General features: G+C 64.5%; 49 protein-coding genes, 1 tRNA gene and 1 pseudogene (1 of these 51 cut by a window edge). 17 read left to right on the top strand and 34 right to left on the bottom strand.

The window, feature by feature from the left end; all coding sequences use genetic code 11:
• The 7 genes and pseudogenes from C9I57_RS08700 to C9I57_RS08670 all read right to left on the bottom strand — a co-directional run.
• On the bottom strand, positions 1–453 hold the 5' portion of the coding sequence (locus tag C9I57_RS08700; RefSeq protein ID WP_107150241.1) for a histone H1-like DNA-binding protein. It extends 126 nt beyond the left edge of the window; only the first 453 of its 579 coding nucleotides appear in the window; the start codon lies at positions 451–453; its stop codon lies off the left edge, out of view.
• A 25-nt stretch (positions 454–478) separates the two neighbouring features.
• A pseudogene (locus C9I57_RS33595) lies at positions 479–815 on the bottom strand (hypothetical protein).
• An 82-nt stretch (positions 816–897) separates the two neighbouring features.
• The gene (locus C9I57_RS08690) at positions 898–2130 is read right to left on the bottom strand and encodes a ribonucleotide-diphosphate reductase subunit beta (RefSeq protein ID WP_107150239.1); all 1233 of its coding nucleotides are present in this window, start codon (positions 2128–2130) and stop codon (positions 898–900) included.
• Positions 2131–2416: 286 nt separating this feature from the next.
• Entirely contained in the window at positions 2417–5410 is a 2994-nt protein-coding gene (locus C9I57_RS08685; protein WP_107150238.1) for a ribonucleoside-diphosphate reductase subunit alpha, read from the bottom strand.
• 477 nt (positions 5411–5887) lie between these two features.
• A complete protein-coding gene (ampD, locus tag C9I57_RS08680; protein ID WP_107150237.1) occupies positions 5888–6502 on the bottom strand; it encodes a 1,6-anhydro-N-acetylmuramyl-L-alanine amidase AmpD in 615 nt (204 codons plus the stop codon).
• Positions 6502–6810, bottom strand: a complete 309-nt coding sequence (locus C9I57_RS08675; protein ID WP_107150236.1) for a PP0621 family protein — start codon at positions 6808–6810, stop codon at positions 6502–6504. Before C9I57_RS08675 ends, ampD begins: the two co-directional genes overlap by 1 nt.
• Before the next feature lie 29 nt (positions 6811–6839).
• Positions 6840–7766 carry a cytochrome C assembly family protein gene (locus tag C9I57_RS08670; RefSeq protein WP_107150235.1) on the bottom strand — a complete coding sequence of 309 codons (927 nt, stop codon included), beginning with the start codon at positions 7764–7766 and terminating at the stop codon, positions 6840–6842.
• An 85-nt stretch (positions 7767–7851) separates the two neighbouring features.
• Between C9I57_RS08670 and ffh the strand changes: the two genes are divergently transcribed.
• Together ffh and C9I57_RS08660 are read left to right on the top strand one after the other, a co-directional pair.
• Positions 7852–9219: a signal recognition particle protein gene (gene ffh / locus C9I57_RS08665; protein WP_107150234.1), complete on the top strand. Its 1368-nt coding sequence runs from the start codon at positions 7852–7854 to the stop codon at positions 9217–9219.
• 117 nt (positions 9220–9336) lie between these two features.
• Positions 9337–9888: a hypoxanthine-guanine phosphoribosyltransferase gene (locus C9I57_RS08660; RefSeq protein WP_107150233.1), complete on the top strand. Its 552-nt coding sequence runs from the start codon at positions 9337–9339 to the stop codon at positions 9886–9888.
• A 46-nt stretch (positions 9889–9934) separates the two neighbouring features.
• Here C9I57_RS08660 and C9I57_RS08655 read toward each other — a convergent pair whose 3' ends face one another.
• On the bottom strand, positions 9935–11701 hold the full coding sequence (locus C9I57_RS08655; RefSeq protein WP_107150232.1) for a proline--tRNA ligase: 1767 nt from the start codon (positions 11699–11701) through the stop codon (positions 9935–9937).
• 256 nt (positions 11702–11957) lie between these two features.
• Between C9I57_RS08655 and C9I57_RS08645 the strand changes: the two genes are divergently transcribed.
• On the top strand, positions 11958–12644 hold the full coding sequence (locus C9I57_RS08645) for an RNA pyrophosphohydrolase (RefSeq protein WP_107150230.1): 687 nt from the start codon (positions 11958–11960) through the stop codon (positions 12642–12644).
• Between the two features lie 85 nt (positions 12645–12729).
• Complete coding sequence (locus C9I57_RS08640) at positions 12730–13308, top strand: CNP1-like family protein (RefSeq protein WP_018439839.1); 579 nt, start codon at positions 12730–12732, stop codon at positions 13306–13308.
• Between the two features lie 33 nt (positions 13309–13341).
• Here C9I57_RS08640 and proB read toward each other — a convergent pair whose 3' ends face one another.
• From proB to rplU, 4 genes are all read right to left on the bottom strand, one after another.
• The gene (gene proB, locus C9I57_RS08635) at positions 13342–14460 is read right to left on the bottom strand and encodes a glutamate 5-kinase (RefSeq protein WP_107150229.1); all 1119 of its coding nucleotides are present in this window, start codon (positions 14458–14460) and stop codon (positions 13342–13344) included.
• Positions 14461–14592: 132 nt separating this feature from the next.
• Positions 14593–15708, bottom strand: a complete 1116-nt coding sequence (gene cgtA / locus C9I57_RS08630; RefSeq protein ID WP_107150228.1) for an Obg family GTPase CgtA — start codon at positions 15706–15708, stop codon at positions 14593–14595.
• Positions 15709–15897: 189 nt separating this feature from the next.
• Positions 15898–16161 carry a 50S ribosomal protein L27 gene (rpmA, locus tag C9I57_RS08625; protein WP_018443584.1) on the bottom strand — a complete coding sequence of 88 codons (264 nt, stop codon included), beginning with the start codon at positions 16159–16161 and terminating at the stop codon, positions 15898–15900.
• 24 nt (positions 16162–16185) lie between these two features.
• The gene (gene rplU / locus C9I57_RS08620; protein WP_018443583.1) at positions 16186–16497 is read right to left on the bottom strand and encodes a 50S ribosomal protein L21; all 312 of its coding nucleotides are present in this window, start codon (positions 16495–16497) and stop codon (positions 16186–16188) included.
• Between the two features lie 422 nt (positions 16498–16919).
• Here rplU and C9I57_RS08615 point away from each other — a divergent pair, with 422 nt between their 5' ends.
• The 3 genes from C9I57_RS08615 to C9I57_RS32400 all read left to right on the top strand — a co-directional run bounded on the left by C9I57_RS08615 (position 16920) and on the right by C9I57_RS32400 (position 18557).
• Positions 16920–17912 (top strand): polyprenyl synthetase family protein, encoded by a 993-nt coding sequence (locus C9I57_RS08615; protein ID WP_026230209.1) that lies wholly within the window; start codon positions 16920–16922, stop codon positions 17910–17912.
• 148 nt (positions 17913–18060) lie between these two features.
• Positions 18061–18137 (top strand) — tRNA-Pro (locus C9I57_RS08610).
• 165 nt (positions 18138–18302) lie between these two features.
• Positions 18303–18557, top strand: a complete 255-nt coding sequence (locus C9I57_RS32400; protein WP_146166192.1) for a hypothetical protein — start codon at positions 18303–18305, stop codon at positions 18555–18557.
• Between the two features lie 883 nt (positions 18558–19440).
• Here the strand turns inward: C9I57_RS32400 and C9I57_RS08600 are convergent.
• Entirely contained in the window at positions 19441–20013 is a 573-nt protein-coding gene (locus C9I57_RS08600) for a hypothetical protein (protein WP_107150226.1), read from the bottom strand.
• 95 nt (positions 20014–20108) lie between these two features.
• Here C9I57_RS08600 and C9I57_RS08595 point away from each other — a divergent pair, with 95 nt between their 5' ends.
• Positions 20109–20456 (top strand): MarR family transcriptional regulator, encoded by a 348-nt coding sequence (locus C9I57_RS08595; RefSeq protein WP_107150225.1) that lies wholly within the window; start codon positions 20109–20111, stop codon positions 20454–20456.
• A 201-nt stretch (positions 20457–20657) separates the two neighbouring features.
• Positions 20658–21524: an NYN domain-containing protein gene (locus tag C9I57_RS08590; RefSeq protein WP_107150224.1), complete on the top strand. Its 867-nt coding sequence runs from the start codon at positions 20658–20660 to the stop codon at positions 21522–21524.
• Between the two features lie 51 nt (positions 21525–21575).
• Here the strand turns inward: C9I57_RS08590 and C9I57_RS08585 are convergent, their stop codons facing one another.
• Positions 21576–24746 carry a multidrug efflux RND transporter permease subunit gene (locus C9I57_RS08585; protein WP_107150223.1) on the bottom strand — a complete coding sequence of 1057 codons (3171 nt, stop codon included), beginning with the start codon at positions 24744–24746 and terminating at the stop codon, positions 21576–21578.
• Between the two features lie 229 nt (positions 24747–24975).
• Between C9I57_RS08585 and C9I57_RS08580 the strand changes: the two genes are divergently transcribed.
• The 7 genes from C9I57_RS08580 (at position 24976) to C9I57_RS08550 (ending at position 31631) form a co-directional block, all read left to right on the top strand.
• Positions 24976–26271, top strand: coding sequence for an HlyC/CorC family transporter (locus C9I57_RS08580; protein WP_107150222.1), 1296 nt, complete (start codon positions 24976–24978; stop codon positions 26269–26271).
• Between the two features lie 106 nt (positions 26272–26377).
• Entirely contained in the window at positions 26378–27607 is a 1230-nt protein-coding gene (locus tag C9I57_RS08575; protein ID WP_107150591.1) for a GspE/PulE family protein, read from the top strand.
• A 49-nt stretch (positions 27608–27656) separates the two neighbouring features.
• Positions 27657–28889, top strand: coding sequence for a type II secretion system F family protein (locus C9I57_RS08570; RefSeq protein ID WP_107150590.1), 1233 nt, complete (start codon positions 27657–27659; stop codon positions 28887–28889).
• Between the two features lie 96 nt (positions 28890–28985).
• The gene (locus C9I57_RS08565; protein WP_258187562.1) at positions 28986–29840 is read left to right on the top strand and encodes a prepilin peptidase; all 855 of its coding nucleotides are present in this window, start codon (positions 28986–28988) and stop codon (positions 29838–29840) included.
• A gap of 7 nt (positions 29841–29847) precedes the next feature.
• Positions 29848–30495: a dephospho-CoA kinase gene (coaE, locus tag C9I57_RS08560; protein WP_107150588.1), complete on the top strand. Its 648-nt coding sequence runs from the start codon at positions 29848–29850 to the stop codon at positions 30493–30495.
• 89 nt (positions 30496–30584) lie between these two features.
• Positions 30585–31340, top strand: coding sequence for a cell division protein ZapD (gene zapD, locus C9I57_RS08555; RefSeq protein ID WP_107150221.1), 756 nt, complete (start codon positions 30585–30587; stop codon positions 31338–31340).
• Positions 31341–31427: 87 nt separating this feature from the next.
• Complete coding sequence (locus tag C9I57_RS08550) at positions 31428–31631, top strand: DNA gyrase inhibitor YacG (protein WP_107150220.1); 204 nt, start codon at positions 31428–31430, stop codon at positions 31629–31631.
• A 23-nt stretch (positions 31632–31654) separates the two neighbouring features.
• Here the strand turns inward: C9I57_RS08550 and C9I57_RS08545 are convergent, their stop codons facing one another.
• The 4 genes from C9I57_RS08545 to secA all read right to left on the bottom strand — a co-directional run bounded on the left by C9I57_RS08545 (position 31655) and on the right by secA (position 37204).
• Positions 31655–32080 carry an NUDIX domain-containing protein gene (locus tag C9I57_RS08545; protein ID WP_107150219.1) on the bottom strand — a complete coding sequence of 142 codons (426 nt, stop codon included), beginning with the start codon at positions 32078–32080 and terminating at the stop codon, positions 31655–31657.
• Positions 32077–32937 carry an ATP-binding protein gene (locus tag C9I57_RS08540; protein ID WP_107150218.1) on the bottom strand — a complete coding sequence of 287 codons (861 nt, stop codon included), beginning with the start codon at positions 32935–32937 and terminating at the stop codon, positions 32077–32079. Before C9I57_RS08540 ends, C9I57_RS08545 begins: the two co-directional genes overlap by 4 nt.
• Positions 32938–33000: 63 nt before the next feature.
• Positions 33001–34230 (bottom strand): bifunctional glutamate N-acetyltransferase/amino-acid acetyltransferase ArgJ, encoded by a 1230-nt coding sequence (gene argJ / locus C9I57_RS08535; protein WP_107150217.1) that lies wholly within the window; start codon positions 34228–34230, stop codon positions 33001–33003.
• Positions 34231–34372: 142 nt separating this feature from the next.
• Positions 34373–37204: a preprotein translocase subunit SecA gene (secA, locus tag C9I57_RS08530; RefSeq protein WP_107150216.1), complete on the bottom strand. Its 2832-nt coding sequence runs from the start codon at positions 37202–37204 to the stop codon at positions 34373–34375.
• A gap of 241 nt (positions 37205–37445) precedes the next feature.
• Here secA and C9I57_RS08525 point away from each other — a divergent pair, with 241 nt between their 5' ends.
• Positions 37446–37946, top strand: coding sequence for a DUF721 domain-containing protein (locus tag C9I57_RS08525; RefSeq protein WP_107150215.1), 501 nt, complete (start codon positions 37446–37448; stop codon positions 37944–37946).
• A 105-nt stretch (positions 37947–38051) separates the two neighbouring features.
• Here the strand turns inward: C9I57_RS08525 and lpxC are convergent, their stop codons facing one another.
• The 16 genes from lpxC to mraZ all read right to left on the bottom strand — a co-directional run bounded on the left by lpxC (position 38052) and on the right by mraZ (position 57015).
• A complete protein-coding gene (gene lpxC, locus C9I57_RS08520; RefSeq protein ID WP_107150587.1) occupies positions 38052–38969 on the bottom strand; it encodes a UDP-3-O-acyl-N-acetylglucosamine deacetylase in 918 nt (305 codons plus the stop codon).
• 643 nt (positions 38970–39612) lie between these two features.
• Positions 39613–40821, bottom strand: coding sequence for a cell division protein FtsZ (gene ftsZ / locus C9I57_RS08510; protein ID WP_018442621.1), 1209 nt, complete (start codon positions 40819–40821; stop codon positions 39613–39615).
• Between the two features lie 105 nt (positions 40822–40926).
• Entirely contained in the window at positions 40927–42159 is a 1233-nt protein-coding gene (ftsA, locus tag C9I57_RS08505) for a cell division protein FtsA (RefSeq protein WP_018442622.1), read from the bottom strand.
• 26 nt (positions 42160–42185) lie between these two features.
• Positions 42186–42947, bottom strand: coding sequence for a cell division protein FtsQ/DivIB (locus C9I57_RS08500; protein ID WP_107150213.1), 762 nt, complete (start codon positions 42945–42947; stop codon positions 42186–42188).
• Between the two features lie 10 nt (positions 42948–42957).
• On the bottom strand, positions 42958–43896 hold the full coding sequence (locus tag C9I57_RS08495) for a D-alanine--D-alanine ligase (RefSeq protein WP_107150212.1): 939 nt from the start codon (positions 43894–43896) through the stop codon (positions 42958–42960).
• 1 nt (position 43897) lies between these two features.
• Positions 43898–45289 carry a UDP-N-acetylmuramate--L-alanine ligase gene (gene murC / locus C9I57_RS08490; protein WP_107150211.1) on the bottom strand — a complete coding sequence of 464 codons (1392 nt, stop codon included), beginning with the start codon at positions 45287–45289 and terminating at the stop codon, positions 43898–43900.
• Positions 45286–46392 carry an undecaprenyldiphospho-muramoylpentapeptide beta-N-acetylglucosaminyltransferase gene (gene murG / locus C9I57_RS08485; protein WP_107150210.1) on the bottom strand — a complete coding sequence of 369 codons (1107 nt, stop codon included), beginning with the start codon at positions 46390–46392 and terminating at the stop codon, positions 45286–45288. Before murG ends, murC begins: the two co-directional genes overlap by 4 nt.
• Positions 46389–47681: a putative lipid II flippase FtsW gene (gene ftsW / locus C9I57_RS08480; protein ID WP_258187560.1), complete on the bottom strand. Its 1293-nt coding sequence runs from the start codon at positions 47679–47681 to the stop codon at positions 46389–46391. Before ftsW ends, murG begins: the two co-directional genes overlap by 4 nt.
• Positions 47678–49222 (bottom strand): UDP-N-acetylmuramoyl-L-alanine--D-glutamate ligase, encoded by a 1545-nt coding sequence (gene murD / locus C9I57_RS08475; protein WP_181321777.1) that lies wholly within the window; start codon positions 49220–49222, stop codon positions 47678–47680. The genes ftsW and murD overlap by 4 nt, the downstream gene beginning before the upstream one ends.
• A gap of 19 nt (positions 49223–49241) precedes the next feature.
• On the bottom strand, positions 49242–50411 hold the full coding sequence (gene mraY, locus C9I57_RS08470) for a phospho-N-acetylmuramoyl-pentapeptide-transferase (RefSeq protein ID WP_107150209.1): 1170 nt from the start codon (positions 50409–50411) through the stop codon (positions 49242–49244).
• A gap of 13 nt (positions 50412–50424) precedes the next feature.
• Positions 50425–51879: a UDP-N-acetylmuramoyl-tripeptide--D-alanyl-D-alanine ligase gene (locus C9I57_RS08465; protein ID WP_107150208.1), complete on the bottom strand. Its 1455-nt coding sequence runs from the start codon at positions 51877–51879 to the stop codon at positions 50425–50427.
• Positions 51876–53417, bottom strand: coding sequence for a UDP-N-acetylmuramoyl-L-alanyl-D-glutamate--2,6-diaminopimelate ligase (locus tag C9I57_RS08460; protein WP_107150207.1), 1542 nt, complete (start codon positions 53415–53417; stop codon positions 51876–51878). The genes C9I57_RS08465 and C9I57_RS08460 overlap by 4 nt, the downstream gene beginning before the upstream one ends.
• Positions 53414–55243: a peptidoglycan D,D-transpeptidase FtsI family protein gene (locus tag C9I57_RS08455; protein ID WP_107150206.1), complete on the bottom strand. Its 1830-nt coding sequence runs from the start codon at positions 55241–55243 to the stop codon at positions 53414–53416. The genes C9I57_RS08460 and C9I57_RS08455 overlap by 4 nt, the downstream gene beginning before the upstream one ends.
• Positions 55240–55623 carry a cell division protein FtsL gene (gene ftsL, locus C9I57_RS08450; RefSeq protein ID WP_107150205.1) on the bottom strand — a complete coding sequence of 128 codons (384 nt, stop codon included), beginning with the start codon at positions 55621–55623 and terminating at the stop codon, positions 55240–55242. The genes C9I57_RS08455 and ftsL overlap by 4 nt, the downstream gene beginning before the upstream one ends.
• Positions 55620–56561 (bottom strand): 16S rRNA (cytosine(1402)-N(4))-methyltransferase RsmH, encoded by a 942-nt coding sequence (gene rsmH / locus C9I57_RS08445; RefSeq protein ID WP_107150204.1) that lies wholly within the window; start codon positions 56559–56561, stop codon positions 55620–55622. Before rsmH ends, ftsL begins: the two co-directional genes overlap by 4 nt.
• A gap of 25 nt (positions 56562–56586) precedes the next feature.
• On the bottom strand, positions 56587–57015 hold the full coding sequence (gene mraZ, locus C9I57_RS08440; protein WP_020566426.1) for a division/cell wall cluster transcriptional repressor MraZ: 429 nt from the start codon (positions 57013–57015) through the stop codon (positions 56587–56589).
• Between the last annotated feature and the right edge of the window lie 334 nt (positions 57016–57349).

Genomic DNA, 57349 nt, shown 5'->3' with positions numbered 1-57349 from the left:
CTTCTTCGCGGCAGCCTTTTTCGCAGGGGCAGCCTTCTTCGCAGGCGCGGCCTTCTTGGCAGCAGCCTTCTTCGCAGGCGCGGCCTTCTTCGCGGCAGCCTTCTTCGCAGGCGCGGCCTTTTTGGCAGCAGCCTTCTTCGCGGGCGCAGCCTTCTTCGCCGCAACCTTCTTAGCGGCTGCCTTCTTGGCCGGAGCTGCCTTCTTCGCGGCGACCTTCTTCGTCGCGACCTTCTTCGCGGCTGCCTTCTTGGCCGGGGCTGCCTTCTTCGCCGCAACCTTCTTCACGGCGGTCTTCTTGGCCGCAACCTTCTTCACGGCGACCTTCTTCGCTGCAACCTTCTTGGCCGGAGCGGCTTTCTTCGCTGCAACCTTCTTCACCGCAACCTTCTTCGCCGCGGTTTTCTTGGCCGGAGCGGCTTTCTTCGCGGCGGGTTTCTTCTTGGCAGTTGCCATTGTTTTCTCCTTCAGGTTTCGATAGTCAGATTGAACTACACCCTTCTTCAAAACCCGCTTCCCGCTGCGCACCGGTCAGGGCGCGCGCTGCGAAGCGGGCTATTCATCGGCGTACGCGAATGCAACGCGCTTACGCTAATGAATGCGGTAAGGCGTGCGGCACCGTCGGGTGCAGCACGCCAGATCGAGTCGGCAGCCAAGCGCATCGCGCTTGCGCCTGCCGGAATTCGCTTGAGCCGAGCCGATGGCGGCAGGGCCTCGGCCACCGGTTTTTTCGGGGGGTAGTTCGCCCATCCCACTGAAGGGTTCGCAAAGTGCCTGTCATGTTTTTGGGCGGTCCTGCCGCCGGGCACGCTTTGCATCAGGCGTTTTTGCTCCTAGTCCTGCGCGCCGCGGCCTGTGCCGCGGCGACCCCATCCATTTCGTTCGCGATGCACGCCGTCCTCATTCCCAGGACAGCGCACCGCCGGTCTGATACTCGATGACTCGCGTCTCGAAGAAGTTGCGCTCCTTCTTCAAGTCGATCATTTCACTCATCCACGGGAACGGATTCTCTTCGTTCGGGAACAGCGGGTCGAGTCCGATCTGCTGGCAACGGCGGTTGCAGATGAAGCGCAGATAGCTTTTGAACATCGACGCATTGAGCCCCAGCACGCCGCGCGGCATCGTGTCCTCCGCGTAGCGATACTCGAGATCGACCGCGTGGCGGAACAGTCCGCGGATTTCCTCGCGAAATTCGGACGTCCACAGATGCGGGTTCTCGAGCTTGATCTGGTTGATGAGGTCGATGCCGAAATTGCAGTGCATCGACTCGTCGCGCAGGATGTACTGGTACTGTTCCGCCGCGCCGGTCATCTTGTTCTGCCGGCCGAGTGCGAGAATTTGCGTAAACCCGACATAGAAGAACAGTCCCTCCATCACGCATGCGAACACGATCAGCGACTTCAGGAGCTTCTGGTCCGCTTCGAGCGTGCCGGTCTTGAAGGCAGGATCGGTCAGCGTATGGATGAACGGAATCAGGAATTCGTCTTTCTCACGGATCGACTTGACCTCGTGATAGGCGTTGAAGATCTCGCCTTCGTCGAGACCGAGCGACTCGACGATGTACTGGTAGGCATGGGTATGGATCGCCTCTTCGAACGCCTGGCGCAGCAGGAACTGCCGGCACTCGGGCGCCGTGATGTGCCGGTAGGTGCCGAGCACGATGTTGTTCGCGGCGAGCGAGTCGGCCGTCACGAAGAAGCCGAGGTTGCGCTTGACGATGCGACGCTCGTCTTCCGTGAGCCCGTTCGGGTCCTTCCAGAGCGCGATGTCGCGGGACATGTTGATTTCCTGCGGCATCCAGTGGTTCGCGCAGCCGGCCAGGTACTTCTCCCACGCCCACTTGTACTTGAACGGTACGAGTTGGTTGACGTCCGTGCGGCCGTTGATGATCCGCTTGTCGGCGACGTTCACGCGCGCTTCGGCGGCGGGCGCCTCGCTCGCGCGCACCGGCTGCTCCACATAAGGGGCAACGGCCACGTCGCCCGCGAAGATGTCTTGCGCCACCGGAGCATGCGTCGCGCGGTGCGTCGCTGCTTGCGCTCCGACAGCCGACCCCGCGGGGTTGCGCAACGCATTCGATTGCGAACCGCTCGAGGGAGTTACGGCAGTCGTCTCGTCATCCCAGTTGAGCATAAATTCTCACCATCAATTTAGATCGGTTTGTACCATCTTTTCACGAGCGATAAAAGGGTTCGCTCATGAAAATCGCTCTTTTCGTTTGACGCTGCAACGTGCATACAACACTTTGATCGCAGCTTCGTTCGATCGACGTCGTCGAGTGTGCGAGCAATGCGAGTCGATCATGCTCGTTCATGCGGTCGAGTGACCTCGAAGCCACCCCTCATCGAGGGCTCGCGATTGCTCGAGTCATGCGCCGCGCATCGCGCACGGCGCACGACTTCATCTCGCGCGTCAGCCGTTACTGGCAGGCCTCGCATTCGTCGAAGCCCGGGTCGCCCGGACGCAGCATGCAAACTGGACCGTCGGCTTCGGGCGCCGCGGCCGCGGCCGGCGCTGCGTTGAAGCCGCTCGCGCTGCCTGTCACGCCGCCCGCGCCACCTACTGCGCCAAAGCCGCCGGCCGCTCCGCCACCCTGGCCGCCAACGCCGCCTTCATTCGTCGGCACCGCATTGAGCGCGCCATGCGCCACCGTCGATTTCTCGACGTGCGTCGCCGCCATCGTGCGCAGGTAGTAGGTCGTCTTGAGACCGCGCAGCCAGGCAAGCTTGTAGACCTCATCGAGCTTCTTGCCCGATGCGCCCGCCATGTAGATGTTGAGCGACTGGGCCTGGTCGATCCACTTCTGGCGACGCGAGGCCGCCTCGACGAGCCACTTGGGATCGACCTCGAACGCCGTCGCATAGATCGCGCGCAGGTCGGCCGGCACTCGATCGATGCGCGAGAGCGAGCCGTCGAAGTACTTCAGGTCGGCGACCATCACTTCGTCCCAGAGCCCGCGCGCCTTCAAGTCGCGCACGAGGTAGTCGTTCACGACCGTGAATTCGCCCGACAGATTCGACTTCACGTAGAGGTTCTGGAACGTCGGCTCGATGCAGGCGGAGACGCCGATGATGTTCGAGATCGTCGCCGTCGGCGCGATCGCGATGCAGTTCGAGTTGCGCATGCCGTGCGTGGCGATGCGCGCGCGCAACGACGCCCAGTCCATCGCCTCGCTGGCGTCGACCTCCACGTAGCCGCCACGCGCCTCCTCGAGGAGCTTCAGCGTGTCCTGCGGGAGGATGCCGCGGTCCCAGAGCGAGCCGCGGTAGCTCGAATAGCGGCCGCGCTCCTCGGCGAGCTCCGTCGACGCGTAGTAAGCGTAGTAGCAGACCGCTTCCATCGAACGGTCGGCGAACTCGACGGCGGCGTCCGACGCGTACGGCGTGCGCAGCAGGTGCAGGCAGTCCTGGAAGCCCATGATGCCCATCCCGACGGGACGGTGCTTGAGGTTCGAGTTGCGCGCCTTCGAGACGGCGTAATAGTTGATGTCGATGACGTTATCGAGCATGCGCATCGCCACGCTGATCGTCCGCTTCAGCTTGTCGTGGTCGAGCGTGTAGCTGCCGTCGGCCGCTTTGACCATGTGCGCGACGAGGTTGACCGAGCCGAGGTTGCAGACCGCGATCTCGGTGTCGCTCGTGTTCAGCGTGATTTCCGTGCAAAGGTTCGACGAATGGACGACGCCGACGTGCTGCTGCGGCGAGCGCACGTTGCAGGGATCCTTGAACGTGATCCACGGGTGCCCCGTCTCGAACAGCATGCCGAGCATCTTGCGCCAGAGCTGCTGCGCCGGGATCTTCTTGAACAGCTTGATCTCGCCACGGGCCGCCTTGTCTTCGTAGGCCGTGTAAGCCGCCTCGAACTCGGCGCCGAACTTGTCGTGCAGATCGGGGCACGTCGACGGCGAGAAGAGCGTCCACTCGCCGGCTTCCATGACCCGCTTCATGAAGAGGTCGGGAATCCAGTTCGCCGTATTCATGTCGTGCGTGCGGCGGCGGTCGTCGCCTGTGTTCTTGCGCAGCTCGAGGAACTCCTCGATGTCGAGGTGCCACGTCTCGAGGTAGGCACAGACGGCGCCCTTGCGCTTGCCGCCCTGGTTGACTGCGACGGCCGTGTCGTTGACGACCTTCAGGAACGGCACGACGCCCTGCGACTTGCCGTTGGTGCCCTTGATGTGCGAGCCGAGCGCGCGCACGCGCGTCCAGTCGTTGCCGAGGCCGCCCGCGAACTTCGAGAGCAGCGCGTTTTCCTTCAGTGCCTCGTAGATGCCGTCCAGATCGTCGGCGACCGTCGTCAGGTAGCACGACGAGAGCTGCGAGCGGCGCGTGCCCGAGTTGAAGAGCGTCGGCGTCGAGCTCATGAAGTCGAACGTCGAGAGCACGTTGTAGAACTCGATCGCCCGGGCCTCGCGGTCGATTTCGTTGAGCGCGAGGCCCATCGCGACCCGCATGAAGAATGCCTGCGGCATTTCGATGCGGGTACCTTCGACGTGCAGGAAATAGCGATCGTAGAGCGTCTGCAGGCCGAGGTAGCCGAACTGCAGGTCGCGGCTCGCGTCGAGCGCCGCGCCGAGGCGCTTCAGGTCGAATTGCAACAGTTTCTCGTCGAGCAGCTCGGCCTCGACGCCGCGCTTCACGAACTGCGGGAAGTACTCGACATAGCGCTCGGCCATCTCGTGCTGCGTCACCTCTTCGCCGAGGATCTCGCGCCGGATCGTGTGCAGCAGGATGCGCGCCGTCACCTGGCTGTAAGCCGGGTCCTTCTCGATCATCGTGCGCGCCGCGAGGATGGCCGAATCGTAGACCTGGCTCATCGGCACGCCGTCGTAGAGGTTCTTGACCGTCTCGGCGACGATCGGCTCCGCGCTCACGGCGTCGCCGAGATGCTCGCAAGCCGATTCGATGAGCGCCGAGAGCGCCCGCATGTCGAGCGGACGCGTCACGCCGTTGTCGACGACGTTCAAGCCGGGCGCTTGCCCCGCCTCTTCATGGTCCTGCGCGCGTTCCTGATTGCGCTTCTCGCGGTAGAGCACATAGGCGCGCGCGACGTTGTGCTCGCCGCCGCGCATCAGCGCGAGCTCGACCTGATCCTGGATGTCTTCGATATGAAACGTGCCGCCGTTCGGCCGGCTGCGCACGAGCGCACGGACGACGTTCTGCGTGAGTTGCTCGACGAGCTCGCGCACGCGCGCCGACGCGGCACCCTGCCCGCCGTTCACAGCGAGAAACGCCTTCGTCATCGCGATGGCGACCTTGGACGGCTCGAACGACACGACGCTGCCATTACGGCGAATCACCTTGTAATCCGCGAACGTCGCTTGCGGCGCAAGCGCATTCGCGGAGGCTGCGGCACCGACGGCGCGGCCCAACGGCGCGCTCTCGTGCTGGCTCGTCATGTTGTCGGTCGTTTGCATATGCAAAGCTCCTGATCTCTGATTTGCGGACAACCCGCGGATTGGAACAACCGCCGCGCCACCCCGAGCGCGAACGATGAGGTGCGGAGAAAGAAGAGACGCAATTCGGCTGCCAGATCTGGCAATGCGTGATGGACGATGGCTTTCGTCATTTCTTCTTGCAGGTTTCCTGCGTCCTTTTCCCCGAAGGCCAAGGCGTCGGACCTGTTGCCCACGCCTTCGGCCCGCATCTTTCGTGACGCCTTCGCATACCGCGGCGCCCCGCCCGATTCGGGGCGCCGCCGGCGTCTCGACACAACATCTAGTGAGTTTGTGTAACGTTGATACCAAGTATAGTAGACCCAATTGGCCTAGCCAAAAGGTTTATTTGCGGTCGAACCCTTGACTTTTCGTCAGTCGAGACCGGGCAAGGACTTGGCCCGAACGCAAGAGGCGGCGCGGCTTTCCGGGCACGGAGCAAACCGCGCATACGTTTGCTCAACGATGTCGATAGGGGAAATACCGATCGGCGAGTCCGGCCTCGCGCGCGAGCCGGGGCCAATCGAAAAACGGACCGGGGTCCGTCTTGCGGCCGGGCGCGATGTCCGAGTGTCCGGCGAGCGCCTCGATCGGATAGCAGGCGACGAGTGTCCTCACGAGCGCTGCGAGCGTGCTGTACTGCTCGGACTCGAACGAGACGTGATCGGTGCCCTCGAGTTCGATGCCGATGGAGAAGTCGTTGCAACGTTCCCGGCCGAAAAAGCTCGAGGCGCCCGCGTGCCAGGCGCGCGCGTCGCACGAGACGAACTGCTCGAGCGCCCCGTCTCGGCGGATCAGAAAATGGGACGACACGCGCAGGTCGCGCAGATGGGCGTCGTAGTAAGGGTGCGCCGAGCAATCGAGGCGATTCTGAAACAGCTCGCCGATCGCTTCGCCGCCGAACTCGCCGGGCGGCAGACTGATGTTGTGAACGACGATGAGCATCGGCACGGTGCCCTCGGGGCGCGCTTCGAAGTTCGGCGATGGCAGCGCGCGCGCACCGCGCACCCAGCCGTCGCCGCCGATCACCCACTCCCGCGCCGGCACCCGTGGGCGATGCGGACTTTCGTTCATCACCGCGCCGCGCGCGCCGCATGACGGCGGGCGTGCTCCGCGCAGCAGAAATACTGCCCCTCGGCGAAGAGCGACTCGCTCTTCGGCGCATGCACGCCGCAGGCCGCGCAGCGCACGACCGGCTCCGCGAGAGAGCGGGCGGCTTGCGCCGACCGCGAGCCGAACGGGCCTCGTCGATCGGTCCGCGGCCCGCCTGTGGACGCACTGCCGTTCGCGCCCGACGCCCTGGCGGCTTCGGCCGCGCGAATCGTCTTCATGAGCCAACGTCCGACGAAGACGAGCAGAATGAGAAGGAGAAGTTGTCGCATAGAGGAAACGCGAGCGCGTTGCCGGAAGATTAGACGACGGGGCGGTGCAGCAGCACCTCGAAGACGAAGCGGCTGCCGACGTATGCGAGCAGCAGCGCGACGAACGACGCGAGCACCCAGCGCAGCGCGGCGCGGCCTCGCCAACCCGAAATTTTGCGCGCCGTGAGCAGCGCGCCGAACATGAGCCACGAGAGGATCGCGAAGACGGTCTTGTGATCGAACGTCAGCGCGCGCGCCTTCAATTGCTCGCTGAAAAGCGCGCCCGAAAGCAGCGTCAGCGTCAGCAGCGCGAACCCGGCGCCGATCATCCTGAAGAGCAGTTTCTCGAGCGTCAATAGCGGCGGCAATGTATCGAGCCAGCCCGCGATCCAGCCGGCAGCAGGCCTGCGCTCGAGCGCGCCGCGCAGCGCATGGAGACGTCGCTCGGCGAAGAGCATCAGCACCGCGTGCAGCGCGGCAATCGCGAAAAGCCCGTAAGCCATGTTCGCGATGATGAAATGCAGCTTGAAGAGCGGCGCGGCCGCGTAAGGAAGCACGCGCACGCCCCCGAACGCGAGGGGCAGCAGCGACGCGACGCAGGCGAGCGGCAGCACGAGCAGGCGCAGCCCGTCGAGCGGCAGAAAGAAACTTTCGATCCAATAGATGCCGGACCCGAGCCAGAACATGGCCGAGAGCGCGAACGCGAAGCCGAACACCATCGCGTCGTGCGGGAAGATCGTCATGTGCAGCAGCACGCCGTGCGCGACGAGCGCAACGAAGAGCAACACGCGGCCCGGTGCCGTCATGCCCGAAGCCGCCGCGAGCGCGGGCGCCGCCGGCACGGGCGGCACGCTCGAGAACATGCCGTGCCGCTGCGCGTCGAGCCCCCCCGTCGCGGCCACCCAGCAGGCGCGCCACGCCGCCACGGCGAGGCCGCCGTAAAGGAGCGCGGTAAGGGCATACAGTACAATGTCCATATTCCCGAGTTTACACTAGTCATTTGCGCGCGCCTGGCTGGCCAAGCGCGCCCGCGACGCTCTCTTTCTCTTTCGCCCGCTTCCCATGCTCGACACTCTTACCCAACGGATGGCGCGCGTCGTCAAGACGCTGCGCGGCGAAGCCCGACTCACCGAAGCGAATACGCAGGAAATGCTGCGCGAAGTGCGCCTCGCCCTGCTCGAAGCCGACGTCGCCCTGCCCGTCGTCCGCGATTTCATCGCCAAGGTCAAGGAAAAGGCGGTCGGCGAGGAAGTGCTCGGCAGCTTGTCGCCTGGGCAAGCGCTCGTCGGCGTCGTACAGCGCGAGCTGACCGCCGTGATCGGCGGCGACTATGAAGGCCGCGCCGCGGAGCTCGATCTTGCCGTCACCCCGCCCGCGGTCATCTTGATGACGGGCCTGCAAGGCGCAGGCAAGACGACGACAGTCGGCAAGCTCGCGAAGCTGCTGCGCGAGAAGTACAAGAAGAAGGTGCTGACCGTGTCGTGCGACGTCTATCGCCCGGCCGCCATCGCGCAGCTCAAGACGGTCACCGAGCAGGTCGGCGCCGACTTTTTCCCGTCGCAGCCGGATCAGAAACCGGTCGATATCGCCGTCGCCGCCGTTGACTGGGGGAAGCGCCACTATCACGACGTGCTGATCGTCGATACGGCCGGGCGGCTCGGCATCGACGAGGCGATGATGCAGGAAATCGCCGCGCTGCATGCGGCGCTGAAGCCAGCCGAAACACTCTTCGTCGTCGACGCGATGCTCGGCCAGGACGCCGTCAACACCGCGAAAGCGTTCAACGACGCGCTGCCGCTGACGGGCGTCGTGCTGACGAAGCTCGACGGCGATTCGCGCGGCGGCGCGGCGCTGTCCGTGCGGCACGTCACGGGCAAGCCGATCAAATTCGTCGGCGTGGCCGAGAAGCTCGACGGGCTCGAGATTTTCTATCCGGACCGCATGGCGAACCGGATCCTCGGCATGGGCGACATCCTCGCGCTCGTCGAGGAAGCGCAGCGCAACGTCGACGTAAAGGCCGCGCAAAAGCTCGCCGAGAAGGTCAAGAAAGGCGGCGACTTCGACCTCAACGATTTCCGCGCGCAGCTCTCGCAGATGAAGAACATGGGCGGTCTCTCGACGCTCATGGACAAGCTGCCCGCGCAGTTTCAGCAAGCGGCGGCCGGCGCCGACATGAGCCAGGCGGAAAAGCAGATGCGCCGCATGGAAGGGATCATCAACTCGATGACGCCGGCCGAGCGCGCGAAGCCCGAGCTCATCAAGGCGACGCGCAAGCGCCGCATCGCCGCGGGCGCGGGCGTGCAGGTGCAGGAGGTCAACCGGATGCTCAATCAATACGAGCAGATGCGCACGATGATGAAAAAGCTCAAAGGCGGGAACCTGCAAAAGATGATGCGCGGCATGAAAGGCATGCTGCCGGGGATGCGCTAAGCGCGGCGCACGGCGCACGGCGGTGGTGGCCGCCGCGCTTAGTTGTCGTTCTTTCCTTGCGCCGAGCCACTCACAGCGCTATCACACTATATATATTGTCACTGCCCGCTGATGACCATGAATCGAGAAGAAGCTCTCCAGATCTTCCGCCATTCGGAAGAAATCGTATCGGCCGCCGATGTCGAGGCGTCGATCTCGCGTATGGCGCAAGCCATCCGCGCGGAGATGAGCGAAGCGTTCCCGCTCCTGCTCTCCGTGATGGGCGGCGCGGCCGTGTTCACGGGCATGCTCTTGCCGCGCCTCGACTTCCCGCTCGAGTTCGACTACATCCATCTGACGCGCTACCGCAACAGCACCCAAGGCAGCAAGGAAATGCAGTGGCGCGTGGCGCCGGCCGAATCGGTCAAAGACCGCATCGTGCTCGTGCTCGACGACATTCTCGATGAGGGGGAGACGATGGCGGCCATTCGCGATCGCATCCTCGCGATGGGAGCGAAGCGCTTCCTCTCGGCGGTGCTCTGCGAGAAAAAGCTCAACAAGGAAAAGCCGCTCTACCCGGACTTCCGAGGCTTCGAGGTGCCCGATCGCTATGTGTTCGGCTGCGGCATGGATGCGAAGGGCTACTGGCGCAATCTGCCGGCGATCCGCGCGCTGACGGACGATCTGTAACGGCGAGCGCCCCGCGCGGGCGCACGCCTTGCCGCCGGACGAGGGACTACACCTCGACCGGCCGATTCGCCGCTACTCCACCCTCGAGTCCTTCCTGAATCCGCGCACGGGCGAACGCGGCCGCTTCGCCGGTCGGCACGAGCGTCGGCTCGGTGTCGCGGCGGCCCTGATACTCGATCTTGCCATCCTTCAAGCCGCGCTCGCCAATGACGAGCCGATGCGGAACGCCGATCAGCTCCCAGTCGGCGAACATCACGCCGGGCCGCTCGCCACGATCGTCGAGGATCACGTCGACGCCGGCTTCCACGAGTTGCGCATAGAGCTTGTCGGCTGCTTCACGTACGGCGTCGCTGCGATCGTAGCCCATCGGGCAAAGGACGATCTCGAAAGGCGCGATCGCTTCGGGCCAGATAATGCCGCGCTCGTCGTAGTTCTGCTCGATAGCGGCGCCGAGAATGCGCGTGATGCCGATGCCGTAGCAACCCATCATCATCGACTGCGGCTTGCCAGTTTCGTCGAGGAACGTCGCGCCCATCGCATCGGAGTACTTCGTGCCGAGCTGGAAGACGTGGCCGACTTCGATGCCGCGGCAAATGTCGAGCGTGCCCTTGCCGTCCGGCGACGGGTCGCCCGGCCGCACGTTGCGGATATCGGCGACGGTCGGCTCGGGCAAATCGCGCCCCCAGTTCACGCCCGTGGTGTGATAGTCGACCTCGTTCGATCCGACGACAAAATCGCTCATGCGAGCAACGGTGCGGTCGGCGATGACCTGGACAGGCTTTTTCGTGCCGATCGGCCCGAGATAGCCGGGCGGCGTGCCGAACCACTCGACGATTTCCTGTTCGGTTGCGAAGCGGAAGTTCGTGAGGCCCGGCAGCTTGCCCGTCTTCACCTCGTTGAGCTCGTGATCGCCGCGCAGCATCAGCAGCCAGATCGTCGGCTCGGCGCCTTCGTTATCGGTTGCGAGCACGATCGACTTGATCGTTCGCTCGAGCGGAATGTTCAAGTAGTCCGCCACGGCCTCGCATTTGGCCTTGCCCGGCGTCGCCGTCTTCTTCATGGGCTCGCTCGGTGCGGCGCGCTCGGCGATGAGCGGCAATGCCTCGGCAGCCTCGACGTTGGCGGCGAAATCCGAGTTCGGGCAGTAGGCGATATCGTCCTCGCCCGTCGCCGCGATCACGTGGAATTCTTGCGAGCGATTGCCCCCGATCGCGCCGCTATCGGCCGTCACGGCGCGAAATTCGAGGCCGATTCGCGTGAAGATGCGCACGTAGGCGTCGAACATCTTGCGGTACGACTCTTCGAGCCCGGCCTGGTCCTTGTCGAACGAGTACGCATCTTTCATCGTGAACTCGCGGCCGCGCATCACGCCGAACCGAGGACGGATCTCGTCGCGGAACTTCGTCTGAATCTGATAGAAGTTCACCGGCAGTTGCCGGTAGCTCTTGATCTGATTGCGCGCGATGTCGGTCACGACCTCCTCGTGCGTCGGCCCCATCACGAAGTCGCTTTCCTTGCGGTCCTTGAAACGCAGCAGCTCGGGGCCGTACTGGGTCCAACGCCCCGACTCCTGCCAGAGCTCCGCCGGCTGCACGGCCGGCATCAAAACTTCGAGCGCCCCCGCCCGATTCATTTCTTCACGTACGATGGCTTCGACCTTGCGTATCGAGCGCAACCCGACCGGCAAATAGGAGTAGATGCCGCCAGCGACGCGCCGGATCATGCCGGCGCGCACCATGAGCTTGTGACTGACGACTTCGGCGTCGGCGGGCGCTTCCTTGAGGGTGCCGATAAAAAAACGGGACGCTTTCATTGAAGGATTTTCCAAAAGCAGCCGCCCCGGAAGGGGCGGCCGAAAGAGGGAACGAGCGGACTCGGCGTTGGCGGCGTTTTTCCCGAAGAAGGCGCCGCACCCCGCTTCGGGTGCCGCGGCCATTCGTCGGACAAACCGCCCATCGCGCCACGCGCGAGCCGTGCGGCGACGCCGACCGGTCCTGCCGGATGCCGGTGCCAAAGGCTCGTTATCTGTTTATAATCAAGACAATTTTAAAGGATTCGAAGGTGGTTGTATGCTGGATCGCGAAGGCTTTCGCCCGAACGTCGGCATCATCCTCTTGAACGCGCACAACGAGGTGTTTTGGGGCAAGCGGCTACGTGAACATTCCTGGCAGTTTCCGCAAGGGGGCATCAAGTACGGAGAGACCCCTCTGCAAGCGATGTATCGGGAGTTACACGAGGAAACCGGCTTGCTTCCCGAGCATGTCAAGATCATCGGTCGCACGCGCGACTGGCTGCGTTACGAGGTGCCGGACAAGTTCATCAAGCGCGAAGTACGTGGGCACTATCGCGGCCAGAAACAGATTTGGTTCTTGCTGCGGATGCTGGGTCGCGACTGCGACATCTGCCTGCGTGCCACCGATCACCCGGAGTTCGATGCCTGGCGCTGGAACGATTACTGGGTGCCGCTCGATTGTGTGATCGAGTTCAAGCGGGATGTCTATCAATTGGCGCTGACCGAGCTGTCGAGGTACCTGCGCCGCCCCGCGCCGCGTCACGGACAGAACGGACACGGGCATCGCGAAGGCGCCGGCTCGCGTTACGGCCGGCGGTCTCCGTGCGCACCGTGCCCGCCCGAGGGCGAGCACGATGAGCGCACAATGGCCGCGGGCACTATCGCGTCGGTCGAGCAGGAAGGGGCGAGTCCACCGGACGCGCCCTGCTCGGAAACGTCGACGATTCTCATCTTGCCCGAGTGACGAAGGGCCGATCATTACTGAACGCCGCGAACGGACGCTATTATTCGGTTCTCCGAATATCGCGCCCGTTTCTCGAGGACATCAATTGAAAGCAACGACTCTCGCGGCGGCAAGCCTCGTTTGCGCAGCCGCTGGCGCGCTCCTCGCCGGCTGCTCGCATACGCCCGCCAACCCCACGCCGAGCTCGAACAAGGACGACAGCGTCTTCACCTATCTGCTTGATCGCCAGGGGAACTGGACGGAAAACAAGGTCGACCAACTGCCGCCGCTGCCGCAGCAATCGAATCTGCTCCCATTCGACGTCTCGCAGAACACGCCGCTCAAGTTCGCCGTCGATGCCAAATCGGTCGATGTCGGCTCGGACGGCGTCGTGCGGTACACGGTCGTCGTGACGAGCCCGTCGGGCGCGCGCAACGTCAATTACCAGGGCATCCGCTGCGATACCTACGAATGGCGGCAATACGCCGGACTGAACGCCGATCACGACGGCTGGGATCGCGACGTCGCGACGAGCTGGACGCGGATCGAGAACGGCAACCTGAATGCCTATCAGGCCGCGCTCTACCAAGATTATTTCTGCGATAACAAGATGCCGGCCGCGCCGACCAAGACGATCGTCAACAACCTTCGCCTCGGCCGCACGCTGTCGTCGGCGATTCACTGAGCGGGCTTGCCGCCGCGCTGGCGGCGGCGTGCGTCAGACGAGGACGAGATTGTCGCGGTGAATGAGCTCCGGTTCGAGCATGTAGCCGAGGACCGCTTCGATCTCGCCGCTCGGCTTGCGATGGATGAGCTTCGCTTCGGCGCTGCTGTAGTTCGTGAGCCCGCGGGCCACCTCGCGGCCGGAGACGCTCAGGCAGGCGATGACCTCGCCGCGCGCGAACTGCCCATGGACGTCGACGACGCCGATCGGCAGCAAGCTTTTGCCGCCGGCCGTGAGCTTCTCGACGGCGCCATCGTCGATGACGACATGGCCGCGCACCTGCAGATGATCGGCCATCCACTGCTTGCGCGCCGCGAGGCGCGCCGTGCGAGCAATGAGCTGCGTGCCGATTGCCTCGCCCGCCGCGAGCCGCACGAGCACATCCGGCGCGCGTCCACTTGCGATCACCGTATTGGCGCCGCTGCCGGCCGCTCGCTTGGCCGCGAGGATTTTCGTGAGCATGCCGCCGCGGCCGATGCTCGTGCCCGCGCCGCCCGCCATCGCCTCCAGCTCAGGCGCGCCCGCATCGGCCTCGCGGACGAGTTCCGCGCCCGGATGCTTGCGCGGATCGCCCGTAAAAAGCCCCTGCTGATCGGTGAGAATGATGAGCGCGTCGCCTTCGATGAGGTTCGCGACGAGCGCGCCGAGCGTGTCGTTGTCGCCGAACTTGATTTCGTCGGTGACGACGGTGTCGTTTTCATTGATGATCGGCACGACGCCCAGCGACAGTAGCGTCAGCAGCGTCGAGCGAGCGTTGAGATAGCGCTCGCGGTCGGCCAGATCGGCATGCGTGAGCAAAATCTGAGCGGTACGGATGCCATGCTCGGCGAAGCGGCTTTCATAGACTTGCGCGAGCCCCATCTGCCCGACGGCGGCAGCGGCTTGCAGCTCGTCGATTTCACGCGGACGCTTGACCCAGCCGAGCCGCTGCATTCCCTCGGCGATCGCGCCCGAGCTCACGAGCACGACCTCCTTTCCCTCATCGCGCAGCTTCGCGATCTGGAGCGCCCAGCGCCCGATCGCAGCTTGATCGAGGCCGCGGCCGTCGTTCGTCACGAGACTGGACCCCACTTTCACCACCAGGCGTTTCGAATCCGCGATGACAGAGCGCATCGTGCAAAAGTCTCCTTGATTGACCCTTTGGCGCTTGAGCCGCCCTGCGCTGTGACCGCGTGGGCACGGCAAAGCAACAACTAACCGCTTTCTCGCCGGCCGCTTCCGGCACGCGAGACCGCGCGGGGCATGTTACGCCCGCGGCGGCGGTGCGTCGCTTGGCGAACCTGGCGCCGCGGCTTCGCGAAAGCGCACGTCGGCGGCAAGGTCCTCCGCCTGCTCGGCGCGATGCGCGTCCGAATGCTCCGCAAGATAGTCGTAGACCGCGTAGCAAAGATTCTCGCAGCCGAGGCCAGTCAGCGCCGAGACCTCGAAAACGGGCCCGTCCCACTCGAAGCGCTTGACGAAGTCAGCCACGCGCGCCTCGCGCTCGTCCTCGGGCACCATGTCGAGTTTATTCAGCACGAGCCAGCGCGGCTTGCGGTAAAGCGCCTCGTCGTACTTGCGCAGCTCGCCGACGATCGCCTTGGCTTCGGCGACAGGATCGACACTCTCGTCGAACGGAGCAAGGTCGACGAGATGCAGCAGCAGGCCCGTGCGCTGCAAGTGCCGCAGGAACTGATGCCCGAGTCCGGCGCCTTCGGCCGCCCCTTCGATCAGACCCGGAATATCCGCAATGACGAAGCTTTTGCTGGGGCCGACGCGCACGACACCGAGGTTCGGGGCGAGGGTCGTAAACGGATAGTCGGCGATCTTTGGCTTCGCATTCGAGACCGACGAAATGAACGTCGATTTGCCCGCATTGGGCATGCCGAGCAAGCCCACATCGGCGAGCACCTTCAATTCGAGACGCAGCATGCGACGCTCGCCAGGCTTGCCGTCCGTCTTCTGGCGCGGCGCGCGGTTCGTGCTCGACTTGAAATGCAGGTTGCCCAGGCCGCCCGCGCCGCCCTTTGCGATCAGCACGGTCTGCTCGTGCTCGGTCAGATCGGCGATCAGCTCGCCCGTGTCGAGATCCGCGATGACCGTGCCGACGGGCATGCGCAGGACGATATCGTCGCCGCCCTTGCCGTAGCAATCGGAACCCCGGCCGTTTTCGCCGTTGCGGGCCTGATGCTTTTTCGCATAGCGGTAGTCGATGAGCGTGTTGATGTTGCGATCCGCAACGGCGTAGACGCTGCCGCCACGGCCGCCGTCGCCGCCGTCCGGCCCACCGAACGGAACGAACTTTTCGCGGCGCATCGACGCGCTGCCGTCGCCGCCGTCGCCGGCGATCACTTCGATCCGCGCTTCGTCAATGAACTTCATTTGTCGCTCCGTCCCATATTTCCGCTATTTTGCCGCGCCCGGCGCATGACCGCCACGATACGCCCGCGGCGCGCGTGCTTCTGCGTACGCTTTCGCACGGCGCAAAGCGCAGCGGCCCCAGCAATGAAAAAGGCCCCGCCAACTACGCGGGGCCCTTCTTTCGGTTGTCGCACCCGTGCCGAATCGACTTCAGGCCGCGGCGGGGATGACTACGACCGTGTGCTTCTTGTCGATGCCTTTCGTCGTGAACTTGACGTGACCGTCGACGAGCGCGAACAGCGTATGGTCCTTGCCCATGCCGACATTCTCGCCCGCGTGCATGCGCGTGCCGCGCTGACGCACGATGATGCCACCCGCGTTGATCGCCTGGCCGCCGTAGACCTTCACACCGAGGCGTTTCGACTCGGAGTCGCGGCCGTTGCGGGAAGACCCGCCTGCCTTTTTGTGTGCCATCTGATTGCTCCTTGACCCGTGCGCTTACGCGTTGATCGCGTCGATGCGCAGTTCGGTGTAGTTCTGGCGGTGGCCAGCGTGCTTCTGGTAGTGCTTCCGGCGACGCATCTTGAAGATCGTCACTTTGGGATGCCGACCGTGGGATACGACGGTAGCTTTGACGGAAGCCCCACTGACCAGTGGCGTACCGAATTGGATCGATTCGCCTTCGCCCACTGCGAGAACCTGGTCGAGCGTGATTTCAGCGTCAATGTCTGCCGGTATCTGTTCTACTTTCAATTTTTCGCCGACGGCAACCTTGTATTGCTTGCCACCGGTTTTTATGACCGCGTACATTGAGAACCTCACTCTGTTGTCTGCCGCCGCATCTTCGCTTCCTCGAGCTTCGCGAATCTGCTTCCAGACTCCGCAGCCTGATGCTCCGATCGGAAGACGGTGCTGCACCCGACGGGCGGCGCCCCATGCACCGTGCATGGGAAACACGTGATTATACATAGGCTTAGCTGCGCGGTCAAAAACTTGCTGGCTGTCGTCAACTGCGCGTCGATTGTCGATACACCCCCGAATTTCGAAGCAATGTTCCGTCGCGGCGATTCTTCACACCGTTTCGACCCCGCGCGCGATCCGCATGGATTTCGCGCCGAAGCCAATGCGGGCACATCGGCCGGCATCGGTTTCACGCCGCCGGCGTCGCCCTGCGATCCGTCGGACCCGGTGATAAGCCTTTATAATCCGCGGCACTACCCTATTTTTCCATCATGTCGTCGACTGCCACCTCTTCTCCCAGCGCCGCCAACCTGCTCGCCCCCATCACGGAGGACATGGAGCAGGTCAATCGCGTCATTCGGCAACGTTTGGCCTCGGAGGTGATGCTGATCAATCAGATCTCCGAATACATCATCGGAGCGGGCGGCAAGCGGCTGCGGCCGGCGCTGCTTCTGCTCGTGGCGCGCGCGCTCGGCGATACCACGGCCCATCGGCACGAGCTCGCGGCCGTCGTCGAGTTCATTCATACGGCGACGCTGCTGCACGACGATGTCGTCGACGAGTCGGACCTGCGGCGAGGCCGCAAGACGGCCAACGCGCTCTTCGGCAACGCGGCGAGCGTGCTCGTCGGCGATTTTCTGTACTCGCGCTCGTTCCAGATGATGGTGAGCGTCGGCAAGATGCGCATCATGGAGATTCTGTCGGAGGCGACGAACATCATCTCCGAAGGCGAGGTGCTCCAGCTGCTCAACATGCACGATGCCGATGTGGACGAAGGCCGCTATATGCAGGTGATCCGCTACAAGACGGCGAAGCTCTTCGAGGCGGCGGCGCAGCTCGGCGCGGTGCTCGCAGGCGCGGATGCGACCACGGAGGCGGCGGCGGCCGAGTTCGGCCGGCGCATCGGCACGGCGTTCCAGATCATGGATGACTGGCTCGATTACACGGGCACGGCCGAATCGATGGGAAAGAACGCCGGCGACGACCTGCGCGAAGGCAAGCCGACGCTGCCGCTCATCTATCTGATCGAGCGCGGTACTTCCGAGCAGTCGGCGCTTGCCCGGCAGGCGATCGAGCAGGGCGGCACGGATCGGTTCGAAACGATCTACGAGGCGATTACGCGCTCAGGGGCGCTCGATCACACGCTCGAGTGCGCGCGACGCGAGGCGCAGGCCGCTGCCGCGGCGATCGCCTCGTTCCCCGAGTCTGTCTACAAGGAAAGCTTGCTGGAGCTTTGCGCGTATTCGACGGCACGGCAATCGTAGGCTGGCGAAGCGGTGGCGGTTTGCCCGCCGCCGGCGATTTCTCGATACGGCCATTCCCTTCACGCGGAAACGCTGTTAGAATGGCGGTCTTGCTCGACGGATATGCGGCTTCCATTGTCGCAGAACGTTCGCTTCGAGCGTCAAATTTCGGGGTGTAGCTTAGCCTGGTAGAGCGCTACGTTCGGGACGTAGAGGCCGGAGGTTCGAATCCTCTCACCCCGACCAGAATTTTCCGTGAGAAATCAAGACAAGAGCCGTCCACTAACCTGGACGGCTTTTTGTTTTCCGGCCGTTCTGCGCCAAAACTGCGCCAACGCTTCCCGGCACACCGGGCGGGCGATGGCTAAAACCGATCGCAACACGTGGTTTCTTTTTCACCAAGGACACCACATGGCCAACATCGCTAACCGCTCCCGCTTCATCGTGCGCGTGCAGAACCGCGACGACCTCGACCGCAGCGTCCCCTACAACCAGACGAAGAAGGTCGAACAGTACGTCGCCGACCTCCGGGGGTCAGGGGTTCAAACCGCGCATCGAGCGGGCGGACGACACCGACTTCGTCCGCATCCGGCAAAAAGGCTACCCGGAGCTGCAACGCACGGTCGGCTCGCTCGTGGAAGCCGGAGCACTCGTCAATCGGATTGAGGTTCAGCGCAACGCCGGCCTGGTCATCGACTATGCGAGCGCGCACAAGATGACCTTCGCTGACTGCATCGTGCGCTTCATCCGCGAGGAATGCGTCATGCGCCAACGCTTGCGCGCACGCGCGTATTCCATTATATTTTTTATAACAATACGAGGCGAGAGAAGCCATGCGGGCGATACCACCGACCCCTGTCGATTCCGAGCGTTTAACGCATCAAACGAGGGGGCAATTTCGCGGTGCATGGCTATCGTGCTATCCGACGTTCAACCTCGCTTTGCAACATGCTGAAACCGATCTTCGCGCGCTGCCCCCTTACGCCAAGCTTCCCATATTGAAGCGGATGACTTGCGCACAGCCCTGCTCGTCAGCAAGCATCAACGACGTTCGCGTTGCGTATGTCGAGATCAGTACAGCTTGCGTGGTGGAAGCAGTGGAGCGCTATCTGACTTCGGGGATGCGCAGCGAAGAGAAGGAGATCGAGCCCGGCCTCTCGGCAAGTCTTGAAACGGTCGCCGCGCAATTTGCGCCAACGGCAATTCCTCTCGTCGCAAGGCCGCCTTGCTTACTCAGTCCCGGCAAAGGCATTTTCCTCGAGGGATGGGCACGCTTCTTTGCCTATTGGTCTCGCAGGGACAAGACGATACCGCTTCTTGCCGTGGACTGGCCCGTCTTGTACGAGAGGCTGACTTCATGTGCATCCCAAGGGCGCGAGACAGCTGCGGACACGCAGCGCTGAGGCGAGCGGCTGCTCGTTCGCTGCCCTTGCGTCGGGTGCGTCACACGGAATTTGGACCTGCTTTCCAACTACGGCCCAATCGGCATTGATGCGCATTGGAACGTGATTCAATAGGGCAGGGTGCCGGATCGGTAGTATCCGGCTCGTCACTTTGGGAACTCACGGACCTTGCGTGGACTGCGGCTTTTCGGCAACAGCGCGAGGAAGCCCTTCATGACGTAAAGAACGATCAACGCGCCGGATAGATCGCCCACGAACATCATGAGGAAGCTTTCGGCAATACCGTGCGTTTGACCTCTCAACGCAAACCAGATGTGATGCAACAGCGGGTTTGCGACTGAGTATGCAACGGCCAGTATCAGAAGTCGTTTGGGCGTGAGATTCGCCAATGACGACTGCAACCCGTACCGCTCTTGCGCAAGCCGATAAACAGCGTACGGGGCGGCCGTGCCAATGATCGCACCTGCAATCGAGCGCACTGGGTCATGCGGGAAGAAGTAGAGAAAATCGACGAGCAAGCTCGCTATCAGCAGGCCAAATGCGCCGTCCCCACCCAATAGCAATGTGCTCAGAAGCCTGACACCTGACGGGAGGTAGACCCAGTTCACGCCCCGCACGAACTCGCTGTGCGTGAATATGACCTCGTTGAGGAACAATGAGGCAATGAATGCGGCAGCCGTGCCAGCCACGGACCAGACATGTAATCGTAAGCTCGACATGGCGGTAAAATCTTGACGTTCATATCCCGACGGGTCGTCATGATAGCTCTGCCCACCTTCGGCGCCTGTACGTGCTTGCCTGGAGAAGGTCCGGCATGACACGTCCTGCTGACATCTATTTACGGTTTTTGCAACTGGCGGAAGCGTTGCGTGGATTGCCGTCGTTGCCGTCGCTCGATCCGCTGGAAGAACGGATGCTCGAACTCGTCGCCCGCGCCACGCAAGCCAAGGACCGCTTATCCGTGCGCGACATGATCGCGCATTCAGAGCTCGGCTCTCCTGCCACCCTTCACGCACGGATCACTTCGATGCGCGAAAAAGGATGGATCATGCTCAGCGATACCGAAGACGCTCGACGTAAACAGATCGAACTCACTCCGGCCGCGCTGCGCCACTTCGATAAGCTCGGCGAGGCTTTCGCCAAAGCGGCAAAGGGCAGCTGAGGCGATCAGTACTCGCCAGGAACTCGCACGACCGGTCAACGCATCCGGCCCGTGAGGACAAGCCATTGACAACTCGCCCCCGAACAATTACATTTCGCTGACTACTTCGGCGCCCAACGGCGCCTGCTACCTCGATGTCCCGAAGACATCTCTACGAAAAAGGGCGCTTTCGCGCCCTTTTTCCATTCATAGGGCGGAATAATGCGAAGAGTCGCAGTTTTTGCGGACGCCGGATATTTTTGGGTCCAAGTAGCAAACGCCGTGTTTGGCGCGAAATCTCCTAGGTCAGCAGTCAAGCTCGATTACGAGCGGCTGAGGAACACTCTTTTGGCTGAAGTCGCTGCGCAGTTTCCGGGCATCGATTTGCTGCGCGTTTATTGGTATGACGGCCCGAGCCAGAACGGCCAAAAAACCGTGCATCACCATTGCATCGATAAACTCGACGATTTCAAGCTTCGACTCGGCACGCGCAACGGTGCTGGGCAGCAGAAAGCCGTGGATGGGCTCATCATCGCCGATATGCTGGGGCTAGCTCAAGCACGAGCCATCACGGACGCGCTGCTGATATCCGGCGATGCTGACATGACGCCAGGCTTAGTAGCCGCGCAGAATCTCGGGCTCAAAGTGCACTTGCTGATAATGGGACCGAGCTCAGCAACGTCGCCGCAGTTGGCGGCAGAAGCCGATCGCAAGTTTTCTTGGAGTGCAAAGATCATAGAGAGCTTTGCCGAGCCGGCACCGCCGGTAGATCGAGTACCGGCAGACGCGGTTGCTACTTCAGTTCAGCCATTCATAGCCGCGCCGATCGCAGCAGATATTGCTTTTGCAACCAAGCCAGAGCCGACTGAATCGGCGGCTCTTGATTGGGCCGCAATTGCGAAGAAGGCGCACAACGGAATATCGGCCAGCGGGCATGCAACAACACTGACCAGCTTGACGCGAACTGCTATCCAACTGCCCAAAATCATACATGTCGCTCTGTTGCGCACCGGCGCAGCAACGGTAAAGCGATCGCTCCAGGAAGCGGAGAAGCGCCAGCTTCGCAGCGAATTCAAGAAGTTGCTGTAACAGGCACCGACCTACAGCACCTGCCTGCTTATTGCCCGCTGCGCGGATTCGTCACGATGCCTCGACCTCAGGACCGCGTAGCGCCTCGGCATCGTCGCCTTCGCGTTGGGGCCGATCGGCAACATCCTCCTGCACGGCTCGCCGCCGCTGCGTGACGCGCATCACAAGATAGAAGGCCGCCGGCGTAAAGAGGAGTCCGAGCAACGTCGCGGCGATGACGCCGCCGAACACGCCAGTCCCGAGCGAATGACGGCTTTCCGCACCCGCGCCTTGCGAAAGCACGAGCGGCACGACGCCGAGCAGAAACGCCGCCGACGTCATCACGATCGGCCTGAAGCGCATCGCCGATGCTTCGACGATTGAGTCGACAAGCGGGATGCCGCGCGCATGCAGATCGCGCGCGAACTGCACGATCAAAATCGCGTTCTTCGCCGCCAAGCCGATGACCGTCACCATGCCGATCTTGAAATAGATGTCGTTCGGCAGACCGCGCATGAACATGGCCGCCACGGCACCCGTCATCGCGAGCGGCACGACGATCAGCACCGCGAACGGAATCGTCCAGCTCTCATAAAGAGCGGCCAGCACCATGAATACGGCGAGCATCGACAAGCCGATCAGCAGCGGCGTCTCACGCGTCGCCTGTGTCTGAGCGAGCGACGCATCGGCCCAGTCGTACGCGATGCCCTCGGGCAGACGGGCGGCGAGCCGTTCCATCTCGGCCATCGCCTCGCCCGAGCTGTAGCCGTCCGCCGCGCGGCCCGTCACGTCGAGCGACGGGTAGCCGTTGTAGCGCGTGAGCATGGTCGGACCGCGCGTCCAATCGAGCGACGCGAACGCAGCAAACGGCACCATCTGTCCATTCGCGTTACGCACATCGAGCTTGAGCAGATCGGCATCGGTCGCGCGCATCGACGCGTCGGCGCCCACCATCACGCGCAGCATGCGCCCGCCCGCCGGAAAGTCATCGACATATGACGTGCCGAACGTGTTGGCAAGCACATCGTCGATCGCGTCGAACGATACGTTCATCGCGTAAGCCTTCGCACGATCGATGTTCAGTACGACGCGCGGCGCGTCGGGCAGCGTCTCCGAATGCACGTCGGCGAGAACGGGACTTCGCGCGGCCAGTTCCAGCAGCTGCTCGCGCGCCGTATTGAGCACGTCGTTGCCGACGCCGCCTCTGTCCTCGAGATGGAACGTGAAGCCGTCCGACTTGCCGAGCCCGGGCACCGAGGGCGGCAACTGTGCGATCACCCCGCCCGCGGCAATCTTCTCGAACTTCGCGTTGAGCCGGTCGCGCAACGTCTGCGCGTCGATGTCGCGATTCTTCCAATCCTTCAGGTCGACAAACGCCATACCGACGTTCTGCCCGCTCCCGTTGAAACTCCAGCCTATGACCGTCGTGACGTTCGAGACCGCCGATTCCTGCCGAAGGACGTCTTCGACTTCGCGAATGACCGAGAACGTACGCCCTTGCGTCGCCCCGGGCGGAAGCTGGACCATGACCTGCAACTGACCTTGGTCCTCCGTGGGCAGAAAGCCGTCGGGCAGCGATGCATACATCAGCGCCGCCGCGCCGATCAACGCAAGATGAACCCCGAGGACGGGCCGTGAGCGTCGGAGCAATCGCGCGACGAGGTTCCGGTAGCCGCCCGAAGCGCGATCGAACGACGCCACGAAACGACCGCCAAAACACTTCGCATGATCGGCCGCCGGCTTGGGCGCCATGCGCAAGCTCGCGCATAGCGCCGGCGCGAGCGAGAGCGCCATGAACGCGGACACGAGGATGGCCGCGATCATCGCAATCGCGAATTGCCGATAAATGCCGCCGACGCCCCCGGTGAAGAAAGCCATCGGCACGAATACGACCGTCAGCACCGCCGTGACACCGACTATCGCGCCGCCGATCTGCGCCATCGCCTTTTTCGTCGCCGCTCTCGCACTCAAGCCCTCTTCCCGCATGATGCGCTCGACGTTCTCTACAACGACGATCGCATCGTCGACGAGAATGCCGATCGCGAGCACGAGACCGAACAGCGTGAATACGTTGATCGACAGCCCGCATACGGACATCGCGGCGAGCGCGCCCATCAGCGCGACAGGAATCACGACACTCGGCACGAGCGTGTAGCGCAAGTCGCGCAGGAAAAGCCACATCACGCAAAAGACGAGCACGATCGCCTCGAGCAGCGTGACGACGACCTCGTCGATCGCAATCTTCACGAAATGCGCGCCGTCGTACGGGATCGAAACGGCGACGCCGGGCGGTAGCTGTTTCGAAATCTCCGCGAGGCGCGCGCGAATGGCATTCGAGGTCGCGAGCGCATTGCCGTCGGGCGCGAGCGAGATGCCGACCGTCGCCGCGTCGTGTCCATTCAGACGCGACCAGAACGTGTAGTCGCTGCGGCCGAGCTCGACGCGCGCCACGTCGCCGAGCCGCACGAGCGCACCGCTTTGCCGGGCTTTCAGCACGATATTGGCGAATTCGGCGGGTGTGCGCAGTTGGCCCCGCACGCTGACCGAGGCCGTGATCGCCTGGCCCGGCCCCGACGGCGTGTTGCCGATCGCTCCCGCCGTGACGGCCGCGTTCTGCGCCCGAATGGCTGCGTTGACGTCCGCCGGGGCAAGACCATACTCGCGCAGCTTCATCGGGTCGAGCCAGATCCGCAGCGCCTCGTCGGCATCCCAAAGCTCGGCATTGCCGACACCGGGCGCGCGCTTCAACTCGCGCAGCACGGAGCGGCTCAGATAGTCGCCGAGCGCCGTGGAATCGCGCGTGCCGTCGGTCGAAACCAGACTCACGAGCATGAGGAACGTGTTCGTCGCCTTGAAGACGCCGATACCCTGTTGCACCACCTGTTGCGGCAACCGGGGCTCGACCTGCTTCATACGGTTTTGCACGCCGACCATCGCAATATCGGGATTCGTGCCAGGCGCGAAAATCGCGTCGATTTCGAGGTTGCCGAAACCGTCGCTCGAGGTCGCGTAGTACTGCAGGCCGTCGACGCCATCGAGGCTCTCCTCGATGACGCTGGCGACGTTGCTGTCGACCACCTCGGCGGAAGCCCCCGGATAGGACGCGCTGATGACAATGCGCGGCGGCGTGAGCTTCGGATATTGCATGACCGGCAACATCGGCATCGCAAGCACGCCGGCCAGCACGATTCCGAGCGCCACGATCCACGCGAATACAGGACGGTCGATAAAGAAAGAAGGCACGCGCTCACCTCACCGAGAAAGTAAATGGCGGGGCATTCGCAAAACGTGGACTTGCCGTTCCTCGCAAGCACATTCGGTGGATGCTAGCGAGCCAAATTACCGCCGTCAAACAAAGTTTGATAAAAACAAATTTTGTCTTCCCAGCCTTGGCCACTCGGCCAGTCGGGCTGACGAAAAGGTCTCTGCTATATTCTGTGCATCCTTATCCCTTCCGCTTTTTGCGTAACGCGTGGAACAAATTCCTTTATGGGCGCAGATCGGCGCCGTCATCGTTCTCCTCTTCTGCTCCGGCTTCTTCTCGATCTCCGAAACAGCCATGATGGCGTTGAACCGCCATCGCCTGAAACATCTCGCCAACAAGGGCGCGTTCGGCGCAAAAACGACGCAGAGCCTGCTCGCGCGCACCGACCAGCTGCTCGGCGTGGTCCTCATCGGCAACAATCTGCTCAACACGATCATCCCCGTGCTGACGACCTCGATCGCCCTGCGCACGTTCGGCAACGACAACGTCGTGCTCTCAGTCGCCACGGGCATCGTCGCGTTTCTCATCATCGTATTCGCCGAAATCACGCCGAAGATCGTAGGCGCCACCTATCCGGACAAAATCGCGCTCCCGGCCAGTTTCGTCATCGCGCCGCTCATGCGCGTCCTGAAGCCTGTGATCTGGTTCGTCAACCTGTTTTCGAACGCGATCCTCTTCACGCTCCATATCAATCCGAGGGGAGGACGGGAACAACGGCTCAGCACCGACGAGCTGCGCACGATCGTTCTTGAATCGGCCAGCTACATGCCGACCAAGCACCGCAGCATCCTCCTCAATCTGTTCGATCTCGAGGACATCACCGTCGACGACGTGATGATTCCGCGCCGGCGCATCGAGGCGCTCGATTTCAATGCGCCGTTCGACGACATCCTTCATCAGCTCGAGACGTGCTATCACAACAAGCTCATCGTCTACGAGGGCGACATCGATCGTGTGCTCGGCGTCCTGCACGTGCGCAAGACGCTCGCGTCCCTGCACAAGCAGGAGCTCGAGCGCGAATCGCTGCGCGAGTTGCTCGCCGAGCCGTACTTCGTGCCCTCGGGCACGCCCGTCTTCCAGCAACTGCAGTTCTTTCAGGAGTCGCGGCAGCGCACGGCGCTCGTCGTCAACGAATACGGCGAACTGCAAGGACTCGTCACGCCCGAGGACATCCTCGAGGAACTGATCGGCGAGTTCACGACGTCGATTCCGCGCGGCGTCGGCTCGCGACGCGGCTGGAACGAGCAAGGCGAGTGCATCGTCGCGGGCAGCATGCCGCTGCGCGAACTCAATCGCTGGCTTCAGCTGAGCTTGCCGACAGATGGCCCAAAGACATTGAACGGCCTCATTCTCGAGACGCTCGAGGAGATTCCCGAAGGCGATGTCTGCGTGCAGATCGGCGACGTCCAGATCGAGGTCTTGCAAAGCGACGATCAGACCATCCGCACGGTCAAGGTCTTCAAGCCGAGGGGCGTCGCTGTCGCGAAAAGCGCGCGCGCCTGAGCGCCGCCGCGAAAGGAGTCCTAGCCATCCGGCCGAATACCGGCCCGCCGCCAATCGCGCGATGATCGCGCCATCGTGTTTCAACGGCGGCGGTTGCCGGCATTCGATGTCTTCCTCGCTTCTCTCTTCTTCGATCGCGGCCGCGATGCCGCAGCCGTCCGGAATGGATGACGCGCCGGCGGTCCGGCTCCTCGCCGAGACGCTCGCGCAGGCCTGCGCACTCGGCGCATCGGATATCCACGTCGAGCCCGGCGAGCGCGGCTGGCGCATTCGCCTGCGCGTCGACGGCACGCTGCACGAAGCGGTCCGGCCGCCCGCGCATCTGCGTGACGCGTTCGTCACGCGCATCAAAGTGCTCGCCCGCCTCGACATCGCCGAACGCCGTGTGCCGCAAGACGGACGGCTTCGGCTCGCCTCGGCGGCGGGCAAGACGGAAGATTACCGGGTGAGTTCGCTCCCTACCCTCTTCGGTGAAAAGCTCGTGCTGCGGCGTCTCGATACGCTGCCCGACGAGTTTTCGCTCGATGCGCTCGGCTTCACGACGCAGCAACGCGCGCTCGTCGAGGCCGCGATCCGCACACCGCATGGCCTCATTCTCGTGACGGGGCCGACCGGCAGCGGCAAAACGCTTTCGCTACATTGCTTCATGCAGATGCTCAACGCGGAGTCGCGCAATATCTGTGCGGTCGAGGATCCGGCCGAGATTCAGCTTGCCGGGATCAATCAGGTCAATGTCCGGGAGAAGGCCGGACTGACGTTCGCCGTGGCGCTGCGCGCGTTTTTGCGGCAGGACCCCGATGTGATCATGGTTGGGGAGATCCGCGACGGCGAAACGGCGGACGTGGCGTTCAAGGCCGCGCAAACGGGACACCTTGTTCTCTCCACGCTGCACACGAACGACGCGGCCGGGGCGATTGCACGCCTTCTCGACATCGGCGTCGCCCCCTATAACCTCGCCGCCGCGCTCAAGCTTGTAACGGCGCAGCGCCTCGTGCGGCGCCTTTGCACACGCTGCAGAAAACCTGCTCGAGCGGCGGATGCCTCGCTGCGCGCGGCGGGATTCGCGGAAGAAGAAATCCGCGGCTGGACGTCTTATGTCGCCTGTGGCTGCGAAGACTGCCACGGTATCGGCTATAAGGGGCGCGTCGGCATCCACCAGGTCATGCCCGTATCTGCCGCGATGCGCGAGCTCATCGTCGCGCGCGCAACGGGGGAGCCGTTAGCGCGCCAGGCTCGCGCGGAGGGGACCGAAACACTTCGCCAGGCGGCGCTTGCCCGCGTGCGCGACGGTACGACGAGCTTGAGCGAGGCGGTCGCCGCGACGGAGGCGGGATGAGCGGCCGCACCCGCGCATTCCGTTGCTGGGCGGCTGGACGGGCGGCGACATGAACGGCCGCGGCGAGTTGCTGGAATTGAGCGCGGTCCGCGCCGAGCGGCGCTTCGCGTGGCAAGGCATCGAACTCGACGGCCGGCGCCGGCGCGGCGTGGTCGTGGCTGTCGATGCCGCGGCGGCACGCGCGCGGTTGCGTCGGCGCGACGTCGTCGTGCTCGCGCTAGCCGAGCGCGGCAAAGCCCCCCGACCCAAAGCGAGCCAGCGCGAGGTCACCGGCTTCACGCGGCAACTGGCGAGTCTGTTGCACGCGGGCGTGCCGCTCGCGCAAGCGCTTGATCTCATCGCGCAAGCGTCAGCCGCAGGCGGCATGGCGCGCATCGCGGAGGCGCTCGCACGCGGCATCACGGATGGAGCCCGGTTCGCGGCGGCACTCTCGTCGTTCCCGCTGCAGTTCGACGCCTTTTACTGCCAGCTCGCCGCAGTCGGCGAGGCCTCGGGGTCGCTGGCCGCGACGCTCGCGCGGCTCGCCGAAGAGCGCGAGCGCGCCGCGGACTTACGCGCCAAAGCGCGGGCCGCGCTCGCCTATCCGATGGCCGTATTGCTTTTCGCAATCGCCGTCACGGCCGCGTTGCTCATCTGGGTCGTGCCGACATTTCAGCAGGTCTTCGAGAGCTTCGGAGCCGGCCTGCCCGCGCCGACGCGCGCGGTCATAGCGATTTCCGAGGCGCTCGCTGAAGCGGGCGGCGCAATTGCCGCTGCCATCGCGGCGTGCTATCTGATCACGGCGCGCCTCGTGCGAACTTCGGGGCGCGCACGTCTTGCGTTGCATGAGATGGCCTTGGCCGCGCCGATCGTCGGACCGCTTTGCACGGCGGTTGCCGTCGCACGCTTTTGCCGTGCGCTCGGCACGCTGCTCGCCGCCGGCACGCCCCTCGCCGAGGCGCTCGGCTCGCTCACGCAGGCAACCGGCAACGCCCATTTCGATCGCGCCGGTACCGAAATCGCAGCCCGCCTTGCCCGCGGAGAACGGCTCGCCGCCGCGATACGAGCCGTGGGCCGTTTCCCACGCTCGATCGTCGAAACCATCGCAATCGCCGAAGAATCGGGCGCGCTCGATGTGATGCTGCTCGACATGGCCTCGCTCGCCGAGCGTGAAGCGCGCCAAAAACTGACCCTGCTTACCGCGCTGGCGGAGCCGGTCGTCGTCGTTGTGTTGGGCGCGCTCGTGGGCGGCTTGGTCGTCGCGCTCTATCTGCCCGTCATCGAGATCGGCAACGTGGTGTAGCATCCAGCCCATTCGACCCTCTGCTCGTCGCCACTGCCGTCCGTGTACACCTTCATGTTCAGCGCCCCGTTCTCGGAGCCGACCTCGAGCTTCGGCATGGCCCTCGCCCATTTGCCGCCCGGCTGGCAATACGTCTTCGCGATCGTTTTCGGCCTGGTGATCGGCAGTTTTCTGAACGTCGTCGCGCATCGGCTCCCCGTCATGCTCGAGCGCGCCTGGCGCCTGGAAGTCAGCGAGGCGACGGGCGAGCCCCCGGACGCGGACGGACTGCCGGCCCGCTACAACCTTTGGTTGCCGCGCAGCGCCTGCCCGCACTGCGGACATGTGCTGCGCGCGTGGGAGAACATCCCGCTGCTCAGCTATTTGCTGCTGCGCGGACGCTGTTCGGCATGTCGCGCGCCGATCGGCGTCCGCTATCCCGCTGTCGAGCTGGCGAGCGGTGCATTGGCGGCCCTTGCGCTCTTCCGCTTCGGCCCGTCCGGCGCCGCGCTCGCGGCTTTCGGGCTTTGTGCGGCGCTGCTTGCGATGAGCGCGATCGACATCGAGACACGCCTGCTGCCCGACTCGCTCACGCTGCCGCTGCTGTGGGCCGGACTCATCGTGAATTTCGCCGACACCTTCGCGAGCTTGCGCGAAGCCGTTGCCGGTGCCATCGTGGGGTATCTGTTCCTGTGGGGCGTGTATTGGGTGTTTCGGTTCGTGCGTGGCATCGAGGGCATGGGGTACGGAGACTTCAAGCTGCTCGCCGCGATCGGCGCGTGGCTCGGCTGGGCGGCGCTGCCGCAGGTCGTCCTCATCTCGGCTGTAACGGGGGCGCTCGTCGGACTCCTGGCGACCGGGCTCGGCCGGATGCGCTTCCAGGAGCCGCTGCCGTTCGGCCCGTTTCTCGCGGCCGGCGGTGCGGCGACGCTCTTTTGCGGCACGCCGCTCTTTCACCTGTTCGGGACCTGAGGTGACGATGCGCTCGGTAGATGCTGATCGTTTGATCGTCGGGCTGACCGGCGGCATCGGTAGCGGCAAGACCTTCGTCGCCGATCTGTTCGCCCTGCATGGCGTCACGATCGTCGACACGGACGCGATCGCGCACCGTATCACGGCACCGCGGGGGGCCGCGATGCCGCGCATCGCGCGCGAGTTCGGCGAGGCATTCGTCGCGCCCGACGGCTCGCTCGATCGCGCGAAGATGCGGGCGCTCGTGTTTGCCGACGTTCGGGCGAAAGCGCGCCTCGAGGCCATCACGCACCCGCTCATTCGTGAAGAGACGCAGCGCGAGGTCGCCGCGGCAAGCGGTCATTACGTCATCACGGTCGTTCCGCTGCTGGTCGAAGCGGGCGAATGGAGATCGCGTTACGATCGGGTTCTCGTCGTCGATTGCAGCGTCGAGACCCAGATCGCGCGAGTCATGCGGCGCAACGGGTTCGCGCGCGATGAAGTCTTGGCGATCATCGCGCGTCAGGCCACCCGCGAAGCGCGGCTTGCGGCCGCCGACGACGTACTGGTCAACGAGGATCGGACACCCGAAGCCCTTGCTGACGAGGTACGTCGATTGCACGAAAGCTATTTGTCGTTGGCGAAAAGCACTTCCCGCCTGCACCCCGGTTCGTAAAAAGCGCTCGATTCCGCGATTGCGACGGTCAATGCACGGCATTAGAATGTCCTGCAATCCATCACCCACGACGCCAGAGGCGAGCGCGCTTGATCCTTTACGAGTATCCGTTCAACGAGCGAATTCGCACGCTGCTGCGTCTCGAAGATCTGTTCGAGCGCTTCACGTTCTTCCTGAGCCAAGACGACGCGAGAGAGCACCACGTCGCGCTGACGACGCTGTTCGAAATCGCCGAAGTCACGGGGCGGGCGGATCTGAAGTCGGACCTGATGAAAGAGCTCGAGCGCCAGCGCCAGACTTTGGCGCCGTTTCGCGGCAACCCCGGCATCGAACAGAACGCGCTCGAAACGGTGCTTACCGAGATCGAGCAGACCCTGAGCGGCCTAGCACAGATGCAGGGCAAGACGGGCCAGCACCTGACCGACAACGAGTGGCTCTCGAGCATTCGCAGCCGCGCCATCATCCCCGGTGGAACGTGCAAATTCGATCTGCCGTCGTACTACGCGTGGCAGCAGACGCACCCCGACCAGCGCAGGCAAGACATCGCCAAATGGATCATGCCGCTTTTGCCGTTGCGCGATGCGGCAATGATCGTCCTGCGCCTTGCCCGCGAATCGGGGCAGGCGTCGAAGGTCATGGCGATGCAGGGCAGCTATCAACAGATGCTGTCGGGTCGCACCTATCAATTGATGCAGGTTCGGGTTTCACCGGAGTTGCGCGTGATACCCGAAGCGAGCGCCAATAAATACATGCTCTGGGTGCGCTTCACCGTGCAGGACGGCGACATGCGTCCGCGGGCCGTCGATGTCGACGTGCCGTTCCATCTGACGCTTTGCAGCCTTTGAAGCGTGCGGGCAGAATAGCCGGTTCGCCGGTCGCGGCCCCGCTCGACACGGCTCGACCGAACCTGTTTTTCGACGATTGCTTGAGCGATGATCACCGTTGTGAAATGCCCGACATGCGGCAGGGAAGTCCGCTGGGTACCTGAAAACCGCTTCCGCCCCTTTTGCTCCGAGCGATGCAAGCAAATCGATCTCGGTGCCTGGGCCGCCGAGCGGTACCGGATAGGCGGCGCGGACGACGATGAAGCACCGTCGTCCGACGATGCCCGTGGCGGCGATGATTTGAAGAACTGAAGCGCTAAGCGAGCCGCGCCAGCTCAGTCCGCCGCCAACATCTCGAGCACGGGAATCGCCGCCGGCAGCAGCGGCGAGACGGCTACGGGCAATCCCTGCCAGCTGAATGCCTGCCCCTCGCGGCCATGCGGCTCGCCGCGCCAGCGAGTGACTTTGCAGAAGTAGAGGCGCACGTAGGCGTGCGGGTAATCGTGCTCGAGCGTGTGCCAGAGATGGCATTCCTCGACGAAGATGCCCAGCTCTTCATGCAACTCGCGCGCGAGCGCCGCTTCGACGGTCTCGCCGTTCTCGAGCTTACCGCCAGGGAATTCCCAATAGCCCTCGTACGGCTTCCCGGCCGGACGCTGCGCGAGCAAGTAGCGTCCGTCGGGCTGCACGAGCACGCCGACCGCCACTTCGGTGACCGGCCGCGGCGACTTTTCACCCGGCATCCGACCTGCGCTCGTCATTTCTTGCCCGACCGATCGCGCGCGAACTGCCAGGCCACGCGTCCGGACCGCGAGCCGCGCTCGAGGGCCCAGACGAGCGCGTCGCCGCGAGCCGCCTCGATTTCGGCATCGTCGCAACCGAAATGTCGGAGCCAGTGCGCGACGATCGTCAGATAGTCGTCCTGCTTGAACGGATAGAAGCTGACCCAGAGGCCAAAACGTTCGGACAACGAAATTTTTTCTTCGACGACTTCGCCTGGGTGAATCTCACCGTCCGCCGTGTGCTTGTACGTCTCGTTGTCGCTCATGTACTCGGGCATCAGATGGCGGCGATTCGAGGTCGCGTAGATCAGCACGTTGTCCGACTGTGCGGAAACCGATCCGTCGAGTGCCACTTTCAGCGCCTTGTAGCCCGATTCGCCTTCTTCGAACGAGAGATCGTCGCAAAAGACGATGAACCGCTCGGGGCGCGGCGCGATGAGTTCGGTGATGTCGCCGAGGTCATGCAGGTCGTCTTTATCGACCTCGATGAGGCGCAGGCCATCGGCCGCGTACGCGTTCAGGCATGCCTTGATCAAGGACGACTTGCCGGTGCCGCGGGCACCCGTCAGCAGCACGTTGTTCGCAGGCCGCTTGGCCACGAACTGGCGCGTGTTCTGCTCGATCAGCGCCTTTTGCCGGTCGATGTTCTGCAAATCGCTGAGCGTGATGGGCGAAATCGCCTCGACGGCCTGCAGATAGCCGCGCCCTTGGCGCTTGCGCCAGCGAAAGGCCACCGCGGCCGACCAGTCCACCTCGGGAGCGGCCGGCGGCACCATCGCCTCGAGGCGGCCGAGCAGGGACTCGGCGCGAGCGAGAAACTGTTCGAGTTTGTCCATGAGAGAGAGAGCCTGCGTGCCGCGGCGGCATGGGAAAAAACCCGCCGCCGGCGGCTTCCAGCGTTACGAGCGGTAGTCGGCGTTGATGCTCACGTATTCGTGCGACAGGTCGCACGTCCAGATCGTCGCGTCGGCCGATCCGCGGCCCAGCAGCACGCGGATCGTAATCTCGCTTTGCTTCATGACGCGCTGGCCGTCCTCCTCGCGATACTCGGGGTGGCGGCCGCCCGCCTTCGCGACGTGCACATCGTCGAGATAGAGATCGATTTTCGCGACGTCGAGATCGGTCACGCCGGCGTAGCCGATCGCCGCGAGGATTCGCCCGAGATTCGGATCGGACGCGTAGAAAGCCGTTTTGACGAGCGGTGAGTGACCGATCGCATAGGCGATCTGGCGGCACTCGGCAACGCTCGTCCCGCCCTCGACGCGCACGGTGATGAATTTGGTCGCCCCTTCCCCATCGCGCACGATCAATTGCGCGAGCGTTTGCGCGACTTCCACGACCGCGTTGCGCAGCTCGGCATAAGCGGCCGTCGACGTCGACGTGATCGGCGGCAGGCTGGACTTGCCGGACGCGATCAGGATGAACGAGTCGTTGGTCGACGTGTCGCCGTCGATCGTGATGCAGTTGAACGAGCGATCGGCGACGTCCTTCACGAGCGCGTCGAGCACGGGCTGCGCCACGGCCGCGTCGAACGCCAGGAAGCCGAGCATCGTCGCCATGTTCGGCTTGATCATGCCCGCGCCCTTGCTGATGCCGGTGAGCGTCACGGCATGGCCGTCGATGCTCACCTGGCGTGAGGCGGCTTTCGGCTGCGTGTCGGTCGTCATGATCGAGTGCGCCGCCTCGTACCAGTGTGCGGCCCGCAGATTCGACAAGGCAACCGGCAAACCGGCCTTCAGCCGATCGATCGGCAGGGGCTCGAGAATTACGCCCGTCGAAAACGGCAGCACCTGCTCGGGCGCGATACCCGCCAGGCGCGCGAGCTCGGCGCAGGTCTCGCGCGCGTGCGCGAGACCGGGCTCGCCGGTGCCGGCGTTGGCATTGCCCGTATTGACGACGAGCGCGCGAATCCCGTTGCCTTTCGCCAGGTGCTCGCGGCAGACCGTCACGGGCGCCGCGCAGAATTGGTTCGCCGTGAAGACGCCCGCCACTGTCGCGCCTTCTTCGATCGACATCACGAGGACGTCCTTGCGATTCGGCTTGCGAATGTTGGCCTCGGCCCACCCGAGCGTGACGCCCGCGACGGGATGGAGTTGCTCGGGATCGATCGAAGGAAAATTGACAGCCATCGTCTGAAGACCTATCGGAAGCCGTGAAAGGTGAAAACGCCTCGCGCCCCGAAGGGTGCACCCTTTTGGGGGCTCCCTGAGGAAGTCCCCTTGCGGGAGGGGGCAGCGAACGCAGTGAGCATGGGGGCAGCCTTCATCAACTTCATGCCAGCCTGCCGTGGCATTGCTTGTACTTCTTGCCGCTTCCGCACGGGCACGGATCGTTGCGTCCGACCTTCGGCACGCTGCCCGCCACGGATTGCGCGCCCGCGGTGGCATGTGCACCGTGGCTCATCGCCTCGCCAACCATCTGGGCCGTCGCGTCGGCCGCCGTAGGCGCCGCGACCGCGGCCGCGGCCGTCGCCGTCGCGGCCTCATCGGCGAACTCGGCGTGGCGGAACTCGACGTTCTCGATGTGGCCGCCCTGCTCTTCGTACTGCTCCGTGGCCTCCTCGAGTTGCTCGGGCGACTGGATCCGCACGTTCATCACGATGCGCGTGACCTCGGTCTTGACGATATTGAGCAGCGCCTCGAAGAGCTCGAACGCTTCGCGCTTGTATTCCTGCTTGGGGTTCTTCTGCGCGTAGCCGCGCAGATGGATCCCTTGCCGCAGATGGTCTAGCGCGGCGAGATGCTCGCGCCAGAAGCGATCGAGCGTTTGCAGCATGATCGAGCGCTCGAAGGCACTGAACGCTTCGCGCCCGACGAGCGTGACCTTCGCCTCGTAGGCTTCATCGGCGGCCGCGAGCACGGCTTCGACGATGTCTTCAGCATCGAGCGACTGCGACTCGCTGATCATCTCCTGGACCGCGAGATCGAGCTGCCAGTCGCTGCGCAGCGCCTCTTCGAGTTCGGGCGCCTGCCACTGCTCTTCGATGCTGCCCGCCGGGATGAATTGACGGACCACGTCCGTGATCACCGCATGGCGCATCGCCGCGATCGTTTCGGTGATGTCGTGCGCCTCGAGCAACTCGTTGCGCTGCTGATAGATGACCTTGCGCTGATCATTCGCGACGTCGTCGTACTCGAGCAGTTGCTTGCGAATATCGAAGTTGCGCGCCTCGACCTTGCGCTGCGCCGATTCAATCGAGCGTGTGACGATGCCGGCCTCGATCGCCTCGCCTTCGGGCATGCGCAGGCGGTCCATGATCGCGCGCACGCGGTCGCCCGCGAAAATGCGCAGCAGCGGATCCTCGAGCGAAAGATAAAACCGCGACGAACCGGGGTCGCCCTGACGGCCGGCGCGGCCGCGCAGCTGGTTGTCGATACGGCGCGACTCGTGCCGCTCGGTGCCGACGATATGAAGGCCACCGGCTGCCTTCACTCGATCGTGCAGCGCCTGCCACTCGTCATAAAGTGCCTGGGCCCGGGAAGCCTTCTCCTCGGGAGAGAGCGACGGATCGGCCTCGAGCAGCGCGGCTTGCTTCTCGGCATTGCCGCCGAGCACGATGTCGGTGCCGCGGCCCGCCATATTCGTGGCGATCGTGATGCGCTGCGGCCGCCCCGCTTCCGCGACGATCCCGGCCTCGCGCGCGTGCTGCTTCGCGTTCAGCACTTCGTGCGGCAGGCCCGCCTTCGTCAGCAGGTTCGAGAGCAGCTCTGAATTCTCGATCGAAGTGGTGCCGACGAGGACCGGCTGCCCACGCTCGTAGCATTCGCGGATATCGCGGATCACCGCGTCGTAACGCTCCTTCGCCGTCTTGTAGATCTGATCCTGCAGATCGATCCGCTTCGGTGGCCGGTTCGTCGGAATGACGACCGTCTCGAGGCCATAGATCTCGTTGAACTCGTAGGCCTCGGTATCCGCTGTACCGGTCATGCCCGAAAGCTTCACGTACATGCGGAAGTAGTTCTGGAACGTGATCGAGGCGAGCGTCTGGTTCTCGCTCTGGATCTTCACGTGCTCCTTCGCCTCGACAGCCTGGTGCAGCCCGTCGGACCAGCGACGGCCCGGCATCAGCCGGCCCGTGAACTCGTCGACGATGATGACCTCGCCGTTCTGCACCACGTAGTGCTGATCGCGGAAGAACAGCGTATGCGCGCGCAATGCCGCATAGACGTGGTGCATGAGCGTGATGTTCTGCGGCGCGTAAAGACTTTCGCCCTCGGCGATCAAGCCCCATTCGAACAACATCCGCTCGGCCTTCTCATGCCCTGATTCGGTCAGATAGACCTGGCGCGACTTTTCGTCGAGCGTGTAGTCGCCGGGCTTCTCGACGCCCGTCCCGTCGGCGCGCTCCTCGCCGATTTGCCGCTCGAGCAGCGGCGGCAGCGCGTTCATGCGGACGTAAAGATCCGTATGGTCTTCGGCCTGCCCCGAGATGATCAGCGGCGTACGGGCCTCGTCGATGAGGATCGAGTCCACTTCGTCGACGATCGCGAAGTTGAGCGAGCGCTGCACGCGCGCGCTCGTCTCGTAGACCATGTTGTCGCGCAGGTAGTCGAATCCGAACTCGTTGTTCGTGCCGTACGTGATATCGGCCGCATAAGCCTCCTGCTTGGAGGCATGATCCATTTGCGACAGATTGACGCCGACGCCGAGGCCGAGGAAGTTATAGAGCTTGCCCATCCACTCGGCATCGCGCTGAGCGAGATAGTCGTTGACCGTCACGACGTGCACGCCGCGCCCCGATAGCGCATTGAGATAAGCGGCGAGCGTGGCGACGAGCGTCTTGCCCTCGCCCGTGCGCATTTCGGCGATCTTGCCGTAATGGAGTGCCATGCCGCCGATCAACTGCACGTCGAAGTGCCGCATCTTCAGCACGCGACGGCTCGCCTCGCGACAAACGGCGAACGCCTCGGGCAGCAGCTTGTCGAGCGATTCCCCGCTCGCCACGCGCTGACGGAACTCGTCCGTTTTGGCGCGCAGTTGCTCGTCCGTCAATTGCTCGATCTGCGGCTCGAGCGAATTGATCACCGCAACGGTCTTTAGGTACTGCTTGATCAGCCGCTGATTACGGCTGCCAAAAATCTTTTGGAGAAAACCGGTGGTCATCGGTCGGTTTGCGTCGCGGCTTCGGTCGGTCCGCACGCGAGGTGCGGCTCGCGGAGAGGGCTCCGCGGGATGCCGAATCGTATGGCCTCGGCGGCTTATCCATGAGTGAATTCGAATCGCGGATTTTAGCACGCGAGACTTAATGTGCCGTGTCAGTGGCGGGGCGGGCCGGACACGGCGGCGCCCCGCTCTCGCGGCGGCGAGCGCGGCGTGACCCGAGGGCAAAGGTACAATCGCGCCCATGAGCCGTTTTTCGCGATCATCCCCCCCTGCCGGGCCGGCCCGGCCGCAACCGCTAGCCGAGGTGCTCGGTCGTACCGATGCGTTCGCGGCGCTACGCGCCGGCGTCGAGCAGATTTCGGCGCTCGAGCGCGATCTCGCGCAATTGCTGCCTGACTATCTGGCAACGAGCGTGGAGCCCGGCTTCGTCAAAGACGGCGCGCTGACGATCTTCGCCGCGCATAGCGCGCTCGCGGCGCGGCTCAGGCACCTCGAGCCGCGGCTCGTCGCCGAGTTGCAGCAACGCGGCTGGAACGTGCGCACGCTTGCCGTAAAGGTGAGGCCTAAGGCCGAGGCGCAAGCCCCGCGGCCGAAAGAAGCACGCATGACGCCGATCGGCGCGGCCGCGTTGCGCACGCTGAGCGAAACGCTGCCCCCCTCGCCGCTGACGACGGCGCTCGCCCGCATGGCGGCGCGCCACGGCGCGGGCAAATCCGCCGGCGACGGCAAGAAAAGCAAATAGGCGGCGATGCTCGGAGCAAGGCCGCCTTCATTTGTGTCGTGGCTATCGCCGTATCAGTGGCTCGGCACTACGCAAAGCGCGCGCAACAGACAATCCGCAAGGGTTTCAGGCGAATGCCGTCTGTGCGTCGTAGCCGAACCCGCGCGGCGCGTGTTGCGCATCCTCGAACGTGACCATCTCATAAGCGTCTTCGCGAGCGAGCAGCTCGCGCAGCAACGCATTGTTGAGGCCATGCCCCGATTTGTACGCGGTGTAAGACGCCAATAGCGGATGGCCGATGACGTAAAGATCGCCGATCGCATCGAGCATCTTGTGCTTTACGAACTCGTCGTCGTAACGAAGTCCGTCGTTGTTGAGGACGCGGTATTCGTCGAGCACGATCGCATTGTCCATGCTGCCGCCGCGCGCGAGGCCGAGCTCACGCATCATCTCGACTTCGTGCGCAAAGCCGAAAGTCCGTGCGCGGGCAATTTCACGAACATACGAGGTCGTCGCGAAATCGACTTCGAGCGCCTGTCCCGTCTTGTCGACAGCCGGGTGATGGAAATCGATCGTGAACTTGAGCTTGAAGCCGAAATAGGGCTCGACGCGCGCGAATTTGTCGCCTTCGCGCACTTCGACGGGCTTCGTCACCTTGATGAATTTCTTCAGCGCGTTCTGCTCCTGAATGCCGGCCGACTGCATCAGGAAGACGAACGATGCCGCGCTGCCGTCCATGATCGGAATCTCTTCGGCCGTCACGTCGACATAGAGATTGTCGATGCCGAGGCCGGCGCAGGCCGACATCAGATGCTCGACGGTCGAAACGCGCGCGCCATCCTTTTGCAGCACCGAAGCAAGACGTGTGTCGCCGATCGCGAGCGCCGAAGCCGGGATGTCGACGGGGCTCGGCAAATCGACGCGCGAGAACACGATGCCGGTGTTCTCGGCAGCGGGACGGAGCGTCAGATCGACCTTGCGTCCTGAATGGAGGCCAATGCCGACTGTCTTGACGATCGATTTGATAGTGCGTTGCTTCAGCATGGTCATTCGTCGATTGGAATTCTCAATCGCGCTTCTTATTTCATAGTACGGATTATACCGTATTGGCGTGCCGCTGTCTTGCTGCCCGACGTATCAGTGTGTTTCTTCCCGTTACCCTGAGAGAGCAACGGCATCCGGCGCCCGGAACGGAGGCATTCCCGGGCGCCGGCCAATCGCTGGCGGTCATCGAACGTTACAAAGCGACTCAAAAGAGCGGAGCAGACGTGGCCTCGACGCAACGCGGCAACGCTGTGCGCCGGTTTTTCGTCGAAGCGACGGCCGTCGACATCTTCCGTCCGCGCGATCGCACTCCGCGCATCTTGCCCGAGATGCGCGCCTTTCGCACGGCAGTAAGCCTCGACGCAGACCGCGCGCCGCCAACCTATCTTGCGGCCCGCTGCCAGATCCGCCTGTCGCAGGGCGCCTCGCAGATTCGCGTGCGCCGTGCGCCGCCGCGGTGCGCCGCCACCGGACGCACGCGTGCCGACAGCCTGCCGACCCGCTTCGCCGATGCGCCGCGCACCGTCGCTCCGACCGCGCGTCCGAGAAGACGCGGCCGTCTTGCGCCGTTGCCGTTCAACATGCTCAGCCCTTCGTGCGCTCGCAAGCGCTCATCGCGCGACGCCGTTTGGCGCCGCGCGCGTCAGTCCGCCTGCTTGCGCAAGAACGCCGGGATGTCGTACGTGTCGACGCCCTTTTCCTGCAGCGCCTGCACGTGCGAAGCGGCGGTTTCGCGCGAGTTGCGCCAGACGGCCGGCGTGTCGAACGCGCCGTAATCGGCCGACGACGTCGCGTGCGGCGTCGCATAGCCGTGATGCACGGCGCTGACGGGCTGGTTGTCCGTGCCCGTGCGCAGGAGCGTCATCGGTGCCGACTGCTGCTTCTTCGCGGCGCTCGCGGCGGTGCGGCCAAGCCCCGTCGCGACGACGGTCACGCGCAACGCATCGCCCATCGCGTCGTCGTAGACGGCGCCGAAGATGACGGTCGCGTCTTCAGCCGCGTAGCTCTTGATCGTGTTCATGACCTCGCGCGTTTCCGAAAGGCGCAGCGAACGGCTCGACGTGATGTTGACGAGCACGCCGCGCGCGCCCGACAGATCGACGCCTTCGAGCAGCGGGCTCGCAACGGCCTGCTCGGCGGCGAGCCGCGCGCGATCGACGCCGGCCACGGTCGCCGTGCCCATCATCGCCTTGCCCTGCTCGCCCATCACCGTCTTCACGTCCTCGAAGTCGACGTTCACGAGACCGTCGACGTTGATGATCTCCGCAATGCCGGCCACCGCGTTGTTGAGCACATCGTCAGCGCACTGGAAGCACTTGTCCATTTCGGCGTCATCGCCCATCACCTCGAACAGCTTGTCGTTCAGGACGACGATCAGCGAGTCGACGTGATCCTCCAGTTGCTGCGAACCTGCCTCCGCCACGCGCATCCGCTTGCCGCCCTCGAACTCGAACGGTTTGCTGACGACGCCGACGGTCAGGATGCCCATCTCCTTGGCGATTTGCGCGACCACGGGCGCCGCGCCCGTACCCGTGCCGCCGCCCATGCCGGCCGTGATGAAGACCATGTGCGCGCCGCGCAGCGCATCGGCGATCCGCTCTCGCGCCTCTTCGGCCGCCGCGCGCCCCATCTCGGGCTTCGCACCGGCGCCGAGGCCCGTGTTGCCGAGCTGGATCACGTGCGACGCGCGCGAGCGCGCGAGCGCCTGGGCATCGGTGTTCATGACGACGAAATCGACGCCTTGCACCCCCTTGTTGATCATATGCTGCACGGCGTTGCCGCCGGCACCCCCAACGCCGACCACCTTGATGATGGTGCCGCTGGTTTCCGTTTCCAACATCTGGAATTCCATATTGCCTCCGTCAAGAAAAAATCCCGCTCTCGGCCGTTATTCGGCAAGGGATCGGGCAATCCCCTGTCGCGCGCAAGCCGCCGGCACCGGCGCGAATTCGAAAATTCAAAAATTGCCCAAAAACCAATCCTTCATGCGCGAGAAGACCTGCCCCATCGATCCCGACTGCACGGCGACCTTGCGGCCGCGCATGCGCTGCGACGAGCCTTCGACGAGCAGCCCCATCGCCGTCGAGTAGCGCGGATTGCGCACGACGTCGGCCAGGCCGCCCGCATACTCGGGCACGCCGATGCGTACCGGCTTCAGGAAAATGTCCTCTCCGAGCTCGACCATGCCCGGCATCATCGATGCGCCGCCCGTCAGCACGACACCCGAGCTCAAGAGCTCCTCGTACCCGGATTCGCGCACGACCTGATGCACGAGCGAGAAGAGCTCTTCGACGCGCGGCTCGATGACGGCCGCGAGCGCCTGGCGCGATAGCGTGCGCGGCCCGCGCTCGCCGAGCCCCGGCACTTCGATCATTTCATCGGGGTCCGCGAGCGCCTGCTTCGCGATGCCGTAGCCGACCTTGATGTCCTCGGCGTCGGGCGTCGGCGTGCGCAGCGCCATCGCGATGTCGCTCGTCACCTGGTCGCCCGCGATCGGGATCACGGCCGTATGGCGAATCGCGCCCTCGCTGAAGATCGCGATATCGGTCGTGCCGCCGCCGATGTCGACGAGCACGACGCCGAGCTCCTTCTCGTCTTCGGTCAGCACCGCGAGCGACGACGCGAGCGGCTGCAGGATCAGATCGTTGACCTCGAGGCCGCAGCGGCGCACGCACTTGACGATGTTCTGCGCGGCGGACACGGCACCCGTCACGATGTGCACCTTCACCTCGAGGCGGATGCCGCTCATGCCGATCGGCTCGCGCACGTCTTCCTGCCCGTCGATGATGAATTCCTGCGTGAGGATGTGCAGCACCTGCTGATCCGTGGGAATGTTGATCGCCTTGGCCGTTTCGATCACGCGCGCGACGTCCGTCTGCGTGACCTCCTTGTCCTTGATCGCGACCATTCCGCTCGAGTTGAAGCTGCGGATATGACTGCCCGCGATGCCGGTAAAGACGTTTGTGATCTTGCAATCGGCCATCAGTTCCGCTTCTTCGAGCGCGCGCTGGATCGATTGCACGGTGGCCTCGATATTGACCACCACGCCTTTCTTGAGCCCCTTCGATTCGCTTTGCCCAAGACCGATCACTTCGTAATGGCCTTCGCCCCGAAGCTCGGCGACGATCGCGACGACCTTGGCCGTGCCGATGTCGAGAGCAACCAGCAGATCTTTGTAGTCTTTACTCATAGCGTGCTCATGTGTGGTTCTTTCTCTTACCTCTTGGGCTGCGCGGCGCTCGATGCATCGCCGATGAAACGCATCCCCGCCGCGCGAATCGCAAAGCCGTTCGGATAGCGCAAGTCCGCATATTCGATGTCGCTCCCCCAGCGCGCCGTCACTGCCTTCCATGCCGCGGTCAACCGTCGGCTCCGCTCCTCGAGCGTCGACGCGTTACGCTCACGGCCGTATTCGATCTCGGTGCCGTTCGACAGTTTCACGGTCCACGCATAACGCGGCGAAAGCGTCACTTCCTCCGGCGTCGCCCCGATCGGCGCCAGCCACTGCTTGAATTGGAAGTAGCGTGCGACGACTTCCTTGGCCGTGCCGGGCGGACCGTCGAACGCGGGCAGATCGTTGTCGAGCTCGCCCTGGTTCGCCGTGAAAAGCTCCCCGTCGGCGGAAACGAGCTGATCGCTGCCCCACGTTCCGAGCGGCTTGTACTCCTCGAGCGTGACGGCGAGTGCGTTCGGCCACACACGCCGCACGCTTGCGCGTCGCACCCACGGCATCTGCTCGAACGCCTGCCTCGCCGCGTCGAGATCGACGGTGAAAAAATTGCCCTTCAGATGGCCGATCACACTCGCGCGCACGGTCGGCGTATTGATGTGATCGGTGTCGCCGCCGATGAGAATGGCGGAAAGCGCAAACGATGGACGTTGCGCGAGCCAGATCCCGCCCGACGCGACGAGCGCGGCGAGCGCCAGCGCATAAAGCGCGTTGGCGGCGAGATTGAGCTGGCGAACGTTGTTCCACATGATCTGTGCGTCAGTCCTTGTCGAGCGTCAGCGCGAGCACCTCGACGACGAGCGCCTCGTAGCTGATGCCGACCGCGCGCGCCGCCTTCGGCGGCAACGAGTGATCGGTCATGCCAGGCGCCGTGTTCACTTCGAGGAAGTACGGGTTGCCGGCCGCGTCGAGCATGAAATCGGCCCGGCCCCAGTCGGTACAGCCGAGCACGTCGAACGCGCGACGCGAAAGCGCCTGCAGGCGCGCTTCCTCTTCGGGCGCGAGGCCGCACGGAATCAGGTATTGCGTGTCGTTCGCGACGTACTTCGCGTGATAGTCGTAGAACTCGCCGGCCGGCACGATCTTGATGATCGGCAACTCGAGCTTGCCCGCGATGCAGGCCGTGTACTCGCCGCCCTCGATGCTCTTCTCGACGAGCACGATCTTGTCGAACTTCGCCGCTTCCGCGAGTGCGGCCGGCAGCGCATCGGCGCTCTTCACCTTCGTCACGGCGACGCTCGACCCCTCGCTCGCCGGCTTGACGAAGAGCGGCAAGCCGAGCTTGGCGACGATGGCCTGCGCCCGCGCCGCGTAATCGTCGCCGCGCATCACCGCCTCGAACGGCGGCGTCGGGATGCCGAGTTGCTGCCAGACGAGCTTCGTGCGGAACTTGTCGAGACCGAGCGCCGAGCCGAGCACGCCGCTGCCCGTATAACGAATGCCGTAGAAATCGAGCGCGCCCTGGAGCTGGCCGTTTTCGCCATAGCCGCCGTGCAGTGCGTTGAACGCGCGCACGAAGCCCTCGTCTTTCAACGCGGACAGCGGACGCTCGGACGGATCGAACGGATGCGCGTCGATACCGGCCGCGCGCAGCCCCTGCAAGACGAGGCGCCCCGAATTGAGCGAGACCTCGCGCTCGGCGGATTCGCCACCGAGCAGCACCGCCACTTTGCCGAAACGTTTTGGATCGATATTCATGTCATGCCTTTGCATCTTGGACGAGCCGCGCCGGCACCGCGCCGATCGAGCCCGCGCCCATCGTGATCACCACATCGCCGTCGTGGACGAGCGCCGCGAGCGCCGCCGGCACGTCGTCGGCCGTTTCGACGAATACCGGCTCGACCTTGCCGGCCACGCGGATCGCGCGCGACAGCGCGCGCCCATCCGCCGCGACGATCGGCGTCTCGCCGGCCGCATAGACATCCGTCAGCACGAGCGCATCGACGCTCGAGAGCACGCTGACGAAGTCCTCGAAGCAATCGCGCGTGCGCGTGTACCGGTGCGGCTGAAACGCGAGCACGATCCTGCGCTCGGGGAATGCGCCGCGAGCGGCCGCGATCGTCGCCGCCATTTCGACCGGGTGATGGCCGTAGTCGTCGACGAGCGTGTAGCGGCCGCCCGAGCCGATTTCGATTTCGCCGTACCGCTGAAAGCGCCGACCCACGCCCGTGAACTCGGCGAGCGCACGCTGGATGTCGGCATCGGCGACTTCGAGTTCCGTGGCGATCGCGATCGCCGCGAGCGCGTTTTGCACGTTGTGCATGCCCGGCATATTGAGCACGATGTCGAGCGCCGGCGCGTCCTCGCGCATCGCCGTGAAATACATCTTGCCGTCGCGCGCGAGCACATTGACGGCGCGCACCTGCGCGTCGGCCGCGAAGCCGTAGCGGATGATCGGCTTCGAGACGAACGGCAGGATTTCCCGCACGTTCGAGTCGTCGACGCAGAGCACCGCGATGCCGTAGAACGGCAGCCGCTGCGTAAACTCGATGAACGCCTGCTTGAGCCGCGCGAAGTCGTGCCCGTACGTATCCATATGGTCCGCATCGATGTTCGTCACGACTTCGATCACGGGTAAGAGATTCAGGAACGACGCGTCGGATTCGTCCGCTTCGGCCACGATGAAATCACCTGTGCCGAGCCGAGCGTTGGCACCCGCGCTCGTCAGGCGCCCGCCGATGACGAAGGTCGGGTCGAGCCCGCCCGCGGCGAGGACGCTCGCGACGAGGCTCGTCGTCGTGGTCTTGCCGTGTGTGCCGGCGATTGCGATGCCCTGCTTCAGGCGCATCAGCTCGGCCAGCATGACGGCGCGCGGCACGATCGGCACGCGCAGGCGGCGTGCGGCGAGCACCTCGGGGTTGTCGCTGCGCACGGCCGTCGAAACGACGACCGCGTCCGCGCCTTCGATATGCGCGGCGTCGTGGCCGAGCGCGATGCGCGCGCCGAGCGATGCCAGGCGATCGGTGGTGGCGCTGCGCGCGAGGTCCGAGCCGCTCACCCGATAGCCGAGCGTCACGAGGACTTCCGCGATGCCGCTCATGCCGGCACCGCCGATCCCGACAAAATGAATGTGTTTGACGATGTGTTTCATTGCTTTCCTTCCTGGCGCGCTTGCGCCACGGCCGCGCAAACCTGCGCGACCCGATCCGTCGCCTCGGGCTTCGCGAGCGAGCGCGCGCGCCCGGCCATCTCGGCGAGCGTTTCGCGCGTTTGCCCGCGCAGCCAATCGGCCAGCGCTTCGGGCGACAAGTCGCGCTGCTGCACGAGTACCGCCGCCTCCCGCTCCGAGAGAAACTCTGCGTTCGTCGTCTGATGATCGTCGACCGCGTAGGGAAACGGCACGAAGAGCGCCGCCACGCCGACGGCCGCGATTTCGGCCACCGTCATCGCGCCCGAGCGGCAGATGACGAGATCCGCATCGGCGTAAGCCGCGGCCATGTCGTCGATGAAGGGAACGAGCTGGAGCCCTTCGCCCGTCGAGAGGCCGGCCGCTTCATAATTCGCGCGCAACGCGTCGATATGCTTCGCGCCCGCCTGATGCACCACACGCGGACGCGAATCCGGCGACAGCAGCGCGAGCGCGCGTGGGACGACTTCGTTCAATGCGGCTGCGCCGAGACTGCCGCCGACAACGAGCAGGTTCAGCGGACCGACGCGGCCCGCATAGCGCGCCTGCGGCTCGGATGCATGGGTGAGCGCATCGCGCAGCGGATTGCCGGTCCACTCGGCGTTCGGCAGCGCGTCGGGAAACGCGACGAGCACACGCCGCGCGAGCTTTGCCAGCACCTTGTTCGCGAGACCGGCCACCGAGTTCTGCTCGTGCAGGACGAGCGGCCGCCGCTCGAGCGCCGTCATGACGCCGGCCGGAAACGTGATGTAGCCGCCCATGCCGAGCACGACGTCGGGCCGCACGCGCCGCAACGCACGCCGGCTTTCCAGGCAAGCGCGCAACAAATTGACGGGCAACATCAGCAGCGTCTTGAGCCCCTTGCCGCGCAATCCGCCGAAGCGCACGTACTCCATCGGAATCCCGTGCTTCGGGACGAGCGTCGCCTCCATGCCGGCCGGATTGCCGAGCCAGACCACTCGCCAGCCCCAGGCGCGCATACGGTGGGCGACCGCGAGCCCGGGGAAGACGTGCCCCCCGGTGCCGCCGGCCATCACCATGAGCGTGCGCTGCGGGGTGGAACTCATACCTTCCCCCCACGCATCAGCACACGATTCTCGTAATCGACGCGCATGAGGAGCGCGATCGCCAGGCAATTGAGCACGATGCCCGAGCCGCCATAGCTGACGAGCGGCAGCGTCAGGCCCTTCGTCGGCAAGATGCCGAGATTGACGCCGATGTTGATGAACGTCTGCACGCCGAACCAAAGTCCCACGCCCTTGGCCACGAGGCCGGCGAACGTACGGTCGAGCGCGAGCGCCTGCCGGCCGATCTCGAACGAGCGGCGCACGATCCAATAGAAGAGCAGGATCACGGCGAGCACGCCAACGAAGCCGAGCTCTTCGCCGATCACGGCGAGAATGAAGTCGGTATGCGCTTCCGGCAAGTAATTGAGCTTCTCGACACTGCCGCCGAGCCCCACGCCGAACCACTCGCCGCGGCCGAACGCGATCAGCGAGTGCGTGAGCTGGTAAGCCTTCCCCTGCGCGTAGCGATCGTCCCACGGATCGAGGTAGGCGAAGATTCGCTCGCGCCGCCACGGGGACGCCCAGACGAGCAACCCAAAAGTGCCGACGGCCGTGGCGACGAGTCCGCCGAAGAGCTTGCCGTTCACCCCCCCCAGGAAAAGCAGGCCCATTGCGATCGCCGCGATCACCATGAACGCACCCATGTCGGGCTCGAGCAGCAACAGCGCACCGACGACGCCGACGGCAAACGCCATCGGCAAAAAGCCCTTCGCGAAACTGCCCATGTACTCCTGCTTGCGAACGGTGTAGTTCGCCGCGTAGATCGTCACGGCAAGCTTCATGATCTCGGACGGCTGCATGTTCATGAGGCCGAGCGGCAACCATCGGCGCGCGCCGTTCACACCCTTGCCGATGTGCGGAATCAGCACGATCACGAGCCCGACGAGCGCGATCAGGAAAAACTTCGGCGCCTGCTTGTCCCAGACCGAAATCGGGATCTTGAACGCGACGACGGCGGCAATCGTTGCGACGGCGATCGAAGCAATGTGACGCACGAGGAACGCGTACGTGTGATACGACGCGTACTTCGGCGAGTCGGGCATCGCGATCGAGGCCGAGTAGACCATGACGACGCCGAGCCCGAGCAAGGCAATGACAGCCCACAACAGCGAATGATCGTAATCGAGCATGCGCGAGCGCGTCGGCCGCATGCCGCTCACGACGCTCGCGAGGCCGCCCGCACGCCTGCGCGCGTCCGAGTCCGCGCCTGCCTTGGCGTCGCCACGCCGAAGCGATGCGCCGCTGCGTTCCGTGAAGAACCGTTGTCCGGTGCGCTCGGTCCAGCTCATAGCATCGTCCCCCGTTCCGCCGCGATGTCGTCGACCGCGCCGCGAAATACCTCGGCGCGATGCGCGTAGTGCTTGAACATGTCGAAGCTCGCGCAGGCGGGCGAAAGCAGCACGGCGTCGCCGGCTTGCGCGACGGCGGCCGCCGCGCGCGTCGCCGCTTCGAGCGTCGGATGCGTTTCGAGCGGGACGCCGGTCTCGGCGAGCGCCGCACGAATGAGCGGCGCGTCGCGGCCGATCAACATCACGGCGCGGCACCAGCGCGCCACGGGCCGCGCAAGCGGCGCGAAGTCCTGCCCCTTGCCCTCGCCGCCCGCGATCAGCACGGTCCGTTGCGCGAGCCCGTCGAGGGCCGCGACCGTCGCGCCGACATTCGTCCCCTTGCTGTCGTCGACGAAGTCGACACCGTCGAGCGAGCCGATCAGCTCCACGCGATGCGGCTCGCCGCGATACTCGCGCAGACCGTGCAGCACGGGCGCGGCAGGCAGGCCGATTGCCCGCGCGAGCGCAAGCGCGGCGAGCGCATTCGCCGCGTTGTGCAAACCGCGGATGCGCAGGGCATCGGCGGGCATCAGGCGCTTCAGCGTGAGATCGACTGGGGCCGCCGACGCGGCGCCCTCGTGCCTGCGCCGCCGCGACGACGAGACCGGCTCGTCTGCGGAGTCCCGCTCTTGCGCTTGCGCGAGCCAGTTGATGCCGTTCTCGCGCACGAGGCCATAGTCGCCGACGCGCTGCGGCTCGTCGAGGCCGAATGTGATCACGTGCTCGGCGCCGCTTGCTTTCGCCGAATCGGCCGCGCCCGCAAGCGTCATCGCGCGAGCGTCGTCGCGGTTGAGCACGCGTGTCGTATGCGGGCCGAAAATGCGCCCTTTCGCGGCCGTATAAGCATCGAAGTTGCCATGCCAGTCGAGGTGATCCTGCGTGATATTGAGCACGGCGGCCGCGTCGGGGTCGAATGTCAGCGCGGTTTCGAGCTGAAAGCTCGAGAGTTCGAGCACCCAGACGTCGGGCAGCGCCGTGTTGTCGATCGCCTCGGAAAGCGTATCGAGCATCGTGGGACTGATGTTGCCGGCGACGGCGACGCGCTTGCCGGCTCGCCGGCAGAGCAGCCCCGTGAGGCTCGTGGTGGTCGTCTTGCCGTTCGTGCCCGTGATGGCGATCACCTTCGGCGCATAGCCGCTCTCACCGAGATGCCGCAGCGCGCGTGCGAAGAGCTCGAGCTCGCCCCACACGGGAACGCCGCGCTCGCGCGCGCTCGCGAGCAGCGCGGCGAGATCGGGCGCAAGCGGAGAAAGACCGGGGCTCACCGCAATCAGCTCGATGCCGCCTTCGATGAGCGCGGGCGTGAACGCACCGCCGACGAATTCGGCCTCGATGCGCTCGGCTTCGAGCAGCGACAGATTCGGCGGCGCCTCGCGCGTGTCGGCAACGCGCAGCCGGCACCCGTGGCGCGCGCACCAGCGCGCCATCGCGAGGCCGGATTCGCCGAGCCCCAGTACCAGCACCGTCGGACTTTGCCGATCACGAAACATCTCGCCGAACATCGCTTGCTTTTCCTTCCTATCAACGCAACTTGAGAGTGGAGAGCCCGAACAGACACAGCATCAACGTCACGATCCAGAAGCGCACGACGACCTGGGTCTCCTTCCATCCGGAGAGCTCGAAGTGGTGATGCAGCGGCGCCATCTTGAAGATGCGCCGCCCTTCGCCGTATCGGCGCTTCGTGAACTTGAACCACGTCACTTGCAGCATCACGGACAGCGTCTCGGCAACGAAAATGCCGCCCATGATGAACAGCACGATTTCCTGGCGCACGATCACGGCGATGGTGCCGAGCGCGCCGCCCAGGGCCAGCGCGCCGACGTCGCCCATGAAGACCTGCGCGGGGTGCGTGTTGTACCAAAGGAAGGCGAGCCCCGCGCCGCCCATCGCCGAGCAGAAGACCATCAGCTCGCCCGCGCCCGGGATGTGCGGGAAGAGCAGGTACTTCGAATAGACGGAGCTGCCCATGACATAGGCGAACACGCCGAGCGAAGCGCCGACGAGCACGACGGGCATGATGACGAGGCCGTCGAGACCGTCCGTCAGGTTGACCGCGTTGCTCGCGCCGACGATGACGAAGTACGTGAGCGCGATGAAACCCCATACGCCAAGCGGATAGGTGACCGACTTCAGAAACGGCAACAACAAGTCCGCCTTCGCCGGCAATCCCATCGAAAGCCCGCTTCGCACCCAGGCCATGAACAGATCGAAGACGCGCACATTGCTCGCCTCCGAGACGCTGAATGCGAGGTAGACCGCCGCGAAGAGCCCGATCACCGATTGCCAGAAATACTTCTCGCGTGAGGACATCCCGCGCGGATCCTTGTAGACGACCTTGCGGTAGTCGTCGACCCAGCCAATCACGCCGAAGCCGAACGTCACGAGCATCACGATCCAGATGAAGCGATTCGTGAGGTCGGCCCAAAGCAAAGTCGATACCGCAATGCCGATGAGGATCAGCACGCCCCCCATCGTCGGCGTGCCGGACTTGACGAGGTGTGTCTGCGGCCCGTTTGTCCGCACCGCCTGGCCGACCTTCATCAAAGTGAGCTTGCGAATGACCCACGGGCCACAGACGAGCCCGATCAAAAGCGCGGTGATCGTCGCCGCCACCGCGCGAAACGTCAGATAGTTGAACACGCGCAAAAAGCTTGCGTCGTTCTGCAGCCATTGCGCCAACACCAGCAGCATGCTCGTCCTTCTCTCAGTGCGTACCGGGCTCCGCGCCCGGCACATTCGGTTGTACTTGAGTCAATGCATCGACGACGCGTTCCATGCGCATGAAGCGCGACCCCTTCACGAGCAACGTCGCGCTCGCGTCGAGGCCGGCCTGCCGCAACGCGTCGATCAAAGCGGCCACTTCGTCGAAATGGCGCGCTCGCGCCGCCGAGGCCTGGGAGGCGGCAGCGCCGGCCTCGAATGCCGCGCAGGCGTCGCGCGTCGCGTCGCCGAGCCCAAAGAGCGCATCGATGCCGCGCTCGCGCGCGTAGGCCCCGATCTCGCGATGAAACGCCGGTCCGTGATCCCCGACCTCGCCCATGTCGCCCATCACGAGCACGCGCGGCGCCGGTCCGGCGGCTAGCACGTCGATCGCCGCGCGCATCGAATCGGGATTCGCGTTGTAGGTGTCGTCAATGACGGTCGCGCCGGCAAGCGAGCCGGAAACGGCACGCTTCACCTGCAGCCGGCCTTTGACCGGAGAGAACGCCTCCAGGCCTCGACGGATCGCATCGAGTGCGACGCCGGCTGCCAACGCCGCCGATGTCGCCGCGAGAGCGTTGCGGGCGTTGTGCGCGCCCAGCACCTGCAGCGCCGCTTCGAACTCGCCGGCCGGCGTGCGCACCCGCAAACGGTTGCCGGCGAATTCGCCGGTGACGGCGGCGGCATTCGCCGGTTGCGCGTCATCGGCCGTCAACAGCGCGAAATCGACGATGCGGTTGCCCGTCGCCGCGACACGCCAGATCCCCGCGTAAGCATCGTCGGCGGGAAAGACAGCCATGCCGTCGGGGCCGAGCGCATGAATCACGCTCGCATGCTCGAGCGCGACGGCTTCGACCGTCTCCATGAATTCCTGGTGCTCGCGCTGCGCGTTGTTGACGAGCGCGATCGTCGGCTCGGCGATCTTCGCGAGGGTATCCGTTTCACCGGGATGATTCATCCCGAGCTCGACGACGGCGAGCTTGTGCGTCGCGTTCAGGCGCAAGAGCGTGAGCGGCAGCCCGATCTCGTTGTTGAAGTTGCCGGCCGTCGCGAGGCGGTCGTTCGCGCCCACCGCCGCCGCGAAGATCGACGCGATCATCTCCTTCACCGTCGTCTTCCCGTTGCTGCCCGTCACCGCCACGAGTGGGATGGGGAAGCGCCGGCGCCAGCCGCGCGCGAGGTCCGCCAGTGCCGCGCGGGTGTCGGACGCGACGATCGTCGGCAGGTTCCAATCGGACGAGGGGATGCGCGCCGCGAGGACGGCCGATACGCCGCGCGCAGCGACGTCGGCGAGAAAGTCGTGCGCGTCGAAGCGCTCGCCTCTCAAAGCGACGAATAAGTCGCCGGGGCCGGCCGTGCGGCTATCGGTGCAAATGCGTTCGAACGCGGCTGCGCCGTCGCCAACGATCGTTGCGCCGGGAATGAGACGCGCTGCTTCGGTCAGCGTCAGCATCGTCATTCGCCGCCTCCGCGCGTATGGGTCGCCCGGGCCGCTAGTGCGAGCCGTGCATGGTCCTGATCGGAAAAAGCGCGCTTCTTGCCCATGATTTCCTGTGTTGCTTCATGCCCCTTGCCGGCCAGCACGACGACGTCCTCGCGCGCTGCACCGCGCACCGTTTGCAAGATCGCGTTCGCGCGATCCTCGATGGCGCGTGCGCGGCTCGCGTCGCCCATGCCGGCGACGATTTGCTCGATGATCGACTGGGCGTTCTCGCTGCGCGGGTTGTCGCTCGTCACGACGACCACGTCGGCAAGCCGCTCGGCGATCGCGCCCATCAAGGGGCGCTTCGTCGCATCGCGATCGCCGCCGCAGCCGAACATACAGACCAGCTTGCCGCCGCGCGCCTCGGCGATCGGCCGCAGCGCCTCGAGCGTTTTCTCGAGCGCGTCGGGCGTATGCGCATAGTCGACGACGACGAGCGGCTCGTCGCTCGCGAGCCGCCCGCCGAGCCGCTGCATGCGTCCGTTGACGGGCTCCAGCTTGGCGAGCTGGATGAGCGCATCGGCAAGCGGCACGTCGGCCGCGAGCAGTGCGCCGAGCACCGCGAGCAGATTGCTGACGTTGAATGCGCCGAGCGTTCCGACTTCGACATCGGCATCGCCCCAATCCGACGACAGATGAAACGCCGTGCCCGCCGCCGTCGCGCGGACATTCGTCGCGATGAGCCGGGCGTCGGCGCCCGTTGCGTCGAGGGCCTTTTCGGCGCTATCGGCGCCTATGCCATAGGCGATCGTGCGGACACGCCCCTGCGTGCGCTCGATCAGACGGCGGCCGGCCGCGTCGTCGCGGTTGATGATGGCCGCACGCAGCGTGGGCCAGTCGAAAAGTCGAGCCTTCGCGGCTTCGTAAGCCTCGAAGGTCCGGTGATAGTCGAGGTGATCCTGCGTGAGATTCGTAAAAACGGCGATGTCGAATGCGGTTCCGTTCACTCGCCCCTGATGGAGCGCGTGCGACGACACCTCCATCGCCACGGCGCGCGCACCGCCGGCAAGCAGCTCGGCGAGACTGCGTTGCAGCTGGGGCGCATCGGGTGTCGTAAATCCCGTCTGCACCAAATGACCCGGCATCCCGCTACCGAGCGTGCCGATCAGCGCGCACGGCGTATCGAGCGCGGTCAGCGCCGCCGCGATCCAATGCGAACACGATGTCTTGCCGTTGGTCCCCGTCACGCCCACCGTCAAGAGCCTCTCGCTGGGGGAACCATACCAGCGGCTCGCGATCTCGCCCGCCCATTCGTTCAGCGCGGGCACCGCGAGCGTGCGCGTCGCGTCCACGCTCTCTGTAAAGCCTTCGGGCTGATAGAGCGCGGCCGCCGCGCCCGATTCGAACGCTCGCGCGATATGGGCACGATTGTCGGCTCCCTCGACGGCGTAAGCGAGGAACGCATCCCCGGCGGCGAGTGTGCGCGTGTCCGAATGCAAGTGCGAACCCGGCGCGACATGCGCGCGCAGCCAGCCGAGCGCGTCGGCGATTTGCCGTTCGGCCGGCGCGCTCATCGGACGACTCCCGGATCGTTGCGCGAATTCGCCGATACGGCGAGCGGCCGTGCAGCTGCCGCCGCCATCGTGGCCGTCTTGGGGGTATCGTCGGAAACGACCAGCTGCTTGACGGGCATATCGGGCGGCACGTTCAAGGTGCGCAGCGTATCGCCGACGATCGACGCAAACACGGGCCCCGAGACATAACCGCCGAAGTGGCTGCCCGAGGTCGGCTCATCGATCGAGACCGCGACGACGATGCGCGGATTGGGCATCGGCGCCATCCCGACGAACGAGGCACGATACTTCGAATGGTCATATCCACGGCCCGCGTGCTTGTAGGCCGTGCCGCTCTTGCCGCCGACGCGATAGCCGGGCACCGCGGCCTCGGGCGACGTACCCTGCGCGGATACGACCGATTCGAGCATCGCCCGCACTTCGCGGGCCGTCGTCGGGGAAAAGATCTGCGACCCGGTCACGGGCTGGGTCGGATCGACTCTAAAGATCGAGACGGGCAGCAACATGCCGTCGTGCGCGATCGCCGTATAAGCGCGCGCGAGCTGGAACAGCGATGCCGAAAGCCCATAACCGTACGACATCGTCGCCTGTTCGATGCGGCGCCAGCTTTTCCACGGGCGCAGCCGCCCCGCGGCAGCGCCGGGAAAACCGACCTTCGGCGGCTGGCCAAGGCCGATGCTCGTATACATATCCCACATTTCCTCGGGCTTGAGCGTCATGGCGATCTTCGTCGCGCCGATGTTGCTCGACTTCTGGATCACGCCGCCGACCGTCAGCACGCCGAAGCCGGAATCGTCGGTGATCGTCGCGCCGTCGAGCGTGAAGTGGCCGTTGCCCGTGTCGACGAGCGTGTTCGGCGTGACGCGGTGCAGGTCCAGCGCGAGCGAGACGGTGAAGGGCTTCATGATCGAGCCGGGCTCGAACACGTCGGTCAGGATCCGGTTGCGCAACTGCTCGCCGGTCAGGTGCGAGCGATCGTTCGGGTTGTACGTCGGATAATTGACGAGCGCGAGCACCTCGCCCGTCCGCACGTCGATGACCATGGCGGCCCCGGCCTTCGCCTTCGACTTCTCGACGGCCGCCTTCAGATTCGCGTAGGCGATGTACTGGATCTTGCTGTCGATCGAGAGCTCGACATCCTTGCCGTTGCGCGGCGGGACCTGCTGGTCGACATCCTCGACGATGTGGCCGATGCGGTCCTTGATGACGTGGCGGATGCCGGGCATCCCCGAGAGGATCTTCTGGTCGCCCAGCTCGATTCCTTCCTGACCCTCGTCCTCGACGTTCGTGAAGCCGACGAGGTGCGCCGTGATCTCGCCTTCGGGATAAAAGCGCTTGTATTCGTCGCGCTGATAAATACCGGGGATGTCGAGTGCCATGACCTTCTCGGCGACATCGACGGGAACCTGCCGCTTGACGTAAGCAAATGTCTTGTCGCCGGAGAGCTTCGCGCGCAGCTCCTTCTGACTCATGCCTAGCAGCGATCCGAGCGCCGCGAGCTTGCCGGGATCGATGTCTTCGGGCACCGATTCTGGAATGGCCCAAATCGCGCGCACGGGCAGGCTCGTCGCGAGCACGAGCCCGTTGCGATCGAGAATCTTGCCGCGCGTGGCGGCGAGCTCGATCGTGCGCTGATAGCGGCTCTCGCCCTGCTTCAGATAGAACGCGTTGCCGGGCCCCTGGATCCAGAACGCACGGCTGACGAGCACGACGAACGCCATGAACAGCAGGAAGACGACGAGCTTGGAACGCCACATCGGCAGCCGCACGGAAAGCACGGGGCTGGCGGAAAACGTGACGCTCTTGCGATTGCCCGGCAGTTTCATCGGGCGCCTCCGCGGCTCGTCGGCGCCGCGCGCTTCGTCGCGCGAGGCGCCGCATTGGCGAAGATCGGCGCGCTGGCGGCCGTCGGGATCGCGGCGTCGTGCGCCTCGGCCGCGCCGGGAACAAGCGTCAGATATTGCGTGCTGCCGCTCCCGACCGAGCGCATCTTGAGCGAATCGGAGGCGAGCCCTTCGATTCGCGACGTCTTCGACAACGCGCTCTGCTCATATTGCAGTTGCGCGTAGTCCTGCTGAAGCTGACGCTCCTCGGCCTGCGCGCGCTCGAGCTGGACGAAAAGACGCCGCTGCTGGTTCGTCGCGTTGACGACGGACAACGCACAGCCCAGAACGACGATCAACAGAAGGATGTTGAGACGGCTCATGGCGCGACGCGCTCCGCGACGCGCATCACGGCCGAGCGAGCTCGCGGGTTGGCCTCGACCTCAGCGGCGCCGGCAAACACGCGCTCGATGATTTTGAGCGGAGGACTTGGCAGATCGGCGGCGCGAATCGGCAAGCGACGGTCGACGGCAGGCGCTTTCGCGTGCGCCTGCATGAATCGCTTCACGATTCGATCCTCGAGCGAATGAAAGCTGATGACCACCAGCCGCCCCCCTTGCTCCAACAACGACAATGCAGCCTCTAAAACGACTTGCAGCTCCGCAAGCTCTTGATTGACGTGAATCCGTATAGCCTGAAAGGTGCGGGTTGCCGGATCCTTACCCTTCTCACGTGTCTTGACGGCGTGAGCCACGATTTCGGCAAGCTCGCCCGTGCTGACGAGAGGCCCGAGACGGTCGGACTCTGCCCGGCGAGCAACAATCGCCTTTGCAATCTGAACAGCAAACCGTTCTTCCCCATAATCGCGTATCACCTCCGTCAGTTCCTGCTGCGTTGCTCGCGCGAGCCATTCGGCCGCCGATTCTCCACGCGTCGGGTCCATCCGCATATCGAGCGGACCGTCGGCGCGAAAGCTGAACCCCCGCTCCGGATCGTCGAGCTGCGGCGACGACACGCCGAGATCGAGCAATACACCCGAGACCCGCGCGATACCGCGAGCGGCAAGCGCGGACGAAAGCGCGGCGAAGCTGTCGTGCACGATCTCGAAACGCCCATCGCCGATCGAGCGCGCCGTATCGATCGCCTGCGGGTCTTTGTCGAACGCGATCAGCCGACCCGCGGCACCGAGCCTGGCCAACAGCGCCCGACTGTGCCCGCCGCGCCCGAACGTGCCGTCGACATAAATGCCGTCCGTGCGCGTCACGAGCGCATTTACCGCTTCCTCGAGCAACACCGTCTGGTGTCGCAGCTCGTTTCCCATCGCAGCGTCCTTCGATAAACCGCGATCAGAACGTGAAATTCTTCAACGCTTCCGGCATGCCCTGCGCCATCGCGGCCTGTTCCTTGGCCGCGTACGTCTGCGCGTCCCACAGTTCGAAGTGGCTTCCCATGCCGAGCAACATGACTTCTTTTTCCAGCCCCGCGGCCATACGCAATTCCGGAGAGACAAGGATGCGGCCCGCGCTATCGAGATCGACGTCGGACGCATTGCCGAGAAAAATCCGCCGCCACCAATGCGCATCCATCGGCAGCGCCGCGATCTTCGTGCGAAAGACTTCCCATTCGGGGCGGGGAAACAGCAAAAGGCAACCGTCCGGGTGCTTCGTCAGCGTCACCCGTCCCTGTGCCTCGCCTTGCAGCGCTTCGCGATAACGAGAAGGCACCGACATACGGCCTTTCGCATCGAGCGTCAGCGCCGACGCCCCTTGGAACACGTCCTTTTCCCCTCGGGGCACCCTGCCCCGCTCCGCTCTCGAAATTCGGCCGAAATGGTCCGATCAATCCACAAAAATACACTTTCTCACACTGTCTCCCACTTTAGAGTAACGCTTTAGGCGGGTCAAGGGAGAAACACCGTTTTTTCGAGCGATTTTGTTTGAAAGAACAAGGACTTACGTGCCCTTCCTCACATAGAGCTCAAACCGAAAAACGTTATAAATGAATGAACTACTGCATGTTCTGAAGGTGAAACCTGAGAAGCGTGCGGCAAGCACCGGGGTGATAAGCGCGAAAGCGGCTCGAACGAGGGAGGGACTGTCTCTTATACAC

This window comes from Trinickia symbiotica, from assembly GCF_003028655.1.
Taxonomy (GTDB): Bacteria; Pseudomonadota; Gammaproteobacteria; order Burkholderiales; family Burkholderiaceae; genus Trinickia; species Trinickia symbiotica_A.
The sequence above is the reverse complement of the archived record's forward strand: the minus strand, read 5'-3'. Positions and strand labels throughout refer to the sequence as shown.

Excerpts from the sequence above, each read along its gene's own strand:
- rpmA (WP_018443584.1), bottom strand. The coding sequence starts at position 16,161 with ATGGCACACAAAAAGGCAGGCGGGTCTTCCCGCAACGGCCGCGACTCC.
- ftsW (WP_258187560.1), bottom strand. The coding sequence starts at position 47,681 with ATGAGCTGGACCGAGCGCACCGGACAACGGTTCTTCACGGAACGCAGC.
- C9I57_RS08615 (WP_026230209.1), top strand. The coding sequence starts at position 16,920 with ATGTCGTCGACTGCCACCTCTTCTCCCAGCGCCGCCAACCTGCTCGCC.
- C9I57_RS08660 (WP_107150233.1), top strand. The coding sequence starts at position 9,337 with ATGAATCGAGAAGAAGCTCTCCAGATCTTCCGCCATTCGGAAGAAATC.
- proB (WP_107150229.1), bottom strand. The coding sequence starts at position 14,460 with ATGCGCTCTGTCATCGCGGATTCGAAACGCCTGGTGGTGAAAGTGGGG.
- C9I57_RS08495 (WP_107150212.1), bottom strand. The coding sequence starts at position 43,896 with ATGAATATCGATCCAAAACGTTTCGGCAAAGTGGCGGTGCTGCTCGGT.
- coaE (WP_107150588.1), top strand. The coding sequence starts at position 29,848 with ATGCGCTCGGTAGATGCTGATCGTTTGATCGTCGGGCTGACCGGCGGC.
- C9I57_RS08685 (WP_107150238.1), bottom strand. The coding sequence starts at position 5,410 with ATGCAAACGACCGACAACATGACGAGCCAGCACGAGAGCGCGCCGTTG.
- C9I57_RS08590 (WP_107150224.1), top strand. The coding sequence starts at position 20,658 with ATGCGAAGAGTCGCAGTTTTTGCGGACGCCGGATATTTTTGGGTCCAA.
- C9I57_RS08565 (WP_258187562.1), top strand. The coding sequence starts at position 28,986 with ATGGCCCTCGCCCATTTGCCGCCCGGCTGGCAATACGTCTTCGCGATC.
- C9I57_RS08645 (WP_107150230.1), top strand. The coding sequence starts at position 11,958 with ATGCTGGATCGCGAAGGCTTTCGCCCGAACGTCGGCATCATCCTCTTG.
- murC (WP_107150211.1), bottom strand. The coding sequence starts at position 45,289 with ATGAAACACATCGTCAAACACATTCATTTTGTCGGGATCGGCGGTGCC.
- C9I57_RS08460 (WP_107150207.1), bottom strand. The coding sequence starts at position 53,417 with ATGAGCGCGCCGGCCGAACGGCAAATCGCCGACGCGCTCGGCTGGCTG.
- C9I57_RS08600 (WP_107150226.1), bottom strand. The coding sequence starts at position 20,013 with ATGTCGAGCTTACGATTACATGTCTGGTCCGTGGCTGGCACGGCTGCC.
- C9I57_RS08500 (WP_107150213.1), bottom strand. The coding sequence starts at position 42,947 with ATGTGGAACAACGTTCGCCAGCTCAATCTCGCCGCCAACGCGCTTTAT.
- ampD (WP_107150237.1), bottom strand. The coding sequence starts at position 6,502 with ATGAACGAAAGTCCGCATCGCCCACGGGTGCCGGCGCGGGAGTGGGTG.
- C9I57_RS08575 (WP_107150591.1), top strand. The coding sequence starts at position 26,378 with ATGTCTTCCTCGCTTCTCTCTTCTTCGATCGCGGCCGCGATGCCGCAG.
- C9I57_RS08545 (WP_107150219.1), bottom strand. The coding sequence starts at position 32,080 with ATGACGAGCGCAGGTCGGATGCCGGGTGAAAAGTCGCCGCGGCCGGTC.
- C9I57_RS08455 (WP_107150206.1), bottom strand. The coding sequence starts at position 55,243 with ATGAAACTGCCGGGCAATCGCAAGAGCGTCACGTTTTCCGCCAGCCCC.
- C9I57_RS08655 (WP_107150232.1), bottom strand. The coding sequence starts at position 11,701 with ATGAAAGCGTCCCGTTTTTTTATCGGCACCCTCAAGGAAGCGCCCGCC.
- lpxC (WP_107150587.1), bottom strand. The coding sequence starts at position 38,969 with ATGCTGAAGCAACGCACTATCAAATCGATCGTCAAGACAGTCGGCATT.
- C9I57_RS08670 (WP_107150235.1), bottom strand. The coding sequence starts at position 7,766 with ATGGACATTGTACTGTATGCCCTTACCGCGCTCCTTTACGGCGGCCTC.
- C9I57_RS08540 (WP_107150218.1), bottom strand. The coding sequence starts at position 32,937 with ATGGACAAACTCGAACAGTTTCTCGCTCGCGCCGAGTCCCTGCTCGGC.
- rsmH (WP_107150204.1), bottom strand. The coding sequence starts at position 56,561 with ATGGGAAACGAGCTGCGACACCAGACGGTGTTGCTCGAGGAAGCGGTA.
- ftsZ (WP_018442621.1), bottom strand. The coding sequence starts at position 40,821 with ATGGAATTCCAGATGTTGGAAACGGAAACCAGCGGCACCATCATCAAG.
- C9I57_RS08570 (WP_107150590.1), top strand. The coding sequence starts at position 27,657 with ATGAACGGCCGCGGCGAGTTGCTGGAATTGAGCGCGGTCCGCGCCGAG.
- C9I57_RS32400 (WP_146166192.1), top strand. The coding sequence starts at position 18,303 with ATGGCCAACATCGCTAACCGCTCCCGCTTCATCGTGCGCGTGCAGAAC.
- C9I57_RS08690 (WP_107150239.1), bottom strand. The coding sequence starts at position 2,130 with ATGCTCAACTGGGATGACGAGACGACTGCCGTAACTCCCTCGAGCGGT.
- murD (WP_181321777.1), bottom strand. The coding sequence starts at position 49,222 with ATGTTCGGCGAGATGTTTCGTGATCGGCAAAGTCCGACGGTGCTGGTA.
- C9I57_RS08675 (WP_107150236.1), bottom strand. The coding sequence starts at position 6,810 with ATGCGACAACTTCTCCTTCTCATTCTGCTCGTCTTCGTCGGACGTTGG.
- ftsA (WP_018442622.1), bottom strand. The coding sequence starts at position 42,159 with ATGAGTAAAGACTACAAAGATCTGCTGGTTGCTCTCGACATCGGCACG.
- cgtA (WP_107150228.1), bottom strand. The coding sequence starts at position 15,708 with ATGAAGTTCATTGACGAAGCGCGGATCGAAGTGATCGCCGGCGACGGC.
- mraY (WP_107150209.1), bottom strand. The coding sequence starts at position 50,411 with ATGCTGCTGGTGTTGGCGCAATGGCTGCAGAACGACGCAAGCTTTTTG.
- C9I57_RS08595 (WP_107150225.1), top strand. The coding sequence starts at position 20,109 with ATGACACGTCCTGCTGACATCTATTTACGGTTTTTGCAACTGGCGGAA.
- secA (WP_107150216.1), bottom strand. The coding sequence starts at position 37,204 with ATGACCACCGGTTTTCTCCAAAAGATTTTTGGCAGCCGTAATCAGCGG.
- C9I57_RS08550 (WP_107150220.1), top strand. The coding sequence starts at position 31,428 with ATGATCACCGTTGTGAAATGCCCGACATGCGGCAGGGAAGTCCGCTGG.
- C9I57_RS08525 (WP_107150215.1), top strand. The coding sequence starts at position 37,446 with ATGAGCCGTTTTTCGCGATCATCCCCCCCTGCCGGGCCGGCCCGGCCG.
- murG (WP_107150210.1), bottom strand. The coding sequence starts at position 46,392 with ATGAGTTCCACCCCGCAGCGCACGCTCATGGTGATGGCCGGCGGCACC.
- argJ (WP_107150217.1), bottom strand. The coding sequence starts at position 34,230 with ATGGCTGTCAATTTTCCTTCGATCGATCCCGAGCAACTCCATCCCGTC.
- rplU (WP_018443583.1), bottom strand. The coding sequence starts at position 16,497 with ATGTACGCGGTCATAAAAACCGGTGGCAAGCAATACAAGGTTGCCGTC.
- C9I57_RS08465 (WP_107150208.1), bottom strand. The coding sequence starts at position 51,879 with ATGACGATGCTGACGCTGACCGAAGCAGCGCGTCTCATTCCCGGCGCA.
- ftsL (WP_107150205.1), bottom strand. The coding sequence starts at position 55,623 with ATGAGCCGTCTCAACATCCTTCTGTTGATCGTCGTTCTGGGCTGTGCG.
- ffh (WP_107150234.1), top strand. The coding sequence starts at position 7,852 with ATGCTCGACACTCTTACCCAACGGATGGCGCGCGTCGTCAAGACGCTG.